This is a genomic window from Erythrobacter cryptus DSM 12079 (assembly GCF_000422985.1).
Lineage (GTDB): Bacteria > Pseudomonadota > Alphaproteobacteria > Sphingomonadales > Sphingomonadaceae > Erythrobacter > Erythrobacter cryptus.
The window spans coordinates 1-54,901 of sequence record NZ_AUHC01000011.1; the positions used below are offsets into that span (position 1 = coordinate 1).

Sequence of the window (54,901 nt, forward strand, 5' to 3'; positions counted from 1 at the left end):
CGTCGAAAGCCCGGGAAACCGCCGCCAGAAGCCGATCCCATACCCCCGCCTTGCGCCAGCGCACGAACCGGTTGTAACAGGTCGTGTAAGGCCCATAGCGTTCGGGAATGTCCGCCCAGGGGCTGCCGGTGCGAAACCGCCACAATATCCCGTTGATCACCCGGCGATCATCCACCCGAGGCACGCCACGGCTCTTGTTCGGCAGCAACGGCTCAATCACCGACCACTCGAAATCTGTCAGGTCAAAACGACGGCGCATATCCAAGGCTCCTTTCCCGAACCTTGAATCAATCACTTGCCGTCCACGCAAGCCAGTTTATGAGTTTACGGCCTAACGCAATTGGCAGGGCGACGCGCGCCCCAAGCGCCCCTAAAACCGCCTGGCCCATCCCAGCAAAAGAGCCCATGCCATGATGATCCTCCATTCGAGCCTCGGCCCCAACCCCCGCCTCTTGCGCATGTTCCTGATCGAGAAGGGGCTTGAGGAAGGGCGCGATTTCACCCGCATCCATTATGACATCATCGCGGGCGAAAACCGCCGCAACGCGGCCTATCTAGCCAAGAACCCGCTCGGCACCATGCCGATGCTCGAGCTTGACGATGGCACCTGCCTCACCGAAAGCTGGCCGATCTGCGAATATGTCGAGGAAATCCACCCCGACCCCAACCTCTTTGGCGCAACGCCGGTGGAGCGGGCCGAGGTGCGCAAATGGGCGCGACTGTTCGATCAGGAAGTGGTGGTGCCGATGACCATGGGCTTTCGCGCCACCACCGGCCGGCCAATGTTCGAGCCGCGCATGGCGGTGGTCTCGCCCGAGGCCGGGGCCGAACTTTTCGCCATGGCCGATGCCAAGTGGCGGATGTTCGATGGTTTCCTGGGTGCGCGCGACAATATCGCGCTTGGCCGTTTCACCTTTGCCGATCTCATCATCTTCGCCTTTGCCCATTTCGGTTTCACCGTGGGCTGGAAGCTGCCCGAAGGGACGGACAATCTTGCCCGCTTCGTCGCCACGCATAACCAGCGCCCCTGCGCGGCGGTGTGGCAGCAAGCCGAATGAGGGGCGATCTTGCTGGCAAGGTGGCGATCGTCACCGGCTGCGCGAGCGGCATCGGCGCGGCGACGGTGCGCCGCCTGCGGGGCGATGGTGCCGAGGTGCTCGGCACCGATGTCGATGCCGTGCGCGGCGCGGCGGCCTGCGCCGAGGCGGGCGCGCTGTTTGCCGTGCAGGATGTTGCCGCGCGGGGAGATTGGCCGCAGATCATTGCCCGGGCGCGCGAGGCCTTCGGGCGGCTCGACATTCTCGTCAACAATGCCGGGATCGTCTCGGGCGCGGCGATCGGCGAGGGCGAGGATGAGGCCATGTTCGCCGCCTGGGACCGGGTGCTCGCGGTCAACCTCACCGGCACCATGGCCGGCTGCCGCGCCGCGATCGCGGCGATGCGCGCCAATCCCGGCGGGGCGAAGGGCGCGATCGTCAACATCGCCTCGACCAGCGCGATCGCCGCGCTGCCGGGCGATCCCGGCTATTCGGCGAGCAAGGCCGGGGTGCTGGCGCTCACCCGCTCGGTTGCCACCTGGTGCGCGCGCCACGGCCTGGCGATCCGCTGCAACGCGGTGATCCCGGGGGCAACCATGACCGGCATCCTCGCCGAGGCCGAGGCGCAGACCCCGGGGCTGATCGCCGCGGTGGCGCGCACCTCGCCGCTCGGGCGCCTTGCCGATCCGGCGGAAACCGCCGCCGCGATCGCCTTTCTCGCCAGCGACGAATGCCCTTTCATGACCGGAGCCGAGCTGCGCGTCGATGGCGCCGCGCTGGCGATCCACCCCGGCTTCTAGCCGCCGCGCAGCCGCGCCAGATAGCCGCTCGGCCCCATCTGCGCCGCGGTCCAGGCGAAGATGGCGAGCGCCAAGAGGCCCGAGACGAGGCACACGCCGAACACCGCGAGCGCGAGGGCGCTCGGCCCGAGGCTGGGGCCGAGCGCATCGCTGAGCGCGCCGATCACCGCCAGCCCCAGCGCCTGGCCGACGAGGTTGTTGAAGAACAGCGCGATCGCCACGGCAAAGCCGCGGCTCGCCGGATCGACCGCGGCCTGGATGCCCGAAAGGATCCCCGCCTGGCTGGCGACATAGATGGCATAGGCAAGGCCGAACCAGCCGAGGAAACCCGCAAGGCTGGCGGAAGCGAGGCTCACGCCCAGGGGCACGACGCAAGCAAGGCTCACCACCCCCGGCAGCCAGGCGCGCCAACGCTCGTCCCTGAGGCACAGCCAGTGGGTGAGATAGCCGCCGAGGATCGGCCCCGGGATCCCGCCAGCCAGGAAGGTGAGGCCGAGCGTGAGGCCGACCGCACCGGTCGAAATCTCGAATTGCCGCAGCATCACCGCCGCCATCCAGAAGGCGAGCGCATAGCCGATCATGATCTGCACCGCCCAGCCGAGCGCGAGGCCCATGAACACCCGGTTGCTGACAAGGCCGCGCACGGTTGCCCCCAGCGGCAATTGCCGCACATCGCTGCCCGGCGGGGCAAAGCGCCCGCGCCGCGGCTCGCGCACGGTGAGATAAAGGAGCGCGCCGATGGCAAGCCCGGGCAGGCCCATGAGGATGAAGGCCCAGCGCCAGCCGAAAGCCTCGGCAAGCTGCCCGCCGAACACCAGCCCGGCGGCGGTCCCCACGGTCGAACCGAGGGTGAGGAACCCCATCGCCTTGGCAAGCTCGGCGGGCGCGAAGAAATCGGCCACCAGGCTCTGCGAGGAGGGGCCGGAGCAGCCCTCGCCCACCCCCACCCCGGTGCGGGCGAGGAACAGCGTCCAGAACCCGCTCGCCAGCCCGCAGGCCGCGGTCATCAGGCTCCAGAAGCTGATTGCCGCGGCAACAATGCTCTTGCGCGTGGCGCGGTCGGCGAGGCGCGCAGCGGGAAAGCCAGCCAGCACATAGACGAGGCTGAAGGCCGCCCCGCCGAGCAGGCCAAGCTCGAGATCGGTAAGGGCAAAGGCGGCCTTGATGTCCTCGACCAGAATGCCGAAGACCAGCCGGTCAGCCACGCTGAAGGCGCTGGTGAGCGTGAGCAGGGCGAGCACATACCAGCGGTAAGCGCCCCCGCCTTCACCCCCCGCCGCGCCCGCGGCCCCGGCCTCAGTGGTGGGGGCGGGCGTAAAGCCCATTGTCCACCGGGATGGTCAGCCCATTCAGGAACCGCGCTTCGTCCGAGGCAAGGAACAGCACGCAGGCGGCCACGTCCTTGGGGTGGCCCAGCGCATCGGCGGGCAGCGGCCCGTCGGGGATCTCCATCGGCTTTTGCCCGGCGCGTCCCGAGACGCCCATCACCATCGGCGTTTCGATCCCCCCGGGGGCGAGCGCGTTGACGCGGATGCCATAGCCCTTGTCCTGGAAATCGATCGCCAGGCTGCGCGTCAGCCCGGCGATCCCGGCCTTGCACGCGGCATAGGCCGGGATGTTGCCATAGCCCATCAGCGCCGCGGTCGAGGCCATGTTGATGATCGATGCGCCGCCCCCGCCATTGGCAAGGTGGCGGTGCTTCATCAGCGGCACGGCATATTTGCAGCCGAGGAAGGTGCCGACGAGGTGGATATCGAGATGCAGGCGGAAGTGCGCGAGGCTGCAATCCTCAATGCTCTCGAAGATCACGTTGCCGGCATTGTTCACAAGGATGTCGAGCCCGCCGTGGCGTTCCGCGACTGCGCGCATCACCTCGATCCACTGCTCCTCGCTGGTGACATCGAGCGCCATGGCATCGCCGCCGATGCTGTCTGCCACCTGGTGCGCGAGTTCCACCTCGCGATCGGTGACGATCACCTTGGCCCCCTCGCGCGCCAGGGCCTCGCAATCGGCCTTGCCAAGGCCCATTGCCCCGCCCGTCACCAGCGCGACCCGGCCTGCCACTCTGCCTGCCATGCCCTTCTCTCCCCGCCTGTTTTCTTTCCGCCGAGCCTATCGGCGCGCCGGGCGCATGCCACTGGCGAAAGCGCGAGGCCGCGCAAGGGGCCGGAGCGCGCTATTCTCCTTGCCCGAGGGAGAGCGCCGATGATGGACGCCAAGGAAGTCGCGCACTGGAAGGCGATGATGGAATGGGAGGGCCAGCGCAGCGCCCCGCCCGAAGGCTTCCCGGCCCTGCCCGACATGCCCGCCGCGCGCTACACCAGCCCCGAATATTACGCGCTCGAACAGGCCCACGTGTTCCGCAAGAGCTGGCTGTTTGCCGGGCACATGGACGAAATCCCCGAGCCGGGCTGCTTCATGCGCTGGGACAATGCCGGCGAGCCGGTGGTGATCGTGCATGGGCTGGACGGGGTGGTGCGCGCCTTCTACAACATCTGCCGCCACCGCGGCGCGCCGGTGGTGACCGAAGAGCGCGGCAAGGCGCCGCGGCTGGTGTGCGCCTATCACCACTGGACTTACAAGACCGACGGCACCCTTGTCGGCCTGCCCGAGCGGCGCGATTTCCCGCCCGATTTCGACCTTTCCTGCCGCAGCCTCATCCCGCTGCGCTGCGAGCGTTTCGGCAAGGTGATCTTCGTCAATTTCGACGATCAGGCGATGCCGCTCATCGACTGGCTCGGGCCGCTGGCGCGCGAGTGGGAGGAGTTCGCCTTCGACCGCATCCGCCTGGCCGCGCGCTACAGCTTCGATCTCAAGTGCAACTGGAAGGTGGCGATGGAGGCCAACATGGAGGTTTACCATGTGCCCTATATTCACCCCAGCACGGTCGCCGAATTCGTCGATCCGCGGCGCAACCACAACACCTTCTATCCCAATGGCCATGCGCGGATGCTCGCGCCCACCCCTCAAGGCACCAGCCGCGAACATGCCCGCGGGATCGACAGTCCGCCGGGCTGGCACCAGATCGAGAGCGTGGGCGAGCTTGGGCGCAGCTGCACCCAGAGCTACACCCTGTTTCCCAACTGGGTGAGCCCGCTTTCCAACTTCTTCGTGCCCCCGCTGTTGTTCTGGCCCACCTCGCTCACGACCACCCGCTTTGAAGTGGTGACCATGGCGCTTGATTGGGACGCGGATAGCCCGCCGCCCGATCTGTGGACCGTGCCCGATCCCGATGCGCCCAACGGGCGGCGCCTGAGCCAGGTGCTGCTCGAGGACACCCAGTTCGGCGAGGCGATCCAGCAGGCGATGCAAGGCGCGGCCTTCCGCTCGGTGCCGCTGTCCTATCAGGAGGCGCGCATCTATGCCTTCCACCAGGCGCTCGATGCGATGATCGGCATTGCCAATGTGCCGCGCGAGCTGAGGGTCGCGCCGGTGATCGGGCCGGAATGGATCTGGCCCAACGATCCGCGCCCTGCCTTGCGCGATGCCGCCGCCGCCGCGGCGCGCGAGGCGGCCGAATGACGCTACGGAAATGATGCTTTTGAAGGGCGGTGTGACCAATTTGTCGCAGTTTGGCCTTGTGCCTATCGCTTTTGCTGATGGCGCACCGGCCGGGCCGCCATACACCTGCAACCCATACCGAAAGGCGCGTGGAGAGGCGTCTGAGGGGAAGGCAAGAGACGGGCGCGCGGGCGAGCCGCGGCCCGGTTGGGGAGAGAGAGCGATGACCAGACTTCATGCCCGAATTGCGTCCGGCGGCCTGCGCCGCGTCCTCCTGTGCAGCGCCGCGCTGGGCGGGCTTGCCGCGATGCCCGGCACGGCCCTTGCGCAGGACTTGCAGGACGAGACGCCGGAGGCCGAGACCGAGCGGGTGATCATCGTCCAGGCCCGCCGCCAGAACGAAACCCTGCAGGAGGTGCCGGTCACCGTCACCGCGATCGGCGGCGACACGCTGACGCGCTACAACATCGACCAGATTGCCGATGTCACCAGCCGGGTGCCGACGCTCAACGTCCAGGTCGGCGGCTCGGGCTCGGGCGGCCAGCTCTCCCTGCGCGGGGTGGGCTCCTCGAACATCTCGGCGGCCTTCGATTCGGCGGTCGCCTTCGAATATGATGGCGTGATCGTCTCCTCGATGCGCCTGGTGCAGGCCGGGTTCTTCGATGTCGAGCAGATCGACGTGCTGCGCGGCCCGCAATCGCTGTTCTTCGGCAAGTCGGCAACCGCCGGCGTGCTCTCGCTGCGTTCGGCCAATCCGACCTCGCGCTGGGAAGTGGGGATGCGCGGCTCCTATGAATTCGAGGAGAAGGGCTATCTGCTCTCGGGCTATATTTCCGGTCCGCTGTCCGACACGCTCGGCATTCGCCTCGCCGCGCAGTTCAACGACATCGACGAGTTCCAGAAGCTCCAGCCCGGCACCCCGGCGGTCAACCAGGAGCGCGGCCTTACCGACTTCATCGGGCGCCTGACGCTCGACTGGAACCCCTCGGATCGCTTCCGCGCCAATTTCAAGCTGCAATACACCAAGAACGAGAACGACGGAGCGATCGGCACCGCCGAGATCAATTGCGGCGCCAATGGCGTGGCCGATGCGGTGTTCCTGCTCGGCGGAGCGGTGCGCATCCCGGCGGGCTATGATTGCCGCGCCTTCGACCAGCGCTACTACCTCACCGATGCCGCGCCGCAGCTCGCCCCGGGGGTGCCCACGCCCTCGAAGGCGGCCGGGCGCAACGGCGTGCCTTTCGGCGAGACCGAAATCTGGTTCGGGCGGCTGCAATTCGATCTCGATCTAAGCGACACCCTGTCGCTCACCTCGGTCACCGGGCTGCTCAACATGGATGCGGTCGATTTCGACTGCTATGCCTATGGCGGGCGCTTCCCCGGCCCCAATGGCACCTTCATCCCCGGCGGGGCGGGCTGTTCCGACCCGATCAATTCGCTCGAGCAATATACCCAGGAGCTGCGCCTGCGTTCGGACTTCGACGGGCCGTTCAACTTCATGCTCGGCGCCTTCTACGAGGATCGCACCTTCATCTTCGACACCGCCCAGCAGGGGGTGAACATCTCCTTCCTCGGGCCCGATCCGGTCACCGGCTTCACCTATGACTGGGACAAGATCCACACAACCAAGACCGAGGCGCTCTCGTTCTTCGGCAGCGTGATGTTCGACATCACCGACAAGCTCGAGCTTTCGGGCGGGGTGCGCTGGACCGACGAGAAGAAGGTGCAAACGATCAGCGTGCCCTATCTGCACACCTTCCTGCAGGGGCCAGCCTTCGTGCGGCCGGGCTTCTTCTCAGGCCCGATCAACTTCCAGGACGACAATATCTCGCCCGAAGTCACGCTGCGCTACCAGGCCAACCCCGATCTCAACATCTTCGCCTCGTTCAAGACCGGGTTCAAGTCGGGCGGGATCGACAATTCGGCGCTGCCCTCGAACAGCCTCAGCCAGGCCGCGCTCTCGGGCGATTTCTCCTCGCTGATCTACCAGTCGGAAAAGGCCAAGGGCGGCGAGATCGGCTTCAAGTCACAATGGGCGGGCCGCGACTTCACCCTCAATGCCACCGCGTTCTACTATGTGTTCGAGGATCTGCAGGTGCAGAACTTCAACGCGGTGACCATCCAGTTCGTCACCAGCAATGCCGGCGAGCTGACCACCAAGGGGGTGGATCTTGAAACCCGCTGGCGCACCCCGGTGAGCGGGCTGACGCTCTCGGCCAACCTGTCCTACCTCGATTCGGAATATACCGACACCTTCCTCCAGCCGGGCGGACAGGGCGGGCTTGTCGACCTCAAGGGGCGGCGCGGCAGTCAGGCACCCGAATGGGCCGGCAACCTCGCCTTCGACTGGGCCGTTCCGCTGAGCGACAATCTCGAGCTGTTCCTCTCGGGCAACGCCGCCTACAATGATGGCTACATCACCGACGAGACCTCGCTCAACGACTATGTCCAGCCGAGCTTCTGGCTGCTCGATGCCAATGTCTCGATCGGCCATCCCGATGGCCGCTGGAAGCTCTCGCTGGTGGGCCAGAACCTCACCGACAAGATCTTCGTGATCACCACCGGCGGGCGGCCCTTCCTCCAGCCGGGGGTTGGCGATGACTTCGTGATGACCCAGAACCGCGGCCGCCAGGTCTTTGCCGAGGTGAGCTTCAAGTTCTGACGCGCTTCGTCCGAGGGGGGACAAGCCGGGGGCGGGCCAGCAATGGCCTGCCCCCTTGGTTTATGCACCGCGCCGCGCTTTGCCAAAAATGCGCATTGCCCCGCGCCGGGCGAGGGCCGATGCTCCGGCCTTAAGGACGAGCGGCGGGAGAGGATTGTCATGTCACGCGAAACGCTGGTCGAAATGACCCGCAATCTGGTCGCCCACGGGGCGGCCGGGACGATGGAATATGCCGAGGATGTGGTGCGCATCCCGGCCCGCAGCTACACCGATCCTGAACTCTTCGAGCTGGAAAAGCAGCGCATCTTCCGCCGCCTGCCGCTGATGGTCGCGCCCAGCTGCGAGCTGCCCAATCCCGGCGATTACAAGGCGATGGATATCTGCGGCGTGCCGCTGCTGCTCTCGCGCCAGAAGGATGGCAGCGTCGGCGCCTTTCTCAACATGTGCACCCACCGCGGCAATCCGCTCGCAAGCGGCACGGGCAATGCCAGCCGCTTCACCTGCGGCTATCACGGCTGGACCTTCAAGGCCGATGGCGCGCTCCTCGGCGTCGCCTCGCCGCAGGATTTCGGCCGGGTGGACAAGGCCGCGCTGTGCCTCAAGCGCTTTCCCGTCCATGAAAGCGCAGGGCTGATCTGGGTGATCCTCGATCCGGCCTCGCGCCTCAATATTGCCGATTATCTGTGCGGCTATGACGGGCTGCTGGCGGCCTTCGGCTTTGAGCACTGGACGCTGTTTTCCCAGCGCACCCTCGCCGGGCCGAACTGGAAGACGGCCTATGACGGCTATCTTGATTTTTATCACCTGCCGGTGCTGCACGCCAACACCTTCGGCGCCGATTTCTACAACCGCGCCAATTACTTCGCCTTCGGCCCGCACCAGCGCCTGAGCACCCCTTCCAAGTTCGCGATCAAGGTGCAGGGCGAGGATGACCAGCAGCTCGATCTCGAGGCCATGTCCGATGCGGAATTGCCCGAGGAAGTGCTGGTGCAGGGGGTGTGGACGATCTTCCCCCACATCTCGATCGCCAGCTTCTACGGCGGCGGGCAGCGCGGGGCGATGATCAGCCAGCTCTTTCCCGGCGAGACGGTGGGGGAAAGCTATACCACCCAATATTACGTCATGGAAAACCAGCCCGAAACGCCCGAGCAGGTCGAGGCGGCGCAGGACCAGTTCAATTTCCTCGAGGTGGTGGTGCGCGACGAGGACTATGCCACCGGCAAGCGCCAGCACCAGGCGCTGCAATCAGGCCTGCTCGATGAGGTGCTGTTCGGCCGCAACGAGAAGGGGGGGCAAGTGTTCCACCAATGGGTGGAACGGCTCACCCATGCAAGCGACGAGGAGCTGATCGCGATCTTCGCCGCCGAGCAGCGCCAGGCGGCTGAATAGGCACGCAGGGCGAGCAAAAGGGGCGGCGGGCCTGGCCCTGGCGCCTCTTTTGCTCGCCCTGCCGTCTGACTGTGCCCTGGCTTCAGCCGAAAGCAGGCCGGTAATTGCTCTCGCCCCAATCCTGGCGCTTGGTCCATTCGCCCATGGTCTCCAGCTTGCCCTCAAGCTCGGGGAAGCGCTCATAGACATGGTCCATGTCAACCGCGAAGGGCCGGGTCGGGGCATTGTTGTTGTATTCGTAGAAGGCCTCGATCCCCTTGGCGAAATCCTCGCGCATCGCCTCGGGCATCTCGTCGCCAGCGGCGGCGACCAGATAGCGGCCGAACTCGGCCGGGGTGCAGGGATCATATTTGATCGGCCTTCCCAGCGCCTCGGAAAGATGCTGCGCCACCTGCTTGCCCACCAGGCGCTCCGGCCCGCCGATATTGAGCCAGGCGCCTTCCATGTCGGGTCGCTCGAGGCTCGCCAGCATGAAGCGCGCGACATCATCGAGGCTGATCCAGTTGGCCTCGAGATCAGGCTTGTGCGGATAGACATAGCGGCCTTCGTTGACGATGAAGGGCCGCGCCCAGCCAGTGAGCAGGTTGTCCATGAACAGCACCGAGCCGAACACCGTGCCCGGCGCGCCCGAGCGCCACAGCGCGTTGATGCCCTTGGTGTTCTCGCCATAGGTGAAGGGATCGCCGGGCTTGTCGGGGATCCAGCTCGAGGTGTTCCACACCACCCGCTTGACGGCGAGTTCGGCCGCTGCCTTGCCCACCTGGCCGACCAGCACCGCCCGATCAGCGCGCGCCTGCAGGGGATGGGTGTAGAAGATATAGTCCGAGCCTTCGAGCGCGGCGCGATAGGTCGATGTATCATAGAGATCCATCGGCCGCACCTCGACCTTCTCGACCCCCTCGATCGGCGCGCCTTCAAGCGCGTCGGGGCGGCGCGAGATCGCCCGCACCTCATAGCCCGCCTTGAGCGCCTGGCGCACCTGCGCCAGCCCCTGCCGGCCGCTTGCGCCGATCACCGTGATAAGTGCCATGCTCTCTCTCCCCGCTTGTGGCTTGTGCAAGAGACTAGGAAGCCCCCACCCCCCGCGCACCGCGCCAAAGTGATAGCTGGCCGCGTGCAGCCCCTGACAAAAAGGCGGGGTTGCCGCGCGCGGGCACGGGGCCAACAAGCATCGCCATGGACAACCGCATCTGGCGCATCGCCCGCCGGCCCCAGGGCAGCGATTTTGCCGCGGCGCTGGAACTGGTCAGCGCCCCGCTCGCCCCGCTTGCCGCGGGGGAGATCCGCATCCGCAACACCCATCTGTCGATGGATGCAGGCACGCGGCTGTGGCTCACCGATCGCACCGATGGCTACCAGCCGCCGCTGCCCATCGGCGCTGCCATGACGGGGCTGGTGCTGGGCGAGGTGATCGAAAGCCGCGCCGATGGCTTTGCCCCGGGCGATCTGGTGCGCGCCTTTGGCCAATGGGCCGATATCAGCACGCTCGATGCGGCAATGTCGGGCGCGATCCGGCTCGATCCTTCCGTGCAAGACCGGCGCGCCTGGTTCGGCCCGCTCGGCATGAACGGCTGGACCGCGCTGTGGGGCGTGGAACGCACCGGCGCGGCGAGGCCGGGGGAGAAGGTGCTGGTTTCCGCCGCGGCCGGGGCAACCGGCATCCTTGCGGTGCAGATCGCCCGCCTGCTGGGCTGCGAGGCCTGGGGCATCGCCGGCGGGCCGGCCAAATGCGCCTATCTGCTAGAGGAACTCAAGATCGCAGGGGCGATCGATTACAAGGCCGGCGATCTCGAAACTCAGCTCGATGCGGCGGGCGGGTTCGATGTCTATTTCGACAATGTCGGGGGTAAGCTGCTCGATGCGGTGCTGCTGCGGATGAACCACTATGGCCGCATCGCCGTGTGCGGGCTTGTGGCCGATTACGCCGCCGGCACCCGCACGGCGCCGAAAGAATTCGACCAGGTGCTGATGCGGCGCTTGCGGGTGGAGGGCTTCTTCTCGCCCGATTTCATGCACGAGGGCGAGAGCCTGACCGCGCGGCTGCGCGCATGGTATGAGGCAGGCGCGCTCACCATGCCCTATGACGTGACGAGGGGCCTCGAGCACACGCTTGTGGCCTATGGCAAGCTGTTTGCCGGGGCCAATATCGGCAAGGTGATCGTGGAGCTTGAAGGATGAGCGGCACCATCGAAGACCGTGAGGCGATCCGTGACGTGCTCGCCGCCTATGCCCATGCGATCGACCGGCGCCGCTGGGAGATGATGGAGCGCCTGTTCCATACGGACGCCACCTTCCGCTTCGGCCTCGTCCAGGGCGACTGGCGCAGCTTCGTTGACCAGGCCCGCGCGATCATCGACCCCTGCCTTGCCACCCAGCACCAGCTGGGCCAGACGCTCTTCGGCTTCGAGGGCGACAGCCTCTGCCACACCGAAACCTATATGACCGCGATGCACACCATCCCGCCCGGCTATCCCATGACCGCGGCCTTCCCCGACAAGGGGGTGATCTATTCGGGCATCGTCGCGGGCCGCTATGTCGATCGCTTCGAGAAGCGCGGCGGCGTGTGGCGCATTGCCGAGCGCACCGGACTTTATGACTGGCGCGAGTTCCGCCTTGCCGAAGGGGTGGACCTGTCCGACGCCCCCGAGGGCGCGGCCGGATATCACGATGCGCGCGACCCTTCGACCGCGGCGGTGAGGGCCTGGCTGGGCTAGGCCCGGCGGATGGCGAACACGGCGCTCATGGTGGCGATCTGTTCCTCCCCCCGCCAGATCGCGCCCGAGCAATAGGCCGTGCGCCCGCCCAGCCGGTCGATCCGCACCCGCGCCTCGAGCCAGTCGCCAAGCCGCGCGGCGGCAAGGTAATTGACCGTGAGCGTTACGGTGGCAGGCGCGAGGCGCGGGCGCTCGGCATCATGGACGGCATGCGAAAGCGCGACATCGGCGAAGGTCGAGACCACCCCGCCATGAGCGGCGTCCTGATAATTGATGTGGTGCGGGCAGATGGCCAGCCCCACCACCCGCACGCCCTCGAGGGCAGGGCCGAGGTAATAAGGCCCGCCATGATCGAGAAAGCCGGGGGAAAAGCCGGCCGGGTCAAATCCTGCGGGAATCGCCATTGCCAAAGCCTAGCGCCCCGGCGGCGGCGCGCCCGCTATGAATTGTGTGAATGACAAGCGCCGGGCGCGCAGGCTATCCCCGTTAGCCATGGGAGAGAATGTGCTGATCGAGGCCGAATCCTTCTGCGAGATCGTGGCCGAACATGCCCGCACCCAAGGCGATGTTCCCGCCTTCACCTTCGGCGCGGAGACCATCACCTTTGAAGCGCTCGATGCCGGGGCCAATCGGGTTGCCAATGGCCTCGTGGCGCTCGGGGTCAGGCCGGGCGAGCGGGTGGCCTATCTCGGCAAGAACCACCCGCTCTATTTCGAGGCCTTCCTTGGCGCGGCGCGGATCGGCGCGGTGATGACCCCGGTCAACTGGCGCCTCGCCCCGCCCGAGGTCGCCTATATCCTCGGCAATTGCGAGGCGCGCGTGGTGTTTGTCGGCGCCGGTTTTGCCGAGCTGCTCGCCGCCGCGCGCGATGAGGCGCCGCGCATCGCCCATATCATCGGCATCGATGCCCCCGATCATGCCGGCACGGATTACCGCAGCTGGCGCGATGGCTTTGCCGTCACGCCCCCGGCACACCGGGTGCGCGCGGGCGATGATGCGCTGCAGCTCTACACCTCGGGCACCACCGGCAAGCCCAAGGGCGCGGTGATCACCCATGGGTCGATCCTTTCGAGCCGCGATTCCTCGGGCCAGGAGGGCGAGCTGCGCGAATGGCAAAAGCCGATCCCCGGCGATGTCACCCTGCTGGCCATGCCCTGCTTTCACATCTCGGGCACCGGCACCGGCATCGGCACCATGGTGGCGGGCACCAATGCCATCGTGCTGCCCGAATATGATCCGACCAAGGCCCTCGAACTCATCGAGCAATATCCGATCTCCAAGATCTTCCTTGTCCCTTCGGCGATCCAGATCCTGCTCAACCACCCGCGGGTGCACGAGGTCGATTTCTCGCGGCTCAAATATGTCACCTATGGCGCCTCGCCGATTCCGCTCGAGCTGATGCGCGAGGCGATGCGGGTGATGGGCTGCGGCTTCGTGCAGATGTATGGCATGACCGAGACGAGCGGCACCATCGTCGCGCTCGATCCCGAAGACCACGTGCCCGAGGGCAGCCCCAAGATGCGCTCGGTGGGCAAGCCGCTTGCCGGGGTGGAGATCAAGGTGATCGACGAGGCTGGCAACGAGGTGCCGGTGGGCACTGTGGGCGAGATCGCCACCCGCTCGTCCAAGAACATGCGCGGCTATTGGAACAATCCCGAGGCCACCGCCGCCACCATCGATGCAGACGGGTGGCTGCGCACCGGGGATGCCGGCTATCTCGACGAAGACGGCTACCTCTACATCCACGACCGGGTGAAGGACATGATCATCTCCGGCGGCGAGAACGTCTATCCGGCCGAGGTGGAAAACGCGCTCTATTCGCACCCCAAGGTGGCCGATGTTGCGGTGATCGGGGTGCCCGATTCCAAGTGGGGCGAGGCGGTGAAGGCCTGCGTGGTGGTGAAAAAGGGCGAAACCCTCACCGAGGCCGAACTCATCGCCCATGCCCGCAAGCTGATCGCCGGCTACAAGTGCCCCAAATCGGTCGATTTTCTCGAGGCCCTGCCGCGCAACCCCTCAGGCAAGATCCTGCGGCGCGAGCTGCGCGCGCCCTATTGGGCGGGCAAGGATCGCAACGTCAACTGAGATGCGCGCCCTTGGGCTTCGCGTGCGCCAGTTGGCCTACAAGGTCGATGACCTCGAGGCCGCAATCAGCGCGCATCACCGCCTGTTCGGCTCCGGCCCGTTCTTCGTCGCGCGCCACATTGCCCTCACCGCCTCGCAGCACCGCGGGGTGGAAAAGCCCTTCGACCATTCGAGCGCCTATGGCCAATGGGGCCAGCTGATGGTCGAGCTGGTGGTGCAGCACAATCCCGATCCCTCGGCGCTGCACGACATGTTCCCCTGGGAATCGGGCACGCAGGGGCTGCACCACGCCGCGCTGTTCGTCGATGATGTGGCAAGCGCGATTGCCTGGCTGGGGGGAGAGGGCTTTCCCCTCGCCCAGCTTTCGCGCACCGCCAGCGGCACGGCCTTTGCCTTTGTCGATACGCGCGCGCGGCTTGGGCACATGCTCGAGCTTTATGAACCCACGCCGCTCCTCACCGGCTTTTACGACATGGTCGCCCAAGCTGCGCGCGATTGGGACGGGCGCGATCTTGTCCGCGAGCTTGGCTAGCCCGCCGCAAGCGCGGGCAGGCCCACCAGCGCCGCCCGGCACTCGGCATCGGCCAGCGCGGCGAGCACGCTGAAGGCGACGAAGCGCGCCTCGCCCAGGTGCGCGACCAGCGCGGCGGCCTCGGCATCGCTGATCGCGGTGTGTTCAAACGGGATGCGCCGGGCATAGGCGAGCGCGGCGCGCGTGCCCGCGTCCAGCCCTGCCTCGTCCGGGGCATCGCCCAGCCCGTGCACCGCCGCCACCGCGCGGCGCACCAGCGCCACCAGCACCGGATCGAGCGCGGCCTCGGTCTTGCTGCAGAAATCGGCATAGTGGCGCTGAAGCAGCGGATCGCCCGCCAGCGCTGCGCACACCGCGCTCATGCCGCCGGCTCCAGCACCGCCGGGGTGGGCAGCACGGTGCGCTCCATGCTCTCCGGCTCGAGCCCCATAATGATGAGCGCCTTGGCAAGCGCGAGGAACAGGCTCACCCCTAGGCCCAGTTCCGCAATCTGCTTTGGGGTGAAGTGGCGTTGCAGTGCAGCACGCGCGTCGCCGTTCAGCAATTCGGGATCGTGGATCAGCGCATCGGTGAACTTGAGCGCGGCCTTCTCGGCGTCGGTCAGTTTGGCGCTGGTTTCATAGCCATCGGTGATGTCCTCCACCACCTCCTCGCCGAGGCCCTCGGCGAGCGCCTTGTCGAAGCGGACATTGCGGCAGAACCCGCATTCGGTCACGCGGGCATTGCGCATCCGCGCCACCTCCTTGATCCGCGCGCTGAGCACCTCGGACTGCCAGAAGCGGCCATAGAGGGCAAAGAAGCTCTGCGCGATTTCTGGCTGGTGGGCGAGCACCGCGGCGAAATGCGGCGGCTCACCGGCAAGGGCCGAGGACACGCGGGGGATGGTCGACATGCACCTGCCTCCTTCAAGCGGGAGAATAACAGCCGCAGGCGCAGCGCCAGCCTCGCCATTTTCGCAGGGGAGGCCGGGGCGTTGCCGTGGCACATTCGGCCCGCAGCATTGATCAAGGGAGACAAGGCCATGCCCGGCGAGGCACAGCGCGTGATCGAGGAATTCTGGCGCATCCAGGACAGCGGCGATTACACCAGGCTCGCCCCGCTGTTTGCCGAGGACGCGCTGCTCGAAGACCCGATCTGGGGCCAGTATCGCGGGCGCGAGGCGATCCTCGGCTTCATGACCAAGATGGTCGAGGAGATGGGCAGCCGCAAGGTGCACTTCACCGTCGATGAGATCTGCGGCGATGACCATGCGGTGTGGGCGCGCTGGACCATGCACATGGAAGGCCATCCTGCGCGTGGGGGCGTGGGCATCTACAAGGTCGAGGGCGGCAAGCTCACCTATTACCGCGACTACATGGACCCGGCGGGGGAATAGCTTTGCCTGCTTGCCCCCCTCCCCAGTGGCAGGGGGGCCTTCACATCGGCCGATAATCCGGGTGCCCGCTGTGGGTGAGATCGAGCATCGGCAGCGGAAACTCGGCCCGCGGGCTGGCATCGGGCTGATCGGGCATGGGCATGGTCCAGTCCATGATGTAGCGGCGGCTGGCGATGCGCCACTCGCCATTGCGCTTCTCATAGGTGTCGAGATAGCGCCCACCATACATGTTGCCGCGATAGGGCGCGCTTTCCCCTTCGCGGCGAAAGCCCAGGGCGATGCCATAGGCCTCGCCCTCGGCGGTGGTGGGCGAGGTCAGGCGGATCGCCAGCGGGGCGAGCATGTGCCAGCGCCGCCCGGTTGACCGCTCGACCTGCATCACCACCGGCACGAACTCGGCCGCACTGCCCTTGAAGAAGCCATAGTCGATCGCCGCATCGGGCCAGTAGCACGCGGCCTGCCCCGCATCATCGAGCCAGTCGAGCGTGCGGCAATAGCGCGCGATGAGCTCGTGGATCGCCTGCTTGTCGCTGAGCTCCTGCACCTGCCGGGCGAGGCTTTCCAGATCGCTGCTCATGCCCGGGTGCTCCACCATGCCGGGATCGTCAGTGGAAAGCGTTCCTGCGCGGTTTTCATCGCCTCGCTCGCATCCGGCCCAAGCGGCGGATCGAGCGTGTGCGGCAGCCCGCCGCCCGCCCCTTCGACCGGATCGACATATTCGAGCTTGATCCCGGCCAGCACCGCGGCAAAATCATGGCCCTCGTGGTGGTCGGACATCTGGTGGTGATAGAAGGCCCACTTGTCCTTGAAGCTGAGCAGGCAATAATAGCTGAGCGGCGCCTCGCCCTTCCAATATTCATAGCGGATCACCCCTTCCTCGGTGGCGAAGGTCTGGCGCACCATGTCGTGCATGATCGCCTCCCACTCTGCCTCCATGCCGGGCTTGATCTTTATGTGGGCAAGCAGCGTGGCCATCGGCGGGTCTCCTCTCAGGCGCAGGTGAGATTGAGCAACAGGCGGTAGATGCCGAGCATGATCCCGCCCTGATGGCGGAAATCATTGCCCGGGGCATAGGCAAGCGCGGCAAAGGCATCGGCGAGGCGATCCCAGGCGATCGTCTGTTCGAGGCGCGACAGGTTGGAGCCGGGGCACGAGCGCGGCCCCTGGCTGAAGGCGAGGTGGCGCGTTGCGGCCTTGCGATCGAGCTTGAGCTCGAGCGGATCCTCGAACTCGTCGGCATCGATATTGGCCGCCGCCCAGCGCAGGTGCAGCATCGATCCGGCGGGCACGGGGACGCCCTGGAACACCTCGTCATGCGCACAGATGCGGGTGGAAAGCCCCTGGGTGGGACTGCGCAGGCGCATCCCTTCCTCGATGAAGGTGCGGATCAGCGCACGATCGGCCCGCAGCCGATCGAACACCCCGGGCCGCTCGCACAGCAATTGGGCCTGTTCGGCGATGGCATATTGGGTGGTCTCCAGCCCGCCGATCACCATGGCATAGACAACGCCGTTGATCTCGTCATCGGTGAGCCTGCGCCCCAGGGCCTGATATTCGACCTGGGTCAAGAAGCTCACCATGTCATCCTGCGGGCGGGCGCGCTTCTCGCGCGTCTTTTGCGCCACATATTCCCTGAAGCCGGCAAGCAGGCGGAACTTCTCGGCGGTCTGCTCAGGCGTGAGCAGGTTCTTGTGGGTGGTGCCGTGGACATAGCTCATCACCTGGGCATTGCCCCAGATCTCGAGCTGGGGGATGTCCTCCTGCGGAAAGCCCAGCACATCGGCCATCACCCGCTGCGGCAGGGGCCGGGCAAAGTCGGCGACGAAATCGACCGCCTCCCCGGCCCGCGCCTTTGCAGATAGGCCGGTGATGAGATCGTCCACATGCCGGGTGATCATCGCCGCATGGCGGGTGCAGCCGGGGCCGACCCATGGGTCGGTCAGCTCCTTCCGGTGCGCGCGCCACAATTCGGGCGTGGGGCGCAGCGAGACGATGCTGGCCACCATCGCGTCGATATCGGGGATGTGGCTCGGCATCTGGCCAGACTGGATGATCTGCGCCACCAGCAGCGAGAGCGTGGGCGGGAAGCGCTCCCAATCCATCACCACGCGGCGCACGTCCTCATACTTGGTAAGCACGAAGGCATCCGAGCCAGGTGTCAGCCCCTCGCCGGGAAGGCGCAGCACCGGGGCCTCGGCGTGGAGGATGGCATAGGCATCATACCAATGCTCCTGCGCGCCCGGCGCGAACAGATCGACCTCGGCCAATGTGCGCGGCGGCTGTGCCTGCAATGCGCCTCTCCCCAATGGGCCTCGCTTGCCTCGGGCGGCCCGCTTAGCGAATCCGCCAATTGCTGATGCCGGAGTTGTCCCGCAGCCTTGCCCTTACGGAAACGGGCTAAATTGCCAGTGCCGCAAGGGGAGAGACCTGTGAGCCGCATCACCAAACTGGCACCCGAACAGTGGGACGAACGGCTCCGCGCCGCGGTCCGGCCCGAAAGTCTCACCGATCTCGAACAGGGCCTCACCCGCTTCTTTGCCCATTGCCCGGAGCAGGCCCTGGGGCTGATGGGCTTCGGGGGCGCGCTCAAGCGCCATCGCCGCCTGCCCGAGCGGCTGGTGGAACTGGTGCGCCTGCGCATCGCCTTCTTCAACCAGTGCCGCTCGTGCATGGCGATCCGCTATGCCGATGCCCTGGCCGACGGGGTGAACGAGGGACTGATCTGTTCGCTCGAACGCCCGCAGGAGGCCGAAAACCTCTCCGCGGCGGAGAAGGCTGCGATCCGCTATGGCGAGCTGATGGCCACCGATCACCTCGCCATCGATGATGGCATCTATGCCGAGCTCAAGGCGCATTTTTCCGAGGCCGAGATCGTCGAGCTGGGCATGACGGTGGCCTTCTTCGTCGGCTTCGGGCGGCTGGCGGCGACCTGGCACATGGTCGAGGAACTGCCCGAAGCCTTCCAGAAGGCCGAGACCATCGCCCCCTGGGGGGCCGAGAGCATCACGGTGCGCTGATGGCAAGCACCCCCGATACCGCAGATGCCCCCACCGGCCCGGTGATCAACCTGTTCGATCCCGAGCTGCAGCAGTGCCCCTATGCTGCCTACAAGACCCTGCGCGACGAGGCCCCGGTCTACAACATCCCCGGCACGCCGATCTGGGTGGTCAGCCGCTACGAGCATGTGCGCGAGGTGCTGATGGACCCGGAGCGCTTCCCCTCGACCGCGGCCAATGAGCTGATGCGGGCCAGCCCCACCGATCTCGAACGCGGGCGCAAGGTGGCAGCGCGCTTCCGCGAGAAGGGCTGGCTGCCCGCCCCCACGCTCGCCGGGCGCGACGATCCCAATCACAAGCAGATGCGCAGCATGTTCAACGAGGCGTTCAAGCCCAGCCGCATCAAAGAGATCGACCCCAGGGTCGAGACCCTCGCCTATGAGCTCATCGATGCCTTCATCGATGAGGGCGAATGCGATTGGGTGCGCCAGTTCTGCATCCCCCTGCCGCTGTTCATCATCGGCGAGCAGATGGGCGCGAAGCGCGAGGACATGTGGAAGATCAAGGGCTGGACTGATGCCTTCTTCCACCGCATTTCCCTGATGCTGCCCGAGGACAAGCACCTCGAAATGGTCGATCGCGAGATCGAGGCCCAGCACTATTTCCAGCCGATCTTCGAAAAGCTGCGCGCCGAGCCGGATGGCAGCCTGATATCGGTGCTGGTCAACACCGTGATCGAGGGATGGGGCCGCACGCTTACCGACGAGGAGCTGCACGCCGAGATGATGGCCGACACCTTTGTCGGCGGCTCGGAGACCACCACCAATGCCCTTGCCGCGGGCATGAAGCTGCTGATCGAGAACAAGGACGTGTGGGCAAGGCTCAAGGCCGATCCCGAGCGTTACCTGCGCAATTTCGTTGAGGAGGTGCTCAGGCTCGAAAGCCCGGTGCAATCGCTGATGCGCTTCACCCACAAGGATGTCGAGCTTGCCGGGGTGACCATCCCGGCCGGATCGGTGGTCAATGTCCGCTATGGCGCGGCCAACCGCGATGAACGCATGTTCCCCTGCCCCGACACACTCGATCTGGATCGGCCCAAGCCCGGCGCGCACCTTGCCTTCGGCTCGGGCACACACCATTGCCTTGGCGCCCCGCTCGCCCGGCGCGAGCTGACCTGGGGCTTCAAGGCGGTGATCGACCGCTTCGAGGACATGGATTTCGCCCCCGGCAAGAACGACTTTGCCTATCACCCGCATTTCCTGCTGCGCAGCCTCAAGCAGCTCCACATCACCTTCGTGCCGAAGAAGAGGCGCTGAGGTGGCAACGCGCGCCAGGCCCGCCCCGACGCGGATCGATCTTGCGCCGCGGCCGCTGCCTGCGCTTTCGGGCGGGCCGATCGACGGGCGGCGTTACTGGTGCCGCGACTTCATGGCGCGCGAATGGGACGCGATCTGGACCAGGGCCTGGCTGATCGGCGGGCTGGCGAGCCAGGTGGCCCGGCCCGGCGATTTCTTCACCTATGATCTCGGGCGCGAGAACATCCTTGTCATCCGCGGCGAGGATGGGCGGGTGAGGGCCTTCTACAATGTCTGCCCGCACCGCGGCAAAAGGCTGGTAATGGCCGAGGAGGGCCAGGCCCGGCGCCTGTCCTGTTCCTATCACGGCTGGCGCTTTACCAGCACCGGCGATCTTGGCTTTGTCCCTTGTCCTGAGGATTTCGCCGGCGGCAATCCCTGCGGCAAGCTGCGGCTGGAAGAAGTCAAGTGCGAGGTCTTTGCCGGCTTCGTCTGGGTCAATCTCGATCCCGCCGCCCCGCAGCTTGCCGATCACCTCGGCCCGGTCGGCCCGCAGCTGGCGCTCTACCGCATGGAGCAGATGCACCGCACCCACTGGGTGACGCTCGAGGGTGACTGGAACTGGAAATGCGTGCAGGACAATTTCAACGAGAGCTACCACCTGCCCTTCGTCCACCCGCAGACCCGCTTCGTGATGGAGCAGAGCTACAGGGACTGCCAGTTCGATCTCTATGCCCCGCACGGCCATGCGCGCATGATCATGCCCGGCGCGCGGCCCTCGCGCGCGCTGCGCGGACACGTGGACACAGTGCTCGAGATGATGCGCACCGAACTGGTGTTCTGGGGGCTTGATCCTGAGGATTTCCGCGATGATCCTTCAGCGATCCGGGCCGCGCTGCAGGTCGCCAAGCGCGCGCGGGGCGCCGAGAAGGGCTATGATTTCAGCCATTTCCACGATTGCCAGCTGACCGACCATGTGCACTTAACGATCTTTCCCAACCTCAGCTTCAGCCTGAAGCCGGATGGCTGCATCTGGCTGCGCGCCGATCCGCACCCGACCGATCCCGAGCGGTGCTATTTCGATATGTGGTATTTCACCTGGTTCCCCGAGGGCGCCCAACGCTACTACGCCTATTCGATGGGGCAGGAGGTTGATCGCACCGTCCGCGCGCCGCACCAGCGCGGGAAGGTGGGGGAGTTCTCCTGCGGGCCCGGCATCGATCAGGACGTGGCGATCTGGAGCGAACAGCAGAAGGGGCTGCGATCACGGGGCTACCGGGGCGGGCACCTTGCAGGGCAGGAGGCGCGGGTGCGCTTCTTCCACGACACCATCGACCGCTGGCTCGAAGGTCAGAGGTTGGCCAGCGCCGCAGCGCGCCCGGCGAGATAGCCGAAGGTGAGCGCCGGGCCCAAGGTCCCGCCCGCGCCGGCATAGACGCCGCCGGTGGGCGCGGCGATGGCATTGCCCGCCCCGAACAGCCCGGCAATCGGCGCGCCATCGTGGCCGAACACCCGGCCCTTGCCATCGGTGCGCGGCCCGCCATTGGTGCCGAGCAGCCCCGAGGCGATCTCCACCGCATAGAACGGTGCCTTGCGGATCGCGCCCAGGGTAACAAAAGGCCCGGTGCGCGAGCGATCGCCATAGAAATGGTCATAAGGGCTGGTGCCGCGGCCGAAATCGGGATCGGTCCCCGCATCGGCATGGGCGTTGAAGCGCGCCACGGTGGCGCCGAGCACGGCCGGATCGAGCCCGATCTGCCGCGCCAGAACCTTGATCGTCTCGGCGCGCATCACCCAATCGGGCAGCGGCTGGCCCGGCTGGCGGGTGCCGAGCGGATAGCGCGCGGCATATTGCGCATCGAAGATCAGCCAGGCGGGCAGGTTCGGATAATCATAGCGCGTGGCATCGAACTGGTGGAACACCCCGCCGAGCGCCGAATAATTGGCCGCCTCGTTGCAGAACCTCTTGCCCGCGCGATTGACCATGATCGAATGGGGCACGGTGCGCTCGATCAGCACGATCTGCGCGCGCGGCGCGCCGCCGGGCCAGGGCGCATCGGGGGTCACCAGCGTCGGCGCCCACCAGGCGCTGGTCATGTTGCCGAGCCGCGCCCCGGCGGCCATGGCGAGCTTCAGCCCCTCGCCGGTCGCGGTCGGCGGGCTGGCCGGGGCCGTCACAGGCCCGCGCAGGAAGGTCTGGCGCAGATCCGCGTCCCACTCAAAGCCGCCGGTCGCCAGCACCACCCCGCGCCGCGCGCGCAGGGCAAGGGGCTTGCCCGCCTGCACGCCTTCGATCCCGGTGATGCGCCCACCCTCCATGATCAGCCGCTGCGTCTCGACCCCGAGAAGCGGCTCGATGCCGCGATCAAGGCAGGCCTTTAGCAACCGCGCCACCATCGCCTGGCCAAAGCCGCATTGGCGCGCGGCAAGGCGCTGGGCGAGCACCTCCGGCCCCGGCACCGCCGCAGCCCCGCCGAGCGGGGTCTCGCGCAGCATCAGCGGGCGCGGCTCCTCGATCGCGTAGATCCGCGCCGCCCATTCCCCCAGCTCGCCGAGATCGAACAGGTCATGATCGAGCGCGCGGCTGCCCTGCGGCTTGGCGCCGGGCCGATCGGTGTAGTAATCGGGATAGCCCGGCAGCACCGCCACCTTGAGCGCGCCGATCGCGGCCAGGAAGGCCAGCGCCTCGGGCCCGTGATCGACGAAAGCTTGAAGCGTCTCGTCCACGAGATCGCCATGATCGAGGCTGCGGAAATAGGCGAGCGCATCCGCGCGGCTGTCGGCGATGCCGGCGGCGCGCATCCACGGATTGTCCGCCACCCAGATCACCCCGCCCGAGACCGCCGAGGTGCCCCCGATCCGCTCCCAGCGTTCGACCAGGCACACGCGCGCCCCGGCCTCGTGCGCGGCAAGCGCGGCGGCCATGCCCGCTGCGCCCGTGCCCAGAACGATCACGTCAACCGCGTCCATGGCCCGGTTAGAGCGCCGCCGCCCCGCCCCGGGCAACCCGTCATTTTGGCAAGGTGCGCTGGGCGCGGGGCGCGGCTAGGCAAGGTGCGGGAAGGAGAGAGGCGATGAAACTTCACGGCAAGATCGCAGCCATCACCGGGGGCACGGCGGGCATGGGGCGCGGCATTGCCGAAGCCTTCCTCGCCGAAGGGGCCAAGGTCGCGCTGTTTGCGCGCAATGCGGACAAGGGCGCAAAGGTGCTCGAGGAGCTTGGCGCGGGCGCCAACGCCATCTTCATCGCCGGGGACGTGATGAACCAGGCCGATATCGAGGGCTTCATCGACCAGGTGATCACCCATTTCGGCACGCTCGACATCCTCGTCAACAATGCCGGGGGAGCGGGCGATCTGCAGCCGCTCGTCAATCTTTCGGATCACGCCTTCGACGAGGCGATGAAGTGGAATGTCTATTCCACCTTCTGGGCCACGCGCCGGGCGCTGCCCACGATGCTCGCCAAGAAGAACGGGCGGATCATCAACATCTCCTCGATGGAGGGCAAGCACGGCAAGCCGGTGCTCACCGCCTATTCGGCCGCCAAGCACGCGGTCAACGGGCTGACCAAGAGCCTTGCGCGCGAGGTCGGCGCGCAAGGGGTGACGGTCAACGCCATCTGCCCCGGCCTCGTCATCACCGACATCATCCGCAACAACGGCCCGGCGACCGCCAAGGCGATGGGCATGGCGCTTGAGGAGATGATCGCCATGTTCGCCGAGGAAGCGGCGATCAAGCGGCCCAACACAGTCGAGGAGATCGCCGCGGTGGCGGTGCTGCTCGCCAGCGAGGCGGGCGCGGGGATCACCGGGGCGCAGATCAGCGTCGATGGGGGCACGGCGCAATATTGAGCCTGCGCGCCCGGCGCGGCGCGCTGGCCGGGCAGCGCCAATGTTTCTGCTGCGCCAATGTTCCACGTGGAACATTGGCGCAGCGCTTCACCCCTGCTGCTGGCGCGCCATCGCCGCTGCCACTGCCGCGGCGACATCGCCCGCCTGGGGATTGCCGCGCAGCGTCAGCCCGCCATTGGGCTGGATGTTCTGACCCGTCACGAAAGCCTGGTCGGTGCACAGCCAAAGGCACGCATGAGCAACGTCATCGACGGTGTTGAGCCGGCCGAGCGGATAGCGCGGCAGGAAGGCATCGACGAGGCCCGGCACCTGGAAGCTCTCCTGCGTCATCGGGCTTTGGGTAAAGGCGGGCGAGACGGTGTTGGCCTTGATCCCGAGGTGGCCATAATCATTGGCCACGCATTCGATCAGCGCCTCGGCCCCGCGCTTGGTGCCGATATAGGCGGCATGGTTGGTGATCAGTGCCTTGGTGGTGGCCGATGAGAGGCTGATGAGCGAGCCGCCGGTTGGCTGCTGCTGGCTCATCACCCGCACGAAGGCCTGCAGGAAATGGTGCACGCCCTTGAATTGCAGATCGACGATCCGGTCGAGCTGCTCCTCAGTGATCTCCTCGAGGCTCGCCAGAAGCCCCCAGCCGGTGGTGTTGATGGCAATATCCACCCGCCCGAAGGTCTCGCGCGCCTGGTCGGCAAGACCATGCACCTCGCCGTGGCGGGTGATGTCGCACAGGGCATGGGCGCCGCCGATCTCTTCGGCAAGCGCGGCGAGCGGGCCTTCTTTGCGCCCGGCCACCATCACCCTTGCCCCCTCGCGCGCAAACAGCCGGGCGATCGCCTGGCCCATGTTGCCTTCCGATGCCGCGCCGAGCACCACCGCGCTCTTGCCCTCGAGTTGTCCCATCGCCGCTCTCCTCATCCTTGGCCCCACGCCTACCACGCTGCATGGGACCAAGGCCCTTGCCAAAAGTGGGCATTGTCCGCCCGCCCAGCCGGGCCGATAGCCGCACCCACCCAGCAGGAGAGGATGCAAGCCATGTTCACCGGGCCGCTCGAGGATCGCGTGGCGATCGCCGAACTCAATGGCACCTATGCCGATGGCGTGGTGCGCGGCGATGCGACCACCTGGGCCAGCGTCTGGGCGGAGGACGCGCGCTGGGACCTGATGGGCCACCAGACCGAGGGCAGAAACGCGATCGTCGCCTTCTGGCAGCAGGCGATGAGCGGCCTTGAAGCGGTGAGCTTCCACTGCATCCCTTGCATGATCGCGGTCGAGGGAAACCGCGCCACGGCGCGGGTGCAGACCCAGGAGATCCTGAAGCCCAAGGAGGGCAAGGCGCGCCATGTCGGCGGGCTATACGAGGATGAATTGCGCAAGATCGACGGGGCCTGGCGCTTTACCAGCCGCACCTTCCGCATCATCGCCGAGTTTGGAGCAGAGGGCTGAAATCCATGGCAAAAATCCTCATTTCCGCGCAGATTGACGTTGATCCCGCCCGGCGCGCCGAAGCGCTCGAGACCGCCCGGGTGCATATCGCCGCCGCGCTCGCCGAAAAGGGCTGCATCCACTATGACTGGAGCGCCTGCGCGATGAACCCGGCGCGCATCAACGTGTTCGAGGAATGGGAAAGCGAGGAGGCCCTGGCCGCCCATTTCCGCGATCCGGCCTATCTGGGGATGCGCGATCACATCGGCCGCTTCGGCATCACCAGCGCGGTGAGCCGCAAGTATCGGGTGGACGCCGAAGCGCCGGTCTATGACGAGGCAGGCCTGCCAAGCGCGGCCTTCGGCTAGGCCCTGGCGCCGTGCTGCTGGGCGCGATCCTTGCAGGCGGCGCGGCGCGACGCTTCGGCAGCGACAAGGCCGCGGCCACCTGGCGCGGCCAGCGGCTCATCGATCATGTCGCCGCCGCGCTTGGGGCGCAGTGCGATGGGATAGTGGTGTGCGGGCGGGCCGAGCCTCCTTTCCCCTCGCTTGATGATTGGCCCGCGCCCGGCCTTGGGCCGCTCGGCGGGCTGGCCGCGGCGCTGCGCCATGCCGAGGCCCACGGCTTTTCCCACGTGCTTTCCGCCGGGGTCGATGCCCCCGATCTGCCGCACGATCTTGCTACCGCGCTTGCCGGCGCGGGCGCGGCGATCCTGGCGAGCCAGCCGGTGATCGGGCTGTGGCCGGCGGGCCTTGCAGGCGCGCTTTGTGACTATCTCGCCGGCGGCGGGCGCGCGCTTTATGGCTTTGCCGCCGCGGTGGGCGCGCGCGAGGTCGTCCTCCCCCGCCCGGTGATGAACGTCAACCGGCCCGAGGACCTTGCCTAGAGCCTCAGCATCTGCTTGCCGCGGTTCTGGCCCGAAAACAGGCGTTGCAGGGTGGCCGGGGCGTTCTCAAAGCCGTGCTGGATATCTTCCTGATAGGTGAGCCGGCCGTCCTTGACGAAAGCCTCGAGCCGCTTGCGGATCGCCGGAAACTCGCTCGCCCAGTCGAGCACGATGAAACCGGCCATGGTGCCGCGGCGGAAGACGAGGTTGAAATAATTCTCCGGCCCGGCGGGGAGCGTTCCGGTTTCATAGCGGCTGATCCCGCCGCAGATCACCACCCGCGCGCCGGTGGCGATCTGGCTGAGCATGTCGTTGAGGATCTTGCCCCCGACATTGTCATAGATCACATCGACCCCGCGCGGGCACAGCTCTTTGATCTGGTCCCTGACGCTGCCGGCCTTGTAATCGATCGCGCCGTCATAGCCGGCCTCGCGCACCAGCCAGTCGCACTTCTCCTGGCCCCCGGCGATGCCGATCGCCCGGCACCCGGCGATCTTGGCAAGCTGGCCGACGATGCTGCCCGTCGCCCCGGCCGCGCCCGAGACCAGCACGGTATCGCCCGCCACCGGCTTTCCCACCTTGAAGAGGCCGCACCAGGCGGTAAGCCCTGTGGTGCCCAGCACTGAGAGCACCGCGGTGGGGGGCAGCGTGGTTTCAACCCTGGTCAGCTCCTTGCCGTCAGACACGAGATATTCGGTCCACCCCGTGGTGCCGAACACCAGATCGCCCACGGCAAAGCGGCCGCCGTTCGAGGCCACCACCTCGCAGATGCCGCTGCCGCGCATGACATCGCCGATCGCCATGGGGGCGACATAATCGGCGATGTTCTCCATCCAGCCCTTCTGCGCCGGATCGAAGCCGAGATAGAGCGTTTTCAGGAGCATCTGCCCGGGGCCGGGATCGGGCAGCTCGGTGGTGGCAAGGCGGAAATCATTGGCAATGTCGATCGGGCGGCCGCGCGGGTGGCCGTTGAGCAGCCATTGGCGGGTGGTGGTCGGCATTGGTCTCTCCTTGGGTTGTCGCCATGCTATGGCGGAGGCGCGCCGCAGCGCTCCACGGACAAAAGTGTCAGTCGAGCGGGCCCTCGCCTGTGCTAGTCTCGAGGGCGAGGGAGAGGATCATGCGCGCGCACACCCACAAGACCTTCTGCCGCTTCTGCCATGCCAATTGCGCGATGGAGGTGGATGTTGCCGACGGGCGCGTCATCGCCGTGCGCGGCGATCCGGATGACCCGGCCTTTGGCGGCTATACCTGCATGAAGGGCCGCGAACTGCCCGAATCGCACAATTCCCCCGATCGCCTGCGCCAGAGCCTGGTGCGCAACGAAAGGGGCGAATTCGTGCCGACCCCGATGGACGAGGCGCTTGCCCATGTCGCGCGGGAACTCACGCGCATCATCGATACCCACGGCCCCCATGCGGTGGCGGTGTTCATGGGTTCGGGCGGGTTCCAGAACTCAGCGGCGATGGCCGCCTCGCTCAGCTTTGCGCAAGCGCTGGGCAGCCGCAATTTCTACACCTCGGTCACGCTCGACCAGCCCGCCAAGGTCTTCACCACCGCGCGCTATGGCAAGTGGATGGCCGGGCCCAACACCTTCAGCGAGAGCGATGTCGCCTTCTTCATCGGCAACAACCCGATCGTCTCGCACTATGCGCCGGTGGGGGGCGTACCGCCCTTCAGCCCCTCGCGCCGCATCCGCGACCGCAAGGCCGAAGGGCTGAAACTCATCGTTGCCGACCCGCGGATGAGCGATGTCGCGCGGCTGGCGGACATCTACCTCCCCGTAAAGCCCGGGGAAGACCCGGCGATGCTCGCCGGGATGCTCCACGTCATCATCGCCGAGGAGCTTTACGACCGCAATTTCGTCGCCGCCCATGTCGATGGCTTTGCGGCGCTCGCCGAGGCGGTCAAGGCCTTCCCGCCCGAGGTGGCGGCAGCGCGCGCCGGGCTCGACAAGGACCAACTGATTGCCGCGGCGCGGATGTTTGCCGGCGGCGCCAAGGGCTGCGCGGTCACCGGCACCGGGCCGGAAATGGCGGGCAACGGCACGCTCACCGAATATCTCGTCACCTGCCTCAACACCATCTGCGCGCGCTTCAAGCAGGAGGGCGAGAAGGCGGCGATTCCGGGCGTGTTCAGCCCGCTTCAGGGCCCGCGCCGCGCCCAGGTTGGCCCGCCGGCGGTGATGTTCGGCGCCGAAGGGATGCCCAAGTCACGCTTCCGTGGGCTGGGGCACCTCGGCTGGGAAATGCCCTGCAACGTGCTGGCCGATGAAATCCTCACCCCCGGCGAAGGCCAGGTGCGCGCGCTGATTTCGGTGGGCGGCAATCCGGTGGTGGGCTTTCCCGATCAGGCCAAGATGGTGCGCGCGCTCGATGATCTTGAGCTGTTCGTCCAGATCGATCCGTGGATGAGCGCCTCGGCCAAGCGCGCCAGCGTGGTGCTCGCGCCCTCGCAATGCCTCGAGCGCGAGGACATCACCAACCTTTCCGAATGGTGGCACGAGGAGCCCTATGCCCGCTACACCGAGGCGATCGTGCCGCCCCCGGGCGATTGCATCGACGAATACGAGATGTTCTGGACGCTCGCCAGGCACCTCGGCCTGCAACTCATGCTCGCCGGCGGGCCGCTGCCGATGGACAGGAAGCCGAGCAAGGAGGAATTCCTCGATCTTGCCACCGCCGGGTGCCTCAAGAAGCCTTCCGAGGTGCGGCGCGATTGCCAGGCCCATGGCGGGGCGGCGATGGTCTATCCCGCGCTGCACCCGGTGGTCGAACCAGCAGATGAAAGCCAGTTCCACCGCTTTGATCTTGCCGCCGGGGCCATGCCGGACGAGCTCCTCAGATATGCCGAGAACCGCGCGGCGAAGGAGGGCTTTGACTTCCGCCTGATCAGCCGCCGCTCGAAAAGCAGGTTCAATTCGATCGGCCACCCGCTCAAGAACCTGCAAGCGAGGGCCACCACCAACCCTGCCTATATCCACCCCGATGACATCGCCGCCCTCGGGCTCGAGGAAGGCGGGATCGTGGCGATCTCCAGCCCGCATGCCACCATCTATGGCGTGGTCAAGGCGAGCGACAAGCTGCGGCGCGGGATCGTCTCGATGGCCCATGCCTATGGCGATGCCGATGCCGGCAAGCACGATGTGCGCACCCGCGGTTCTTCCACCAACCGGTTGGTGAGCGAGGTGGTCGATTATGATCCGATCACCGGCCAATCGCTGCAAAGCGCCATTCCGGTGCGGCTCGAACCGGCCTGATCCTCGCCCGACACACGCAAAGGAAACCCATGCCCCCCAACCGCCGCTTCCTCTTGATGCGCCGCCCCCAAGGCACCCCGGTGCCCGAGGATTTCGCGCTCGTCACCCAGGAGACCCCCGCGCTCGCGCCGGGTGAGTTCCTGATCCGCAACCACTATGCCTCGCTCGATCCGGCGATGCGCGGGTGGATGGATGCAGAAGGCAATTACATGCCGCCCATTCCCTTGGGCGCGCCGGTGCGGGCGAGCACCATCGGGGTGATCGCCGAAAGTCGCGCCGAGGGCTTTGCCCCCGGGCAATGGGTGATGGGCTTGAACGCGCTCGAGGACTATTCGGTCGGCGTTGCCGGGGGCTTTACCCAGGTGATCGATCCGGCCGCGGTGCCCAGCATCACCAATTACCTTTCGATCTTCGGGGCGGTGGGGATGACCGCCTATTTCGGCCTTTTCGAGGTGTGCGAGCCAAAGCCCGGTGAGACCGTGCTGGTCTCGGGGGCGGCCGGCGCGGTCGGCAGCCTCGTCGGCCAGCTCGCCAAGATCCACGGCTGCCGCGCGGTGGGGATCGCAGGGGGGCCGGCCAAGTGCGCGCGCCTGACCGAGAAATACGGCTTTGACGCCGCGATCGACTACAAGGGCAAGGACGAGGCAGCGCTGAGCGAGGCGATCGCGGCGGCCTGCCCCCATGGGGTTGACGTGATCTTTGAAAATGTCGGCGGGATCATCCTCGATGCCGGGCTGATGCACCTCAACCTCCACGCCCGGGTGGGCCTGTGCGGCCTCATCAGCGAATACAACACGGCGCCGCGCGGCTGCCGCAACCTGTGGCAGCTGATCGTCAAGCGCGCGCAGATCCGCGGCCTGTTGGTGGCCGATTATGTCGATCGCTTTGCCGAGGGCGCCGCGCAGATGGGCCAGTGGGCCGCGCAAGGCCGGCTCACGATCGATGAACATATCGATGAAGGGCTGGAAAACGCCTTCGCCAGCTTCATGCGGCTGTTTGCCGGCACCAATGACGGCAAGATGATCCTCAAGATCGCCTGATGGCGCGCAGCCTGCTCGTCCTTTCCGGTGGGCACCCTTATGAGGCCGGGCCTTTCGGCGAACTCCTCGCCAGCCTCGGCGATTGGCAGATTGCCCACCTCGTCCACCCCGAGGGCGGCGAGGCCGATGCTGCCGCGGCGATCGAGAGCGCCGATGCGCTGCTGTTTTACGACATGCCGGGCTACAGCTTTGGCGCAGGCAGGGTGACGATGCGCCCGCCCTCGCCCGCCTATTGCGCGGCGCTCGCCCGCCGCTTTGCCAGGGGCAAGGGTGCGGTGGCGCTGCACCATGCCCTTGCCGGCTGGGCGCTGTGGGCGGAGTGGCACCAATGGCTCGGCGGGCAGTTCCACTACCAGCCGGGGCCGCACGGGCCGGATTCGGGATACCGCCACGAGGTCGCCTACACCGCCCGGGTGGTGGCCGATCATCCCGTCACCCGCGGCCTGCCCCAAACCTTCCCCGTCACCGACGAGCTTTATCTGTGCCCGATTGACGAGGCGGCGATCACCCCGCTCGTCAGGGCCGAGGGCTTTGCCTTCTCCCGCGACAATTTCTATTCCGCCGCCAAGGCGGTGGCCGGGGCGATGTTCAGCCGCGCCGGCTGGGATCACCCCGATGGCAGCAATTGCATCGCCTGGCAAAGCCGCCGCGCGCCCGCCCCGCTCGTCTATATCCAACCCGGCGATGGACCGGCGGCCTATGCCCATCCCCACCTGCGCCGGCTGATCGCCCAAGCGCTCGCCTACACTGCTCAAGGAGCCTGCCCATGACCCCGGAGGAAACCGTCACCGCCTTCATCGACCAGTGGAACCGCAACGACATGGAGGCCATGCTGGCCATGTGCGCCGAGGAGGTGGTGTGGCACAACATCCCGATGGAGCCGATCCGCGGCAAGGAAGCGATGCGCGCCGCGGTGGAAGGCTTCATGGCCGGGGTGGAAGGCTGCGCCTGGCAGGTGCACGCCATCGCCGCCAGGGGCAACACGGTGCTGACCGAACGCACCGACGGCTTTGTCCTCAAGGACGGGCGCACAGCGAAGATCCGGGTGATGGGCACCTTCGAGATCGATGCCGCCGGGCGCATCGCGGCGTGGCGCGATTATTTCGACATGGCCGAGTTCACCCGCGAATTTGGCAGCGCCTGATGCACGCAGCGCAATCCTAACACAAACGCGCATCGCATCCGGGCGCGGGGCGTGGCTAGGCTTTGCCATGCAATTCCAAGGTGCCGGAGCCGCCCGATGAACAAGCCCGAAGGCAATATCTTTGCCCCCGAGACGCTGCTTGATCCCTTCGACTATTACCGCGCCGTGCACGAGGCCGGGATCGGGATCGAATATCTCGAGGGCATGAACACCTACGTGGTCTATTCCTATGACCTGTGCAGCGAGGCGGCCAGCAATCCCGAGGTGTTCTCCAATGATTTTACCGCGCTGATGGGGCGCGAGGCGGAGGAGGAGATCAAGGCGATCCTGGCCGAGGGCTGGCCCGATGTGCCCACCCTGCTGACCGCCGATCACCCGGTGCACACCCGCAACCGCAAGCTTGTGAACCTTGCCTTTTCCGCCCCGCGGGTGAACGCGATCGAGGCGGACATGCGTGCCAAGTCGATCGAGCTGATCGAGGCCTTTGCCGACAGGGGCGAATGCGAATTCGTCGAGGAGTTCGCCGTGCCCCTGCCGGTGGCGATGATCGCCGGGCAGATCGGGCTCGAGGACGATCCCAAGCGGGTCAAGGCCTGGTCTGACGCGGCGGTCGATCGCTTCAGCCAGATGATCGATTTTGAACGCAAGAAGGAATGCGCCCGCAGCCTTGTCGAGTTCCAGCACTATATCAAGGGCCTGATCGACGAGCGCCGGGCGCATGGCGGCAATGACCTGTTGACCGATCTGGTCGAGGCGCGGGTCGAGGGCGAAACCCCGCTCACCGATCCGGAAATCATGTCGCTGATGCAGCAGTTCATGGTGGCGGGGAACGAGACCACGACCTCGACGCTTGCCGGGGGGCTGCTCCAGCTGATTCGCAACCCCGATCAGATGGCCAAGGCCAGGGCCGCCGCCGGCGGGCGCGATCCCAAGCTGATCATGAACCTGGTGGAAGAGGCGCTGCGCTATGAAACCCCGACCGCGGGCATGTGGCGGATCGTCAAGAAGGACACCGAGCTTGGGGGCATGAAGATCCCGGCGGGCGCGGTGATGCAGCTGCGCTATGCCGCGGCCAACCGCGATCCGAAGAAATTCCCCGATCCCGATCGCTTCGATATCGAGCGCGCCAACGCCCGCGCGCACCTGTCCTTCGGCAAGGGGCCGCACATGTGCGTGGGCAACATGCTCAGCCGCAAGGAGATGCTGGTGGCCTTCGACGAGCTGCTCGAGCGGCTCGATAACTTCGCCATCGCCGACGAGAACGCCATCCGCATCCTGCCCAACATCCTGCTGCGAGGGGTCACCCACCTGCCCATCACCTTCACCCGCAAGGCCTGAAGCCCATGAATTTCGATCTTTCCGAAGAGCAGCAGATGTTCGTGGCCGCGGTGGAGCGCTTTGCCGCGCCCATCGACGTGCCGGCGCGGCGGCGCCTGCGCGCCAGCCCGGGCGGCTATGACCGGGCGCGCTGGCAGGAGCTGGCGGGGCTCGGCCTCATCGCGCTTGCCGCGGGCGAGGCGGCGGGCGGGCTGGGCGGCGCGCCGATCGATCTGGCGCTGGTGGCCGAGGCGCTGGGCAAGGCCAATGCCCCCGATCCGCTGATCGAGCTGGGATTTCTGCCGGCGCTGCTGCTCGAACGCGGCGGCGAAGCCGAGGTGCTCGCCCGGGTGATCGGTGGCGAGACCATCGCCACCTTCGCCTGGACCGAGCGCGCGCAGCGCTACAGCCTCACCCCCCGCGCCACCCGGGCCGAGGCCAGGGGCGATGACTTTGCCCTTACGGGCGAAAAGACCATGGTGATGGGTGCAGGCCTTGCCGACCTGTTCATCGTCACCGCCGAGTGCGCCGGCGAGACCGCCTGCTTTCTGGTGGAAAGGGATGCGCCGGGCCTTGAGCTGCGGCCCTATCGCCTTGCCGATGGCAGCATCGCCGGCGAGCTGCGCCTCACCCGCACCCCGGCGCGCGCGCGCCTCGCGCTTGATGCCGCAGCGCTCGGCGAGGTTGCCGCCGATGTGCGCCTTTATGCCGCGGCCGAGATGGTCGGCCTGGGCCAGCGGCTGCTCGAGGACACGCTCGCCTATGTCAAGCAGCGCGAGCAGTTCGGCGTTGCCATCGGCAGCTTCCAGGCGCTCCAGCACCGCCTCGTCGATTGCTATGCCCGGGCCGAGCAGGTGCGCTCGATGCTCTATCGCGCCGCGCTCACCGATCGGGCCGATGCCACCGCCTGGCAGCGCGCCGCCGCCGGGGCCAAGGCCTATATCAGCGAGAATGTCGATGCCATCGCCCGCGAGGCGGTGCAGATGCACGGCGGCATGGGGATCACCGATGAACTGGCGATCGGCCATGCGATGAAGCGCGTCCTGCTGCTCGCGCGCCTGTTCGGCGATGCCGACAGCGTGCTCGCCGAATATGCGCAGGCAGCCTGAGCGCGCGGGGAGGGGACAGGAGAGCATGGGCGAGAAGATCGATCCCAATCTGTGGAGCGACGATCCCGAACCGCACCTCATCGGCGGGCGGCTGCCTTCGGGCGAGATCGTCTTTCCGATGCCGGTGGGCGATGCGGCCGAGGGGGTTACGCCTTACAAGCTCAAGCGCCGCGGGCGCCTGTGGTCGTGGACCACGCAGGGCTTCCTGCCCAAGGAGCCCTATATCGGCCCCGGTGCCGGGCCGGGCGAAGGGCCAGAAGACTTCAAGCCCTTCCTCCTCGGCTATGTCGAACTTCCCGGTGAAGTGATCGTCGAGAGCCGCCTCGTCGATTGCCAGCTTGCCGATCTGCACCTCGGCATGGAGCTGGAACTGTGCATCGTGCCCTTCAACGCGCGCTATGACACCTTCGCCTTCCGTCCTGTCAGCATCAGCGAGGCCCAAGCCGCATGAGCGAGAATGTCTACATCATCGGCGCCGGGATCCACCCCTTTGGCCGCACCGAGGGCCGCTCGGGCCGCGAGCAAGGGGTGGTGGCGGTGCGCGAGGCGCTGAAGGATGCGGGGCTCGAATGGGCCGATATCGAATGCGCCTACGGCGGCTCGGCCGCGGCCGGCAATGCCGATATCATGGTCAACGAGCTGGGCCTTACCAGCCTGCCCTTCACCAATGTCGCCAATGGCTGCGCCACCGGGGGCAGCGCGCTCGCCTCGGCCCAGCAGGCGATCGCCAGCGGCATGTATGACCTGGCCCTGGCGGTGGGCTTCGACAAGCATCCGCGCGGCGCCTTCAACGCCAAGCCTGCCGATTATGGCCTGCCCGACTGGTATGGGCAGACCGGGATGATGCTGACCACGCAGTTCTTCGCGCTCAAGATCCAGCGCTACATGCAGCTTCACGGCATCAGCCGGCGCACGCTTGGCCTCGTGGCCGAAAAGGCCTTCCGCAACGGCAGCCTTGCCCCCCATGCCTGGCGGCGCAGCCCGGTCGATCTCGACACGATCCTCAACGCCCCCGTGATCAACGATCCGCTGACCAAATACATGTTCTGCTCGCCCTCCGAAGGGGCGGTGGCGCTGATCCTGGCGTCGGAGAAGAAGATGCGCGCGCTGGGCGCGGATGGCGTGAAGATCCGCGCCATCGCGGTCAAGACCCGCCCGCCCCATTCCTTCGAGGTGTTCCAGCCCGGGGTGAGCATCGAGGAGGGCGGCAAGCCCACGGTGCTCGCCAGCAAGGCCGCCTTCGCGCGCGCCGGGATCGGGCCGGAGGACATTTCGGTTGCCCAGCTCCAGGACACCGAAAGCGGGGCAGAGATCATGCACATGGCCGAAAACGGCTTCTGCAAGGATGGCGAACAGGAAGAATGGCTCGCCAATGGCTGGAGCGAGATCGGCGGGCGCCTGCCGATCAACACCGATGGTGGGTGCCTGGCCTGCGGCGAGCCGATCGGGGCCTCGGGCCTGAGGCAGGTCTATGAGAACGTCACCCAGCTGCGCCAGCGCGCCGGGGCGCGGCAGGTGCCCGGGCGCGACGGCAAGGGGCCGCGCTTCGGCTACAGCCATGTCTATGGCGCCCCGGGGCTTTCGGCGGTGGCGATCCTGGAGCGCGCATGAGCCGGATGGAGGGCAAGGTCGCGCTGGTCTCGGGCGGCGCGGAAGGGATCGGCGCGGCGGTGGCCCGCGCGATCGTGGCCGAGGGCGGCAGCGTGATGCTGGGCGATGTCCAGCTTGACAAGGCCGAGGCCCTGGCGCGCGAACTGGGCGATCGCGCCGCGGCGGTGGCGCTTGATGTGCGCGCGCTTGACCAGTGGGAAGCCGCGGTGGCGGCGACCCAGGCGCGCTTCGGCAAGCTCACCGTGCTTGCCAATATCGCCGGGATTTCCGAGCCCGGCACGGTGACCGATGGCCCGCTCGAGCTGTGGCACCGCACCCTTGCGATCAACCTCACCGGGCCGTTCTACGGGATGCGCGCGGCGATCCCGGCGATGGTGGCAAGCGGCGAGCCTTGCGCGATCGTCAATATCGGCTCGATGATCGCATTGCGGCCCGCGGCCTTCGTCGCCGCCTATTCGGCCTCCAAGACCGGCCTGCGCGGGCTCACCCAGTCGGTCGCGCTCGATCTGGCCGCGCGCGGGCTGCCGATCCGGGTCAACATGGTGCACCCGGGCGCGATCCGCACCCCGATGTATGAGCGCTACAAGTTCTCCGGCGCCGACAGCCCCGAGAACATTGAGGCCAATTTTGCCGCCACCCATCCGATGAACCGCATCGGCGAGCCGGAGGAAGTCGCCCGCGCGGTGGTGTTTCTCGCCAGTGACGAGGCCGGCTTTACCACCGGCTGCGATTTCACCGTCGATGGCGGCGGGTCGATAAGGAGCTGACATGGCAGACCATGGAGATCAGCCCGCGCGGCGCATCGATGCCCATTTCATCGCCGCGGGCAAGTATCACGATATCGACCATGCCCGGCTCGAGATCCTGAAGCTCCTCGCCGAGCATCCGCAGGTCCGCACCACGGTGGCCTGCGACTATTCGGGGCTCGAACGGCTCGATCAGTGCCGCTTTCTCATCACCTATACCTGCGATCTGATGCCCACGCCCGAGGAGGCCGCGCAGCTGCGCGCGTGGATGGAAAAGGGCGGCAAGTGGATGGCGCTGCACGGCACCAATTCGATCCTCGTCTTCACCCCCGAGGGCCTGGTCGATGCGCCCGAGACGCGCCCGGATGTGATGGAGATGCTGGGCACGCAGTTCCTTGCCCATCCGCCGATCGACAAGTTCTTGGTCGAGGTGGTCGATGGCGCGCACGAGCTGACGCGCGGCATCGCCGATTTCGAGGTGGTGGACGAGCTTTACCTTTCTACCACCACCGCGCCGATCGAAACGCTGATGCAGACCAGCTTCGAAGGCGAGGCCACCGGCTTTACCCGCAGCCACTGGGACAAGACCAGCGTGCCTATCCTTTATACGAGGAAGATCGGCGCGGGGCAGATCATATACAATACGCTCGGCCATTGCCGCGGGCATTATGACCTTCCCGGCATGGTCGATTTCTATCCGCACAAGGAAATGTGCGCGTGGAATTACGATGTCTATTATGAGCTTTTGCGGCGCACCATCCGCTGGGCCATGAGAGACGGGGCCTGAACGGACAGAGACTTGCGACGCCTGGGATCGAACTGACATGGACATGGATTTCTCGCCCGAGGATCTCGCCTTCCGCGAGGAAGTGCGCGCTTTCCTCAAGGACAACCTGCCCGAGCGGCTGCGCGATGGGGCGCGGCGCACGCCGGGGGTTTTCGTTGAGCCCGATATCGGGATGGAATGGCACCGCATCCTCTACAGAAAGGGCTGGGTCGCCCCTCACTGGCCCAAGGAGGATGGCGGCACCGGCTGGACCCCGACGCAGAAATTCATTTTCGAGAAGGAATGCGCGCTCGCCGGCGCCCCGGCGCTCGCCATTCTCGGCTTGCGCCTGGTTGGCCCAGTGATCTGCGAATTCGGCACGCCCGAGCAGAAGGCGCGCTTCCTGCCGCGCATCCTTTCGGGCGAGGATTACTGGTGCCAGGGCTATTCCGAGCCGGGTTCGGGCTCCGACCTTGCATCCCTGAAGACCTCCGCCCGGCTGGAGGGGGATGAATATGTCATCAACGGCTCGAAGATCTGGACCACCCACGCCCACCACGCCAACTGGATCTTCGCGCTGGTGCGCACCGATCCCACGGTGAAGAAGCAGCAGGGGATCAGCTTCCTCCTGGTGCCGATGGATCAGCCCGGGGTGGAGGTGACGCCGATCTATTCGATGTCGGGCGATCACGAGGTCAACCAGGTGTTCTTCACCAATGCCCGCACCCATGTGTCGAACCGCATCGGCGCAGAAGGGCAGGGCTGGAGCATCGCCAAGTTCCTGCTCGAAAACGAGCGCGGCGGATCGTGCTTTGCCCCACGCCTCCTGCAATCGATCGAGCGGCTCGAGACGCTGGCGCGCACCCAGCCTTCGGGCGTCAACGGGGCGATCGCCCACGATCCGCGCTTCCGTGATCGGCTGGCGCGGGTCAGGCTCGAGGCCGAGGCGCTCGAGGTGACCGAGCTGCGCATCCTGGCCGAACTGGCCAAGGGGCGCGGGCCCGGACCGCAGACCTCGCTGGTCAAGCTGCTCGGCGCCAATATCGGCCAGCAGGTCGATACCTTGCGGCTCGAACTGCTCGGCCCGGACGCCCTGCAACTGCCGCTCGAACGCCCGCTCTATGGCAACGAGGCGCCCGAGCCGGTCGGCAGCGAATATGCCCAGATCGCCATGGGCCGCTATCTCAACAACCGCGCCGCCACCATCTTCGGCGGATCGGACGAGGTGCAGAAGAACATCATTGCCAAGACCGTGCTGGGGCTGTGAGGCTGAAACCGCCCGCCTGAGGCCGCGTTGAGGGCAAGCGCCAAGCGCTTGATCGGCCGCGCCGCGCAGCCGGCGGCTGGCAGAGAAGTGACGAGGAAGGACACATCCCATGGACGTTTCAAAGCTGATGTTCCGCGATGGCCTGATGGAAGGCGAGCGCATCCTGGTGACCGGCGGGGGCACGGGGCTTGGGCGCGAGATGGCCGAGGCCTTCCTCGCGCTGGGGGCGACGGTCTATATCTGCGGGCGGCGGCAGTCCAAGCTCGACGAGACCGCCGCCGAACTCACCGAGCGCCACGGCGGCAAGATCGTCGGCATGGCCTGCGACATCCGCGATGCCGACATGATCCACGAGATGGTTGACCGGATCTGGGCCGATGGCGGGGCGCTGACCGGCGTGGTCAACAATGCCGCGGGCAACTTCATCAGCCGCACCGAGGATCTTTCGGTGGGCGGCTTTAATGCCATTGCCGATATCGTCATGCGCGGCACCTTCTATGTCACGCTCGATGTCGGCAAGCGGCTGATCAAGGAGAAGAAGAAGGCAAGCTTCCTCTCGATCCTCACCACCTGGGTGTGGTCGGGCAGCGCCTTCGTGGTGCCGAGCGCGATGAGCAAGACCGCGATCCACGCCATGACCCAGAGTCTTGCCACCGAATGGGGCCGCTATGGCCTCAGGTTCAATGCCATCGCCCCCGGCCTGTTTCCGACCAAGGGCATGAACGCAAGGCTCAATCCGGGGAGCAGCGGCGACAATCAGAAGAACCTGCTCAACCCCATGGGCCGCGCCGGGGAGATGCACGAGCTTGCCAATCTCGCGGTGTTCCTGATGGCCAAGGGGGCCGAATATGTGAACGGCCAGACCATCGCCATCGACGGGGCGGGCTTCCAGGCCAATGGCGGCACCTTTTACCCCATGCTCCACGCGCTCGGCGATGCCGAGTGGGAGGCGATGCGGGCGATGATCAAGGGCACCAACGAGAAGGACAAGGCCGAGCGCACCGTCGGCTGACGCGCGCCCCGGATCGGCCTTGCTCTCAGCCCTGGCTGCGCCCGCGCGCCTGCACCGCGGCGCGGCGCGCCTCGACCGCCTGCGGGCTGACCGCGGCATTGGCCGCGGCTGAACGCGCGGCCTCGAGCGCGAGACCCTCGGCCAGGCTCACGGCAAAGCCATCATCGATGAGGCGCTTGTAGGCGGCAAGGAAGGCCGGGTCGATCCCGGCCATGTCGCCTGCAAGGCGGCGGGCGAGCGGCAGGAGTTCCTCGGGCGCGACGACGTGGTTGACCAGCCCCCAGGCATGGGCCGTGTGGGCATCGAGGAAATTGCCGGTAAAGGCCAGTTCCTTGGCCCGCGAAATGCCGATCATCCGGCTCAGCTTCTGCGACAGGCCCCAGCCCGGCACGATCCCCACCCGCGCATGGGTATCGGCAAAGCGGGCAGTGGTGCTGGCGATCAGCACGTCGCAGGCGAGCGCCAGTTCGAAGCCGCCGGTGATCGCCACCCCGTTGATCGCCCCGATCACCGGCTTGGAGCATTGTTCGACTGCTTTGACCGGATTGTCGGCCGGATCGGTGGCATTGGCGCTGCCGAGCGCGCCCGCCTCGCTCCCCAGTTCCTTCAGATCAAGCCCGGCGGTAAAGGCGCGCGTGCCCGCCCCGGTGAGGATCACCACGCGCACGGCCTCATCGCCATCGAGCGCGCGCATCACTTCGGCCAGGCGCGCGCGCAGCGCCCGGTTGAGCGCGTTCATCGCCCCGGGCCGGTTGAGGGTGACGGTGGCGATGCCCTCGGCCACTTCGCACAGAACCACATCCGCGATCATTCCAGTCTCCAGTCGATGGTGCCGCGCCCATTCGCCGCAAGGAAGGCGTTAGTCTGGCTGAACGGGCGCGAGCCGAAAAAGCCGCTGTGCGCGGACAGCGGGCTGGGGTGGGGCGATGAAAGGACGAGATGGTGCGAGGGGCGCGCCAATTCGCGCACCCGGCTCGCCTTCTTGCGCGCGTGGCTGCCCCACAGGATGAACACGCTCGGCTCTGCCCGCGCCGCCACCGCGGCAACGCAGGCATCGGTGATCGCATCCCAGCCGCGCCCGGCGTGGCTGCCGGCCTTGCCCGCCTCGACCGTGAGCGTGTTGTTGAGCAGCAGCACCCCCTGGCGCGCCCAGGGCGAAAGATCGCCGCAGCGCGGCACGGGTACGCCGCAATCGGCCGCAAGCTCCTTGAAGATATTGACCAGCGAGGGCGGCAGCGGCACCCCGGCGCGCACCGAGAAGGCAAGGCCATGTGCCTGGCCCGCCCCGTGATAGGGATCCTGCCCGAGGATCACGCAGCGCACCGTCTCGAGCGGGGTGAGCGCCAAGGCCGCCAGCCGCTCCCCGCGCGGGGGATAGATTGCTTTGCCCGCGGCTTCCTCGGCCGTGAGCCAGCCGCCCAGCCGCCGCGCCTCGGGCGCGGCGAGCACGGGTTCGAGCACGCCGCGCCAGCTTTCGGGAAGCGATTCGCCTGCCATTGCGCGGCGCAAATTCGCACGCCGCGGCCAAGCGGGCCAATCGGCGCTTTCACTCTTTCCCCAATCGGCGTAGGGCGCGGGGCCATGGCTGTGCATTTCCACGAAGAAGACCTGCCCGCCGGTGTGCTGGTGAATGATCGCCCGCTGGCGGTGGATACCGAAACCATGGGCCTTGTCACCCACCGCGACCGGCTGTGCGTGGTGCAATTGTCCGACGGCACGGGCGATGAACACCTGGTGCGCTTTGCCCCGGGCAGCACCTATGACGCGCCAAATCTCAAGGCGGTGCTGGGCGATCCGGCACGGCTCAAGATCTTCCACTTCGCCCGCTTCGATCTGGCCGCGATCCAGCACTATCTGGGGGTGATGGCAGCGCCGGTGTTCTGCACCAAGATCGCCAGCCGCCTGACCCGCACCTATACCGACCGGCATGGCCTCAAGAACCTCGTCGAGGAACTGCTGGGCGAGACCATTTCCAAGCAGCAGCAATCCTCCGATTGGGGCGGGCCGGTGCTCTCCGAGGCCCAGCGCGACTATGCCGCCTCGGACGTGCGCTATCTCCACGCCCTGCGCGATGAGCTTGCCGCGCGCCTCGCGCGCGAGGGGCGCAGCGCGCTCGCCCAGGCGTGCTTCGACTTCCTCCCCGCCCGCGCGCTGCTCGATCTGGCCGGCTGGGGCGAGGCCGATATCTTCAGCCACGTGTAAGGGGCAAGAAGGCACAGCCGGCAGCATGGCCCCCGTCCACCACAGCGCGCAGGAGACCAACGAGGCACGGATGCTGCGCAGCCGGCGCCAGCACTTTGCCGCGCCCGGCGGCACGCATGACCGGCTGGTTGGCTTTCTCGCCCGCGCCCTGCCGATGGCAGTGGGGGTGATCGCGGCGCTGATGATCCTCACCCCGCTTTCGCCGCGCGGGGAGGTGAGCTTCCTGCTCGATCGCAACAAGGTGGCGGTGATCCCCGATCGCCTCAGCGTCGCCAATGCCATGTATCGCGGGCGCGACAGCGCCGGGCGCCCCTTCGCGCTCACCGCCGGGGCGGCGGTGCAGCGCTCGAGCCGCGAGGGGCTGGTGCGGATGGAGGACCTCGTCGCGCAATTGCTGTTGAGCGACGGGCCGGCGCGGCTTTCCGCGCGCGGCGGGGTCTATGACATCAGAGCCGAAACCGTCACCATCGACGGGCCGGTGCGCTTCACCGCCAGCGATGGCTATGCCATGATCGCGCGTGGCGTGGCGATCGATCTCAAGGCGCGCCGGCTGCGCGGCGAGGACGGCGTCTCGGGCGAGGTTCCGGCCGGCACCTTTTCCGCCCGCCGGCTCGAGGCCGATCTTGCCAGCCGCACGATCACGCTTGAAGGCGATGCCCGCCTGACCATGGTGCCCGGAGAATTGAGGATGCCGCGATGACCGATCTGCCCCCTTCCCGCCCTTCGCTTGCCCGGCTGGCGCTTGGCTGGGGCGCGGGCGGCTTCGCGCTCGCCGCGGTGCTGGCCGGCGGGATCGAGCTTAACGCGCAGACGCTGGCCGGGCACGATTCGAATGCGCCGGTGAGCTTCGATGCCCAGCGCATCGAATTGCAGGACCGGGCCAACCGGGTGATCCTTTCGGGCGATGTGGTGATCGAGCAGGCCGGGCTGCGGCTGCGTTCGGACCGCACGCTGGTCGATTTCACCGATGCCGGGCGGCTCGAACTCCAGCGCATCACCGCCACTGGCGGGGTGGTGGTCACCCGCGGCGAGGAACAGGCCACCGGCGACAGCGCGATCTATGACGTGGGCCGGCGGATCATCACCATGGCCGGCAATGTCCGCCTGCGCCGCGGCGTCACCGACCGGCTCGAGGGCGGGCGGCTGGTGATCGATCTCAACAGCCGCAATGCCAGCGTCGATGGCAGCGGGGCGCGCCCGGGCCGCGTCACCGGCACCTTCAATGTCCCGCAGCGGCGCGAGGGCAAGCAGCCCTAGGGAAGAAGGCTCGCCTGCCTCAATAGGCGTTGCGGTGGCACAGCACCATCACGGTGCGCAGCATGATGCCGATGTCGCGGCGCAGCGACCAGCCCGAGATATATTCAAGATCGGACTGGAGCCGGTCGGTCAGGTCCTTCTCCTGCTCGGTCGCGCCGCGATGGCCGCGCACCTGGGCCAGCCCGGTCAGCCCCGGCTTGAGGCAGCGCCGCTGCCAGTACTTGCGGTCGATATCCCAGAAATACTTGTTGTTGGCGCGGCTGCCGAGCGCGTGGGGGCGCGGGCCGACGATCGACATCTCGCCCTTCAAAACGTTGAGGATCTGCGGCAATTCGTCGATGCTGGTGCGGCGGATGAAGGCGCCGATGCGGGTGATGCGGTCATCATCGCGCGCGGTTGAACGCTCGCCATTGGGATCGAGCTTCTCGGGCCGCATCGAGCGAAACTTGTACATCTCGAAGAACTGGTTGCCGCGCCCCAGCCGCCGCTGCACGAACAGCACCGGGCCGCCGTCCTCGAGCTTGATCAGCAGCGCCACCAGCAGCAGCAGCGGGGAGAGCAGCACCAGCGCGGCGCTGGCCACCACCAGATCGAAGCCGCGCTTCAGGATGCGCGCGCGCAGGGCCAGCGGCCCGGTCGAGACCACCAGCGTGGTGCGCCCGATGTCGTCATAGCGGTGCACGCCCACTGCCCCGAGGCTGTGCGCCGGCTCGCTCACGATCTCGCCATAGACCCCGGCGCATTTGAGCAGGAAGGCCCACTCGCCGCGGCGCTCCTGCGGGCAGGAGACCACGACGTGATCCTGGTTGCGCAAGAGCTTGCCCAGGCGATCGAGCATGAAGGGATCATGGCTCGCCGGATCGAGGCTGAACTCGCGCGCCGAGATCGTCTCGGCCCCGGCATAGGCAAAGCTCGGCCCGCCATCATCGATCACCAGGTGGTTCGACACCCGCCCGCCCCAACGCCGCGCGATCACCATCGCCATCACCCGGCGCAAGGCCACCAGCAGCACCGCGGTGAACAGCATCCCCAGCGTCACCGCGGCGCGCGAGAAATCCTCGTTCGACTTGGTGTAGAAGGCGAGGAAATTGACCAGTGCAGCGGTGATCACCAGCGCGGTGAGCGCCTTGCGCACCCCCAGCAGCCAGTCATTGAGGGCGCCGATCCCGTAGGTGCCGTTGTAGAGCGCGATGGTGAAATAAACCGGCAGCATCGCCTGGGCCGCCACCATGGCATTGGTTTCCCACCAGCGCCCTTCCCAGATCAGCGCGGCCAGCGCGAAGCTCAGATTGAGCAAGGCCCCGTCGATCAGCATCAGCAGCATATAGGCCCGCAACCGGCGCCGTTCGAGCGAGGGGGCGATCTTGCGATCGACCGATTCGTGTCGGATGGCATCGAGCAGTTGCGACGTGACGCGGTTCATGAAGTCCCTTCCCCCGGCGGGCGCGACCCCTCATGACTCTTATGTAGTTTTACTTATACACCCATACGTCATTTGTGCGCGTGCGAAAAACGGCTCGTCACATTTTGCTACCGCTTCGCAGCAAAACGGCCAATCTCCGCCAGTTCCTGGGCCAGCAGCAGCTCGGCCGCCTGGCTGTTTGCCAGAAGGGTGCGGTGCAGCATCGCGAGTCGCGCGATCAGCCGGTCGAGCCGAGTCTCCCCGCCGGCGCGGCCTGCCGGGCGCATCCAGCGCTCGAATTGCTGGGTGATCGCGCGTTCCTCGCGGAAGAAGATGCCAAGCTGGAGCTTCTCGGCCGGTGACAGGGCCTGGATGCGCCCCTGCGGGCCGAGCTTCGCCGCGATCTGCGCCAGCTGCGCCGCGCGCCGCTCGAGCGCGAGCACCACGCCCAAGGGATTGAGTGCCAGCTCGCGCATCCGCCGCACCTCGCCGCCGATGCGCGCAAGCTCGCCGCCGAGCACGGCGTTGACCAGGGGGGCAAGGCTGTCCTCCTCGGTGGCAGCGCCGATCGCGGCGTGATCGGCAGGCGTCACCGCCTTGGGCGCCGTGGGATCGGCATCGCAATAGAGCGCGAGCTTGTCGATCTCGGACTGGGCGAGGCGCACGTCGAGCCCGGCGGCCCGGGCGATGCGCTCGGCAAGATCGCCGCCGAGCCTGAGACCCGCCGCATCCGCCATCGCCCGCACCGCCTGGGTCACCGCGGCAAGATCGGGCGGATGGAACATCGCCACCAGCGCATCGCTGCGCTTTTCCAGCAGCTTGGCGGTGCGCGACTTGTCGCTCGCGCCGCTGGCGACCACGATCACTGGCGCGGCCTCGCCCGCGCCCGCCGCGGCGGTCTCGATCAGGAACTGGAGCGCATCATGGGCCTCATCGCCCTGGGCACGCACCCAGATGTGGCGCGCGCCCCCGAACAGCGAGGCCGAGCGCGCCTCATCGCCCAGCCGGGCGGGATCGCGCTTGAGCTCGGCCCCGGCGAGCTCCACCCGCTCGCTCGGATCGGGCAGGCTGGCCACCAGGCGGTTGGCCGCGGCGCTCGCCCCGGCCTCGTCAGGCCCGCAGAAGAAGAAGATCCGCAAGCCCAGGAAGCTCGCGGGCACCCCGCGCAGGAAATCCTTCTGGGTCGCCTTCACCGCCCGCCCCGGGCCTCGGCCCGCAAGGTCAGCGCGACCTGAGTGGCGATACGGTCAGCCACTTCGAGCGCGAGGTTTTCGAGCGCCTTCTGCTCGGCGGCAATCGTGGCATATTCGCTCGAGACCACGTCGATCCCCGCATCGGCCCCGGCGGTGGCATCGAGCAGCACCGCGCCGCTCGCCAGATCAATAAGCTGATAGCGCGCCCGCAGGATGCGCCGCTCGCGGGTGATGGTGTCGTCATTGAGCACGCCGAGCGCCTCGAGCGAATCGTCGAGCCTGACATCGAGCCGGTAACGCGGCACATCGTCACCGGAAAGGCCGAGCCGGGCATCGAGCGCGTTCTTGACCAGCCAGCCGCCCTGCCCCGGGATCGCCGGCACCTCGACGGCAGCCAGCCCCGCGGCAAGGCTGCCCCCCGCCCCGCCGCCATACATCGGCGAAAGCCCGCAGGCGGCGAGCAGCAGCGAGGCGAGCAGGGGCAAAAGGGCGCGCATCAGGTGACGATATTGACCAGCCGGTCGGGCACCACAATCACCTTGCGCACCGGCGCTCCGGCGAGCGAGCGTTGCAGGTTGGGCGCGGCAAGGGCGAGGGCCTCGAGCGTCGCGCGGTCGGCCCCCTTGGGCGCGGTGACGGTGTCGCGCAGCTTGCCCATGTGCTGCACCGCGATGGTGACCTCGTCCTCGACCAGCAGCGCCGGATCGGCCTCGGGCCACGCGCTCTCGGCGACAAGACCGGTGTTGCCCATCGCCGCCCAGGCTTCCTCGGCAAGGTGTGGCATCATCGGGGCGATGAGCTGGGCAAGCGTGCGGATCGCCTCCGAGCGGCTGGCCGAAGGCGCGGCCTTCTCGATGGCGCCGGCAAGTTCATAGATGCGCGCCACCGCCTTGTTGAAGGCCAGCGCCTCGATATCACCGGCCACGGCGGCGATGGTCTGATGGGCCTTGCGCGCGAGCGCCTGGTCCTCGCCGGTGGCGGCAGGGTCATGGGCCTTAAACAGGCGCCAGAGCCGCTGGACAAAGCGCGCGCAGCCCTCGATCCCGGCATCGGACCAGGGCAGATCGCGCTCGGGCGGCGAATCGGAAAGCATGAACCAGCGCACCGCATCGGCACCGTGGCGCGCGATGATCGCATCGGGATCGACGACGTTCTTCTTCGACTTCGACATCTTGATGACGCGGCCGATCTCAACCGGCGCGCCATCGGCGATCAGGGTTGCGCCCTCGGCGGTGCGGCTCACTTCCTCGGGGCCATAGAACACCGGCACGCCGCGCGCTGCATCGATGCGGCTGTAGGTCTCGTGGGTCACCATGCCCTGGGTGAACAGCGCGGCGAAAGGCTCTGTGAGGTTGAGCTTGCCGATCCGCGCCAGCGCCCTTGTCCAGAAGCGGGCATAGAGCAGGTGCAGGATCGCATGCTCGATCCCGCCGATATAGTGCTTGACCGGCAGCCACTTGGCGACTTCTTCAGGGTCGAAGGGCTTGTCGGCCGGCTGGCTGGCAAACCGCAGGAAATACCACGAGGAATCGACGAAGGTGTCGAGCGTGTCGGTCTCGCGCAGAGCGGGCTTGCCGCATTGCGGGCAGGCGACATGCTTCCAGGTCGGGTGGCGCTCGAGCGGGTTTCCGGGAATGTCGAAAGTCACATCCTCGGGCAGGGTGACGGGGAGCTGATCCCGCGGCACCGGCACCACGCCGCAGGCCTCGCAATGGATGAAGGGGATCGGCGTTCCCCAATAGCGCTGGCGCGAAACGCCCCAGTCGCGCAGGCGCCACACCGTGGTGCCGCGGCCCCAGCCTTCGGCCTCGGCGCGGGCGATCACCGCCTGCTTGGCCGCCGCGACGCTCATCCCGTCGAGGAAATCGCTGTTGACGATCACCCCGTCGCCCGCTTCCGCCTCGCGGGCGAAGGGCGCATCGGCCTCGCTCGGATCGCGCGCCACCACCCGAAGGATCGGCAGGCCATACTTGCTGGCAAACTCAAAATCGCGCTGGTCATGCCCCGGCACGCCCATCACCGCGCCGGTGCCATATTCCATCAGCACGAAATTGGCGATGAACACCGGCAGGGGCGCGCCCGTGAAGGGGTGGCGGGCGGTGAGCGCGGTGCGATAGCCCAGCTTTTCCGCGGTTTCGAGCGCGGCGGCGGTGGTGGCGCCCTTCTGGCATTCGGCGATGAAGGCGGCGATCTTGGGATCGCCTTCGCCAAGGCGCTGGGCGATCGGGTGATCGGCGGCAATGGCAACGAAGCTCGCGCCGAAGATGGTGTCGGGCCGGGTGGTGTAGACCGGCAGCGTGGCGCCGTCCGAGAGATCGAAGGAGAACTCGAGCCCCTGGCTCTTGCCGATCCAGTTCTCCTGCATCAGCCGCACCTTCTCGGGCCAGTTCTCGAGGCTTTCGAGGCCCTGGAGCAGCTCCTCGGCAAAATCGGTGATCTTGAGGAACCACTGGCTGAGCTTGCGCTTCTCGACCTCGGCGCCCGAGCGCCAGCCCTTCCCGTCGATCACCTGCTCGTTGGCGAGCACGGTCATATCGACCGGATCCCAGTTGACGGTCGATTCCTTGCGATAGACGAGGCCGGCCTCGTAGAGATCGAGGAACAGCGCCTGTTCATGGCCGTAATATTCGGGATCGCAGGTGGCAAATTCGCGGCTCCAGTCGAGCGCGAAGCCGAGCCGCTGCAATTGTGCCTTCATCTGGGCGATGTTGGCGCGGGTCCAATCGCCGGGGTGCACCCCCTTTTCCATCGCCGCGTTCTCGGCCGGCATCCCAAAGGCATCCCAACCCATCGGGTGCAGCACCTCGGCCCCACGCATCTTGAGATAGCGCGCCAGCACATCGCCCATGGTGTAATTGCGCACATGACCCATGTGGATGCGCCCCGAAGGATAGGGGAACATCTCGAGGATATAGGCCTTGGGCTTGGGGCTTTGCGAATCGGCCCTGAAGCTGCCAGCCTCGGCCCAGGCGCGCTGCCAGCGCCCGTCAGCCACGGACGGATCGAAACGGGTCTCGCTCATGCGGGTGGTTCCGGTGGCGGGTTTACGAAGCCAGCGCCTGGCGCCGCAAATCGCGCGCCTTGGTGAGGATGATGTCCTCGAGCTTCTGCACCGTGGCAGCCTGCACGGGCGCTTCCACCCAGACGCCATTGCTGATGACCTGACGGCTCGCCGCCACCCGCAGCGCATCGGCGCGCAGGTCCTGATCGAGGATGGTCACGGTCAGCTTCACCCGCTCACCCGGGTTGGCCGGGTTGGCATACCAGTCGGTCACGATCACGCCCCCGGCGCTGTCGGCCTGGAGCAGCGGGGCAAAGCTCACCGTCTCGAGCGCGGCGCGCCAGAGATAGGCATTGACGCCAATGGTGTTGATCTGCGCCGCGGCAAGCTCGGTGCGCGGACGCTCGTTGCCGCCACAGGCCGCAAGCCCAAGCAGGGCCGCACCTGCCATCACGGCCGGGATGGTGCGGAAAGGCACCGGGCGGAAGCGGGCAAAGGGGGCGCGTGTCACTGCCGGATCGTCCTTATCGTCATGCTTGCGCCTGCTCTATAGCCGCATGGCAGCTTGCGGCAAGCATCATCCGCCCCGCGCGCCAAGCCGATCACGGCCTTGGCACCCTTTGCCGCGGGTGAATGCCCGTTGCGGACGGCCTCAGGCAATTGTGTGCCTGAGGCCACAGGTTCTTGCCAAAACCCCGCGCCCCAGTGTGCAAGCCATTGCACCTTATCGGCAATGGCCTATCACCTTTTTGGCAAGGTGCCTTTCGACTCATCCCGGGTTAAGGCTGCCATGCTAGGCACGGCGGAAATGCCGGCAGGTTTGCAGATGGGTTGCATGGTCATGGCAAGGCGGATGATCACGGCGGAAAGGGCGCGGCGCAAGCTGCCGCTCCTTGGCCTGTGCGCCGCGCTGGCGCTGGCAGTGCCGAGCACCGGCTGGGCGCTGGCCACATCGCTGTCCGGGGCGGAAGCCCGCGCCGCGCTCGAGGCTGCGGGCCTCGGCGTGTTCACCCCGGCCAAGGTCGATCCCGAGCTTGCCGCCCGGGTGGCGGACAAGGCGCGCCTCCACGGGCTGCGCTTCACCCCGGCGCGGGCCAAGCCGCTTGAAGGCTCGCGCACGGTGACGGTGGCGGTGCGGGTCGATGACGAGGCGGCACGGGCGATCTCGGTGCGCAAGCCGATCGAGGCGGCGCCGGGCCGCGGCCTCGGGCTGGCCGGGATCGATGTCAGCCGCTTCCAGCTTGGCGCCGCGCGCGGCTATGAAAGCTTTGCCCGCAAGGTCGATCTCTCGGCGAGCGTGCGCCCGATGGCCTTGCCCGATCTTGCCCAGTTCGAGCCTTCGCGCCCCAAGGCGGAAGAAAAGCCGGGCCGCTGGCAGACCCGCATCGCGCTTGAGGATCGCGCCATCGCCGGGCGCTCGCCCAATACGCTCGATGCCACCGCCGCGCAGTCGGTCGAGGTGGCGGGCAGTTTCCGGCTCTCGCGCAATCTCAATGTCACCGCCGGGGTGCGCTATTCGCAGGAGCGTGACCGTCTCAGCCCGCTGACCAGCTCGGTGCAGGACAGCCAGGCGGTCTACGTCGGCACCCAGATCAAGTTCTAGGGGCCGGCTGGCCCCCTTCTCCATTCCGCCCCGCCGCCGCGGCGCGCGCGCATAGCTATTCCCCGCTTTTCCTTCCGCTACGGCACGGCTAGGTTGGCCGCGCCAGCACAGCAGATTGGGGAGAACAGGCATGGGCCGGGTTGCGATCGTCACCGGAGGAACGCGCGGGATCGGCGAGGCGATCTGCCGCCGCCTCCAGCGCCAGGGCCACAAGGTGATCGCCAATTATGCCGGCAATGATGACAAGGCGCGCGCCTTCACCGAGGCGACCGGCATTCCCGCCTACAAGTGGGACGTGGGCGATCACGAGGCCTGCCTTGAAGGCTGCGCCCGCATCGCCGCCGAGCATGGGCCGATCGAGATCGTCATCAACAACGCCGGGATCACCCGTGATGCCACCCTGCACAAGATGAGCTTCGAGGACTGGAACGAGGTGATCCGCATCAACCTTGGCGGCTGCTTCAACATGGCCAAGGCGACCTTTCCGGGCATGCGCGAGCGCGGCTGGGGGCGGATCGTCAATATCGGCTCGATCAACGGGCAGGCCGGGCAATATGGCCAGGTCAATTATGCCGCCGCCAAGAGCGGTATCCACGGCTTCACCAAGGCGCTGGCGCAGGAGGGCGCCAAGTTCGGGGTGACGGTCAATGCCATCGCGCCGGGCTATATCGACACCGACATGGTCGCCGCGGTGCCCGCGCCGGTGCTGGAGAAGATCGTGGCGAAAATCCCGGTCGGCCGGCTCGGCATGGCCGAAGAGATCGCCCGCGGCGTTGCCTTCCTCACCTCGGAAAATGCCGGCTTCATCACCGGCTCTACCATCAGCATCAACGGCGGGCAGCACATGTATTGAGGCGGGGCGCAGGCGGGCAGCAATCCGCCCCCCGCGCCCCCTCACCCGCGCTCAGGCGCGATAGAGTGCGTCGATCCGCTCCTGATAGCGCTCGCGGATTTTGTGGCGGCGGATCTTCATGCTCGGGGTCATTTCCTCGTTCTCGATGGTGAAGGCCTCGTCGGCAAAGGCAAAGCCGCGCACCTTCTCGATCACCGAGAGATCGGCATTGGTGCGGTCGATCGCGGCGCGCACCGCAGCGCGGAAGGCGGGCAGGGCCTGGAGCGCCTTCAGATCGAACTTCTCGCCATTGGCGCGCGCCCATTCCAGCGCCCATTCGGGATCGGGCACGATCAGCGCCACGACATAGGGTCGCTTGTCGCCGCTCACCATCGCTTGGGCGATCTCGGGCTGGAGCGTGAGCATCCCCTCGACCTTCTGCGGGGCGATGTTGTCGCCCTTGTCGTTGACGATCATGTCCTTCTTGCGGTCGGTGATCTTGATCCGGCCCTTCTCGTCGAGGTGGCCGATATCCCCGGTGTGGAGCCAACCGTCCTTCAGGGTGCGGGCGGTTTCGGCCTCGTTGCGCCAATAGCCGTGCATCACCAGCTCGCCGCGCACCAGGATTTCGCCGTCCTCGGCGATGCGCACCTCGACGCCGCTGAGCGGCGGGCCGACAGTGTCCATCTTGAGGCCCACCGAGGGCCGGTTGCAGCTGATCACCGGCCCGGCCTCGGTCTGGCCATAGCCCTGCAGCATGGTGAGGCCCATCGCCTCGAAGAAATTGCCGACTTCGGGGTTCAAGGGCGCCCCGCCCGAGACCATCGCCTTGATCCGCCCGCCGAACTTGGCGCGGATCTTGGGCCGCAGGGTCTTTTCGACGAGGAAATCCATCGGCCGGTCGCGCAGGCGCTTCTTGCCCTCCTTGGCATGTTCGGCGATCCTGAGCGCGGCATCCATGAGGAAATTGGCCAGCCGGCCCTGCTTTTCCACCTGCTTCATGATCCGGGTGCGCAGCACCTCGAACAGGCGCGGCACCACCACCATGATGGTGGGGCGGGTCTCCTCGATATTGCTGGCGAGCTTTTCCAGCCCTTCGGAATAGAAGATCTCCGCCCCCACCCCGATCGGCAGGAACTGCCCGCCGGTGTGCTCATAGGCGTGGCTCAAGGGCAGGAAGGAGAGGAAGCGTTCGTCGGTGATGCCGAAATCCTCGACCAGGATTTCCGCCGCACCGAGCACGTTGCACAAGATCGCCCCGTGGTGCTGCATCACCCCGCGCGGGGCGCCGCCGGTGCCGCTGGTGTAGATGAGGCAGGCGGTGTCCTCACGCCCGATCGCGGCGATGCGCGCCTCCACCGCGGCGCGCGCGGCCGCCGCATCGCCGGTGATGAGCGCCCCCCAGTCGTGATAGTCGAAGCTGCCCGCCTGCTTGCGGTGCAGATCATCGATCCCGATGACGTGTTCGACAAGGCCGGTCTGCGCGATCGCGCCGACGAGGGGCGCCAGCAGCTTCTCGTTCGAGACGAACACCGCCAGCGCGCCCGAATTGTCGAGGATATGGGCATGATCGCGGCGGGTGTTGGTGGTGTAGGTGGGCACGGTGATGCAGCCGGCAGCCATGATCGCTAGATCGGCGATGCACCATTCGGGGCGGTTTTCCGAGACCAGCGCCACCCTGTCGCCATCCTTGAGGCCGAGGCCGCGCAGCGCCTCGGCGAGCAGGCACACCTGATCGGCCACCTCGCGCCAACTGAGCGTCACCCATTGGCCCCTTTGCTTGCGCCCGAGGAAGGGAGCATCGCCCTTCTCGTCAGCCCGCCGCAGGAACAGCTCGACGAGGTTGCCGGTGGCGGCGATGTCGGCCAGCAGCGGGTTGCCGAGCGGCGTGGCATCGGCGCGGGTCGTGCCGCCGGTGGCGGCGGGCAGCTTGGGGGCGTGCACTGGCAAAGGCTCCTCGTCCCTTCTTGATCTTGTGCGCGGGGGGCAGGGGCGCGACCCGCATGAGCGTACCAGATTAGAACTTGCGCGCCGTAGCGGCAAGCGACCTGCGCGCGCCCTGGCTCAAGGGGTGACCGCGCTCGCCAGCCGCGGCTCGCTTGCCGCCTCCCAGCTGCCATCGGCGCGCCGGGCGATGGCATTGGCCTTTATCGGCGCCGCGCCAGCGCGCAAGCCCTTGTGGCCGAGCGCGCGCAAGGGCTCCTGCATCGCCTCGAGCGGGGTCCCCGCCTCGATCAGCACCGCATCGCCAAAGGCCATGGCAAAGGGCAGGGCGAGCGCCTCCTTCGCCCCGAGGCCGAAATCGATGACGCCGATGATCGCCCGGGCAACGGTCACCGGAATGGTCGGCCCGCCCGCCGCGCCCACCACCAGCACCACCTTGCCTTGCGCATCATAGACGATCGTGGGCGCCATCGAGGAGCGCGGGCGCTTGCCGCCCTCGACCCGGTTGGCCACCGGCTTGCCATCGGCCTCGGGAGTGAGGGTGAAATCGGTAAGCTCGTTGTTGAGATAGAAGCCGCCAAAGAACAGCCCCGAGCCGAAGGCGCCCTCGATCGTCGAGGTGTAGCTCACCGCATCGCCCGCAGCATCGACCACGGCAAAATGGCTGGTGCCGTTCTCTGGCTCCTCCGGCCCGTCGCCGCGGGCGCGCGGGGCGCCGGGGGGCACCCCGGCCGCGACCTTGTCCTGCGCGCGCGCCGGATCGATCAGGGCCGAGCGTGCGGCAAGATAGGCAGGATCGACCAACCCGGCGACCGGCACGGCGACGAAATCGGAATCGGCGGCATAAAGCTCGCGGTCGGCATAGGCGAGGCGTTGGCTTTCGATGAACAGGTGCCAGAAGGTCGGGCTCTCAGGCCCCAGCGCGGCCAGATCGAAGCGCTCGAGCTGGCCGAGGATCTGCGCCACCGCAATCCCGCCCGAGGACGGCGGGCCCATGCCGCAGACCCGATAGAGGCGGTAGCGGATGCACACCGGCGGGCGCTCCTTGGCCTTATAGCTGGTGATGTCAGCGGCACTCATCCGCCCGTCCTGCGGGGTTTCGGCCGCGACAAAGGCGGCGAGCGCCGCGGCAGGCGCCTCGCCATACATGGCCTGCGGGCCGTCCTTGGCGAGCTTGCGCAAGGTGGCGGCAAGCTCGGGCACACGGATCACCGTGCCCACCGGCAGGGGGTTTCCGTCCTCGCCGAAGAACAGGCTGCGCGCAGCATCGCTCTTGTCGGCCCGGCCGCGGTTCGCCGCCAGCGAATCGTAAAGCCGCCGGTTCATCACGAAGCCATCTTCGGCAAGGGCAATGGCAGGCGCGAACAGCTTCGCCCAGGCCAGCCGCCCATGCGCCGCGTGCGCCTTGGCGGCGAGCGCGATATTGCCCGGCACCCCGACGCTGAGGCCCGAAAAGACGCGCGTCTCGCGCGGCAGCAGCTTGCCCGATGCGTCGAGAAAGCGGGTGGGCGTCGCCGCGGCAGGGGCGGTCTCGCGCCCGTCATAGCTGGTGAGCGCGCCCTTGCGGCCATCGGCGTGGAGGAGGAGGCCGCCCCCGCCGATGCCTGAGGATTGCGGCTCGACCACGGTGAGCGCCAGCATCACTGCGATC

At 67.2% G+C, this 54,901-nt stretch carries 56 protein-coding genes (1 of these 56 cut by a window edge); 34 read left to right on the forward strand and 22 right to left on the reverse strand.

Going from position 1 to position 54,901, the window contains the following annotated elements:
- A partial coding sequence (locus G524_RS0108310) for an IS5 family transposase (RefSeq protein ID WP_036857661.1) occupies positions 1-259 on the reverse strand: 259 nt, incomplete at its 3' end.
- Positions 260-410: 151 nt separating this feature from the next.
- Between G524_RS0108310 and G524_RS0108315 the strand changes: the two genes are divergently transcribed.
- Together G524_RS0108315 and G524_RS0108320 are read left to right on the forward strand one after the other, a co-directional pair.
- The gene (locus G524_RS0108315) at positions 411-1,058 is read left to right on the forward strand and encodes a glutathione S-transferase family protein (RefSeq protein WP_051221004.1); all 648 of its coding nucleotides are present in this window, start codon (positions 411-413) and stop codon (positions 1,056-1,058) included.
- Complete coding sequence (locus tag G524_RS0108320; RefSeq protein ID WP_027443307.1) at positions 1,055-1,837, forward strand: SDR family NAD(P)-dependent oxidoreductase; 783 nt, start codon at positions 1,055-1,057, stop codon at positions 1,835-1,837. Before G524_RS0108315 ends, G524_RS0108320 begins: the two co-directional genes overlap by 4 nt.
- On the opposite strand, the gene G524_RS15345 is transcribed toward G524_RS0108320, so the two are convergent.
- Positions 1,834-3,162: a spinster family MFS transporter gene (locus G524_RS15345; protein ID WP_051221006.1), complete on the reverse strand. Its 1,329-nt coding sequence runs from the start codon at positions 3,160-3,162 to the stop codon at positions 1,834-1,836. The two genes, G524_RS0108320 and G524_RS15345, sit on opposite strands and share 4 nt — an antisense overlap.
- A complete protein-coding gene (locus tag G524_RS0108330; RefSeq protein ID WP_027443308.1) occupies positions 3,134-3,913 on the reverse strand; it encodes an SDR family NAD(P)-dependent oxidoreductase in 780 nt (259 codons plus the stop codon). Before G524_RS0108330 ends, G524_RS15345 begins: the two co-directional genes overlap by 29 nt.
- Positions 3,914-4,042: 129 nt before the next feature.
- On the opposite strand from G524_RS0108330, the gene G524_RS15350 reads away from it, so the two are divergent.
- The 3 genes from G524_RS15350 (at position 4,043) to G524_RS15355 (ending at position 9,389) form a co-directional block, all read left to right on the forward strand.
- The gene (locus G524_RS15350) at positions 4,043-5,359 is read left to right on the forward strand and encodes an aromatic ring-hydroxylating oxygenase subunit alpha (RefSeq protein ID WP_245561329.1); all 1,317 of its coding nucleotides are present in this window, start codon (positions 4,043-4,045) and stop codon (positions 5,357-5,359) included.
- 202 nt (positions 5,360-5,561) lie between these two features.
- Positions 5,562-8,000, forward strand: coding sequence for a TonB-dependent receptor (locus G524_RS0108340; RefSeq protein WP_169447838.1), 2,439 nt, complete (start codon positions 5,562-5,564; stop codon positions 7,998-8,000).
- A gap of 159 nt (positions 8,001-8,159) precedes the next feature.
- Entirely contained in the window at positions 8,160-9,389 is a 1,230-nt protein-coding gene (locus tag G524_RS15355; protein WP_051221009.1) for an aromatic ring-hydroxylating oxygenase subunit alpha, read from the forward strand.
- Between the two features lie 82 nt (positions 9,390-9,471).
- Here G524_RS15355 and G524_RS0108350 read toward each other — a convergent pair whose 3' ends face one another.
- Positions 9,472-10,419, reverse strand: coding sequence for an SDR family oxidoreductase (locus tag G524_RS0108350; RefSeq protein WP_027443310.1), 948 nt, complete (start codon positions 10,417-10,419; stop codon positions 9,472-9,474).
- A gap of 146 nt (positions 10,420-10,565) precedes the next feature.
- On the opposite strand from G524_RS0108350, the gene G524_RS0108355 reads away from it, so the two are divergent.
- Together G524_RS0108355 and G524_RS16290 are read left to right on the forward strand one after the other, a co-directional pair.
- Complete coding sequence (locus G524_RS0108355; protein ID WP_027443311.1) at positions 10,566-11,567, forward strand: NADP-dependent oxidoreductase; 1,002 nt, start codon at positions 10,566-10,568, stop codon at positions 11,565-11,567.
- The gene (locus G524_RS16290; protein ID WP_051221011.1) at positions 11,564-12,103 is read left to right on the forward strand and encodes a nuclear transport factor 2 family protein; all 540 of its coding nucleotides are present in this window, start codon (positions 11,564-11,566) and stop codon (positions 12,101-12,103) included. The genes G524_RS0108355 and G524_RS16290 overlap by 4 nt, the downstream gene beginning before the upstream one ends.
- On the opposite strand, the gene G524_RS0108365 is transcribed toward G524_RS16290, so the two are convergent.
- Entirely contained in the window at positions 12,100-12,507 is a 408-nt protein-coding gene (locus G524_RS0108365; protein ID WP_027443312.1) for a PaaI family thioesterase, read from the reverse strand. The two genes, G524_RS16290 and G524_RS0108365, sit on opposite strands and share 4 nt — an antisense overlap.
- A gap of 88 nt (positions 12,508-12,595) precedes the next feature.
- Here G524_RS0108365 and G524_RS0108370 point away from each other — a divergent pair, with 88 nt between their 5' ends.
- On the forward strand, positions 12,596-14,188 hold the full coding sequence (locus G524_RS0108370; RefSeq protein WP_036857662.1) for a fatty acid--CoA ligase: 1,593 nt from the start codon (positions 12,596-12,598) through the stop codon (positions 14,186-14,188).
- 22 nt (positions 14,189-14,210) lie between these two features.
- A complete protein-coding gene (locus tag G524_RS0108375; RefSeq protein WP_245561330.1) occupies positions 14,211-14,720 on the forward strand; it encodes a VOC family protein in 510 nt (169 codons plus the stop codon).
- Here G524_RS0108375 and G524_RS0108380 read toward each other — a convergent pair.
- Both G524_RS0108380 and G524_RS16295 read right to left on the reverse strand, forming a co-directional pair.
- Positions 14,717-15,082: a hypothetical protein gene (locus G524_RS0108380; protein WP_027443315.1), complete on the reverse strand. Its 366-nt coding sequence runs from the start codon at positions 15,080-15,082 to the stop codon at positions 14,717-14,719. The two genes, G524_RS0108375 and G524_RS0108380, sit on opposite strands and share 4 nt — an antisense overlap.
- Positions 15,079-15,612, reverse strand: a complete 534-nt coding sequence (locus tag G524_RS16295; RefSeq protein ID WP_027443316.1) for a carboxymuconolactone decarboxylase family protein — start codon at positions 15,610-15,612, stop codon at positions 15,079-15,081. Before G524_RS16295 ends, G524_RS0108380 begins: the two co-directional genes overlap by 4 nt.
- Before the next feature lie 129 nt (positions 15,613-15,741).
- Between G524_RS16295 and G524_RS0108390 the strand changes: the two genes are divergently transcribed.
- Positions 15,742-16,095 carry a nuclear transport factor 2 family protein gene (locus G524_RS0108390; RefSeq protein WP_169447839.1) on the forward strand — a complete coding sequence of 118 codons (354 nt, stop codon included), beginning with the start codon at positions 15,742-15,744 and terminating at the stop codon, positions 16,093-16,095.
- Between the two features lie 40 nt (positions 16,096-16,135).
- On the opposite strand, the gene G524_RS0108395 is transcribed toward G524_RS0108390, so the two are convergent.
- Genes G524_RS0108395 through G524_RS0108405 form a run of 3 tightly spaced genes read right to left on the reverse strand, consistent with a single transcriptional unit; the run spans position 16,136 to position 18,386 of the window.
- Entirely contained in the window at positions 16,136-16,672 is a 537-nt protein-coding gene (locus tag G524_RS0108395; RefSeq protein WP_169447840.1) for a nuclear transport factor 2 family protein, read from the reverse strand.
- Positions 16,669-17,070: a putative quinol monooxygenase gene (locus tag G524_RS0108400; RefSeq protein WP_027443319.1), complete on the reverse strand. Its 402-nt coding sequence runs from the start codon at positions 17,068-17,070 to the stop codon at positions 16,669-16,671. The genes G524_RS0108395 and G524_RS0108400 overlap by 4 nt, the downstream gene beginning before the upstream one ends.
- 14 nt (positions 17,071-17,084) lie before the next feature.
- Positions 17,085-18,386, reverse strand: a complete 1,302-nt coding sequence (locus tag G524_RS0108405) for a cytochrome P450 (protein WP_027443320.1) — start codon at positions 18,384-18,386, stop codon at positions 17,085-17,087.
- A gap of 138 nt (positions 18,387-18,524) precedes the next feature.
- Here G524_RS0108405 and G524_RS0108410 point away from each other — a divergent pair, with 138 nt between their 5' ends.
- Genes G524_RS0108410 through G524_RS15370 form a run of 3 tightly spaced genes read left to right on the forward strand, consistent with a single transcriptional unit; the run spans position 18,525 to position 21,776 of the window.
- Positions 18,525-19,112 (forward strand): carboxymuconolactone decarboxylase family protein, encoded by a 588-nt coding sequence (locus tag G524_RS0108410; RefSeq protein WP_027443321.1) that lies wholly within the window; start codon positions 18,525-18,527, stop codon positions 19,110-19,112.
- Complete coding sequence (locus tag G524_RS0108415; protein ID WP_027443322.1) at positions 19,112-20,407, forward strand: cytochrome P450; 1,296 nt, start codon at positions 19,112-19,114, stop codon at positions 20,405-20,407. Before G524_RS0108410 ends, G524_RS0108415 begins: the two co-directional genes overlap by 1 nt.
- 1 nt (position 20,408) lies before the next feature.
- Positions 20,409-21,776, forward strand: a complete 1,368-nt coding sequence (locus G524_RS15370) for an aromatic ring-hydroxylating oxygenase subunit alpha (protein ID WP_051221013.1) — start codon at positions 20,409-20,411, stop codon at positions 21,774-21,776.
- On the opposite strand, the gene G524_RS15375 is transcribed toward G524_RS15370, so the two are convergent.
- Positions 21,737-23,356, reverse strand: coding sequence for an FAD-dependent oxidoreductase (locus tag G524_RS15375; RefSeq protein ID WP_036857663.1), 1,620 nt, complete (start codon positions 23,354-23,356; stop codon positions 21,737-21,739). The two genes, G524_RS15370 and G524_RS15375, sit on opposite strands and share 40 nt — an antisense overlap.
- Before the next feature lie 104 nt (positions 23,357-23,460).
- On the opposite strand from G524_RS15375, the gene G524_RS0108430 reads away from it, so the two are divergent.
- On the forward strand, positions 23,461-24,237 hold the full coding sequence (locus G524_RS0108430) for an SDR family NAD(P)-dependent oxidoreductase (RefSeq protein WP_027443323.1): 777 nt from the start codon (positions 23,461-23,463) through the stop codon (positions 24,235-24,237).
- 87 nt (positions 24,238-24,324) lie between these two features.
- Here G524_RS0108430 and G524_RS0108435 read toward each other — a convergent pair whose 3' ends face one another.
- Positions 24,325-25,137: an SDR family NAD(P)-dependent oxidoreductase gene (locus G524_RS0108435; RefSeq protein ID WP_027443324.1), complete on the reverse strand. Its 813-nt coding sequence runs from the start codon at positions 25,135-25,137 to the stop codon at positions 24,325-24,327.
- 132 nt (positions 25,138-25,269) lie between these two features.
- On the opposite strand from G524_RS0108435, the gene G524_RS0108440 reads away from it, so the two are divergent.
- Genes G524_RS0108440 through mobA form a run of 3 tightly spaced genes read left to right on the forward strand, consistent with a single transcriptional unit; the run spans position 25,270 to position 26,545 of the window.
- Positions 25,270-25,680 carry a nuclear transport factor 2 family protein gene (locus tag G524_RS0108440; RefSeq protein ID WP_036857664.1) on the forward strand — a complete coding sequence of 137 codons (411 nt, stop codon included), beginning with the start codon at positions 25,270-25,272 and terminating at the stop codon, positions 25,678-25,680.
- 5 nt (positions 25,681-25,685) lie between these two features.
- Positions 25,686-26,027 carry a putative quinol monooxygenase gene (locus G524_RS15380; protein ID WP_036857665.1) on the forward strand — a complete coding sequence of 114 codons (342 nt, stop codon included), beginning with the start codon at positions 25,686-25,688 and terminating at the stop codon, positions 26,025-26,027.
- A gap of 11 nt (positions 26,028-26,038) precedes the next feature.
- Positions 26,039-26,545, forward strand: a complete 507-nt coding sequence (gene mobA, locus G524_RS0108450; protein WP_027443326.1) for a molybdenum cofactor guanylyltransferase — start codon at positions 26,039-26,041, stop codon at positions 26,543-26,545.
- Here mobA and G524_RS0108455 read toward each other — a convergent pair.
- Positions 26,542-27,546, reverse strand: a complete 1,005-nt coding sequence (locus G524_RS0108455; RefSeq protein ID WP_027443327.1) for an NADP-dependent oxidoreductase — start codon at positions 27,544-27,546, stop codon at positions 26,542-26,544. The two genes, mobA and G524_RS0108455, sit on opposite strands and share 4 nt — an antisense overlap.
- Before the next feature lie 119 nt (positions 27,547-27,665).
- Here G524_RS0108455 and G524_RS0108460 point away from each other — a divergent pair, with 119 nt between their 5' ends.
- The 12 genes from G524_RS0108460 to G524_RS0108515 all read left to right on the forward strand — a co-directional run bounded on the left by G524_RS0108460 (position 27,666) and on the right by G524_RS0108515 (position 39,816).
- Positions 27,666-29,804, forward strand: coding sequence for a molybdopterin-containing oxidoreductase family protein (locus G524_RS0108460; protein WP_084625115.1), 2,139 nt, complete (start codon positions 27,666-27,668; stop codon positions 29,802-29,804).
- A 29-nt stretch (positions 29,805-29,833) separates the two neighbouring features.
- Positions 29,834-30,844, forward strand: coding sequence for an NADP-dependent oxidoreductase (locus tag G524_RS0108465; RefSeq protein ID WP_027443329.1), 1,011 nt, complete (start codon positions 29,834-29,836; stop codon positions 30,842-30,844).
- On the forward strand, positions 30,844-31,614 hold the full coding sequence (locus G524_RS0108470; protein WP_036857666.1) for a ThuA domain-containing protein: 771 nt from the start codon (positions 30,844-30,846) through the stop codon (positions 31,612-31,614). Before G524_RS0108465 ends, G524_RS0108470 begins: the two co-directional genes overlap by 1 nt.
- Positions 31,611-31,988 (forward strand): nuclear transport factor 2 family protein, encoded by a 378-nt coding sequence (locus G524_RS0108475; protein WP_027443331.1) that lies wholly within the window; start codon positions 31,611-31,613, stop codon positions 31,986-31,988. The genes G524_RS0108470 and G524_RS0108475 overlap by 4 nt, the downstream gene beginning before the upstream one ends.
- 96 nt (positions 31,989-32,084) lie before the next feature.
- Entirely contained in the window at positions 32,085-33,326 is a 1,242-nt protein-coding gene (locus G524_RS0108480) for a cytochrome P450 (RefSeq protein ID WP_027443332.1), read from the forward strand.
- Positions 33,327-33,331: 5 nt separating this feature from the next.
- Positions 33,332-34,414, forward strand: a complete 1,083-nt coding sequence (locus tag G524_RS0108485; RefSeq protein ID WP_027443333.1) for an acyl-CoA dehydrogenase family protein — start codon at positions 33,332-33,334, stop codon at positions 34,412-34,414.
- A gap of 25 nt (positions 34,415-34,439) precedes the next feature.
- On the forward strand, positions 34,440-34,865 hold the full coding sequence (locus G524_RS15385) for a Zn-ribbon domain-containing OB-fold protein (protein WP_036857667.1): 426 nt from the start codon (positions 34,440-34,442) through the stop codon (positions 34,863-34,865).
- Positions 34,862-36,025: a thiolase family protein gene (locus G524_RS0108495; protein WP_027443334.1), complete on the forward strand. Its 1,164-nt coding sequence runs from the start codon at positions 34,862-34,864 to the stop codon at positions 36,023-36,025. The genes G524_RS15385 and G524_RS0108495 overlap by 4 nt, the downstream gene beginning before the upstream one ends.
- Positions 36,022-36,792, forward strand: coding sequence for an SDR family NAD(P)-dependent oxidoreductase (locus tag G524_RS0108500; RefSeq protein ID WP_027443335.1), 771 nt, complete (start codon positions 36,022-36,024; stop codon positions 36,790-36,792). Before G524_RS0108495 ends, G524_RS0108500 begins: the two co-directional genes overlap by 4 nt.
- Before the next feature lies 1 nt (position 36,793).
- Entirely contained in the window at positions 36,794-37,558 is a 765-nt protein-coding gene (locus G524_RS0108505; protein ID WP_051221015.1) for a ThuA domain-containing protein, read from the forward strand.
- 37 nt (positions 37,559-37,595) lie between these two features.
- Complete coding sequence (locus G524_RS0108510; RefSeq protein ID WP_027443337.1) at positions 37,596-38,804, forward strand: acyl-CoA dehydrogenase family protein; 1,209 nt, start codon at positions 37,596-37,598, stop codon at positions 38,802-38,804.
- A 109-nt stretch (positions 38,805-38,913) separates the two neighbouring features.
- Positions 38,914-39,816 (forward strand): SDR family oxidoreductase, encoded by a 903-nt coding sequence (locus G524_RS0108515; protein ID WP_027443338.1) that lies wholly within the window; start codon positions 38,914-38,916, stop codon positions 39,814-39,816.
- A 25-nt stretch (positions 39,817-39,841) separates the two neighbouring features.
- On the opposite strand, the gene G524_RS0108520 is transcribed toward G524_RS0108515, so the two are convergent.
- Positions 39,842-40,627 (reverse strand): enoyl-CoA hydratase, encoded by a 786-nt coding sequence (locus G524_RS0108520; protein WP_051221017.1) that lies wholly within the window; start codon positions 40,625-40,627, stop codon positions 39,842-39,844.
- Positions 40,624-41,313 (reverse strand): uracil-DNA glycosylase, encoded by a 690-nt coding sequence (gene ung / locus G524_RS0108525; protein WP_027443340.1) that lies wholly within the window; start codon positions 41,311-41,313, stop codon positions 40,624-40,626. The genes G524_RS0108520 and ung overlap by 4 nt, the downstream gene beginning before the upstream one ends.
- Before the next feature lie 84 nt (positions 41,314-41,397).
- On the opposite strand from ung, the gene G524_RS0108530 reads away from it, so the two are divergent.
- The 3 genes from G524_RS0108530 to G524_RS0108540 are packed head-to-tail and all read left to right on the forward strand — an operon-like array spanning position 41,398 to position 43,275.
- Positions 41,398-42,018: a ribonuclease D gene (locus G524_RS0108530; RefSeq protein ID WP_027443341.1), complete on the forward strand. Its 621-nt coding sequence runs from the start codon at positions 41,398-41,400 to the stop codon at positions 42,016-42,018.
- 25 nt (positions 42,019-42,043) lie between these two features.
- Entirely contained in the window at positions 42,044-42,718 is a 675-nt protein-coding gene (locus tag G524_RS0108535; protein ID WP_027443342.1) for a hypothetical protein, read from the forward strand.
- Positions 42,715-43,275, forward strand: coding sequence for an LptA/OstA family protein (locus G524_RS0108540; RefSeq protein WP_036857669.1), 561 nt, complete (start codon positions 42,715-42,717; stop codon positions 43,273-43,275). The genes G524_RS0108535 and G524_RS0108540 overlap by 4 nt, the downstream gene beginning before the upstream one ends.
- Before the next feature lie 19 nt (positions 43,276-43,294).
- On the opposite strand, the gene G524_RS0108545 is transcribed toward G524_RS0108540, so the two are convergent.
- From G524_RS0108545 to G524_RS0108565, 5 genes are all read right to left on the reverse strand, one after another.
- Positions 43,295-44,698 (reverse strand): exopolysaccharide biosynthesis polyprenyl glycosylphosphotransferase, encoded by a 1,404-nt coding sequence (locus tag G524_RS0108545; protein WP_027443344.1) that lies wholly within the window; start codon positions 44,696-44,698, stop codon positions 43,295-43,297.
- A 107-nt stretch (positions 44,699-44,805) separates the two neighbouring features.
- Entirely contained in the window at positions 44,806-45,870 is a 1,065-nt protein-coding gene (holA, locus tag G524_RS0108550) for a DNA polymerase III subunit delta (RefSeq protein ID WP_027443345.1), read from the reverse strand.
- Positions 45,867-46,367: an LPS assembly lipoprotein LptE gene (gene lptE / locus G524_RS0108555; protein WP_027443346.1), complete on the reverse strand. Its 501-nt coding sequence runs from the start codon at positions 46,365-46,367 to the stop codon at positions 45,867-45,869. The genes holA and lptE overlap by 4 nt, the downstream gene beginning before the upstream one ends.
- Positions 46,367-48,892 carry a leucine--tRNA ligase gene (gene leuS / locus G524_RS0108560; RefSeq protein ID WP_027443347.1) on the reverse strand — a complete coding sequence of 842 codons (2,526 nt, stop codon included), beginning with the start codon at positions 48,890-48,892 and terminating at the stop codon, positions 46,367-46,369. The genes lptE and leuS overlap by 1 nt, the downstream gene beginning before the upstream one ends.
- A gap of 22 nt (positions 48,893-48,914) precedes the next feature.
- Entirely contained in the window at positions 48,915-49,322 is a 408-nt protein-coding gene (locus G524_RS0108565; protein WP_051221038.1) for a DUF3576 domain-containing protein, read from the reverse strand.
- A gap of 402 nt (positions 49,323-49,724) precedes the next feature.
- Between G524_RS0108565 and G524_RS0108570 the strand changes: the two genes are divergently transcribed.
- Together G524_RS0108570 and phbB are read left to right on the forward strand one after the other, a co-directional pair.
- Complete coding sequence (locus G524_RS0108570; protein WP_156894051.1) at positions 49,725-50,474, forward strand: hypothetical protein; 750 nt, start codon at positions 49,725-49,727, stop codon at positions 50,472-50,474.
- A gap of 130 nt (positions 50,475-50,604) precedes the next feature.
- Entirely contained in the window at positions 50,605-51,327 is a 723-nt protein-coding gene (phbB, locus tag G524_RS0108575) for an acetoacetyl-CoA reductase (protein ID WP_027443350.1), read from the forward strand.
- 51 nt (positions 51,328-51,378) lie between these two features.
- On the opposite strand, the gene G524_RS0108580 is transcribed toward phbB, so the two are convergent.
- Together G524_RS0108580 and ggt are read right to left on the reverse strand one after the other, a co-directional pair.
- A complete protein-coding gene (locus G524_RS0108580; RefSeq protein ID WP_027443351.1) occupies positions 51,379-53,178 on the reverse strand; it encodes an AMP-dependent synthetase/ligase in 1,800 nt (599 codons plus the stop codon).
- A 192-nt stretch (positions 53,179-53,370) separates the two neighbouring features.
- Positions 53,371-54,901 carry the 3' portion of a gamma-glutamyltransferase gene (ggt, locus tag G524_RS0108585; RefSeq protein ID WP_425387212.1) on the reverse strand. 197 nt of this gene lie beyond the right edge of the window, so the window shows 1,531 of its 1,728 coding nt (coding positions 198-1,728); the start codon falls outside the window, past its right edge; its stop codon occupies positions 53,371-53,373.

What these genes read in the sequence shown, in the direction of transcription:
- G524_RS0108460 (WP_084625115.1), top strand. Translation starts at nt 27,666, where the DNA reads ATGCGCGCGCACACCCACAAGACCTTCTGCCGCTTCTGCCATGCCAAT.
- G524_RS0108530 (WP_027443341.1), top strand. Translation starts at nt 41,398, where the DNA reads ATGGCTGTGCATTTCCACGAAGAAGACCTGCCCGCCGGTGTGCTGGTG.
- G524_RS0108470 (WP_036857666.1), top strand. Translation starts at nt 30,844, where the DNA reads ATGGCGCGCAGCCTGCTCGTCCTTTCCGGTGGGCACCCTTATGAGGCC.
- G524_RS0108320 (WP_027443307.1), top strand. Translation starts at nt 1,055, where the DNA reads ATGAGGGGCGATCTTGCTGGCAAGGTGGCGATCGTCACCGGCTGCGCG.
- G524_RS0108485 (WP_027443333.1), top strand. Translation starts at nt 33,332, where the DNA reads ATGAATTTCGATCTTTCCGAAGAGCAGCAGATGTTCGTGGCCGCGGTG.
- G524_RS0108395 (WP_169447840.1), bottom strand. Translation starts at nt 16,672, where the DNA reads ATGAGCAGCGATCTGGAAAGCCTCGCCCGGCAGGTGCAGGAGCTCAGC.
- ung (WP_027443340.1), bottom strand. Translation starts at nt 41,313, where the DNA reads ATGGCAGGCGAATCGCTTCCCGAAAGCTGGCGCGGCGTGCTCGAACCC.
- G524_RS0108400 (WP_027443319.1), bottom strand. Translation starts at nt 17,070, where the DNA reads ATGGCCACGCTGCTTGCCCACATAAAGATCAAGCCCGGCATGGAGGCA.
- G524_RS0108315 (WP_051221004.1), top strand. Translation starts at nt 411, where the DNA reads ATGATGATCCTCCATTCGAGCCTCGGCCCCAACCCCCGCCTCTTGCGC.
- leuS (WP_027443347.1), bottom strand. Translation starts at nt 48,892, where the DNA reads ATGAGCGAGACCCGTTTCGATCCGTCCGTGGCTGACGGGCGCTGGCAG.
- G524_RS0108440 (WP_036857664.1), top strand. Translation starts at nt 25,270, where the DNA reads ATGTTCACCGGGCCGCTCGAGGATCGCGTGGCGATCGCCGAACTCAAT.
- G524_RS0108500 (WP_027443335.1), top strand. Translation starts at nt 36,022, where the DNA reads ATGAGCCGGATGGAGGGCAAGGTCGCGCTGGTCTCGGGCGGCGCGGAA.
- G524_RS0108330 (WP_027443308.1), bottom strand. Translation starts at nt 3,913, where the DNA reads ATGGCAGGCAGAGTGGCAGGCCGGGTCGCGCTGGTGACGGGCGGGGCA.
- G524_RS15375 (WP_036857663.1), bottom strand. Translation starts at nt 23,356, where the DNA reads ATGGACGCGGTTGACGTGATCGTTCTGGGCACGGGCGCAGCGGGCATG.
- G524_RS15345 (WP_051221006.1), bottom strand. Translation starts at nt 3,162, where the DNA reads ATGGGCTTTACGCCCGCCCCCACCACTGAGGCCGGGGCCGCGGGCGCG.
- G524_RS0108570 (WP_156894051.1), top strand. Translation starts at nt 49,725, where the DNA reads ATGATCACGGCGGAAAGGGCGCGGCGCAAGCTGCCGCTCCTTGGCCTG.
- G524_RS0108565 (WP_051221038.1), bottom strand. Translation starts at nt 49,322, where the DNA reads ATGGCAGGTGCGGCCCTGCTTGGGCTTGCGGCCTGTGGCGGCAACGAG.
- G524_RS0108340 (WP_169447838.1), top strand. Translation starts at nt 5,562, where the DNA reads ATGACCAGACTTCATGCCCGAATTGCGTCCGGCGGCCTGCGCCGCGTC.
- G524_RS16290 (WP_051221011.1), top strand. Translation starts at nt 11,564, where the DNA reads ATGAGCGGCACCATCGAAGACCGTGAGGCGATCCGTGACGTGCTCGCC.
- G524_RS0108430 (WP_027443323.1), top strand. Translation starts at nt 23,461, where the DNA reads ATGAAACTTCACGGCAAGATCGCAGCCATCACCGGGGGCACGGCGGGC.
- G524_RS15380 (WP_036857665.1), top strand. Translation starts at nt 25,686, where the DNA reads ATGGCAAAAATCCTCATTTCCGCGCAGATTGACGTTGATCCCGCCCGG.
- G524_RS0108455 (WP_027443327.1), bottom strand. Translation starts at nt 27,546, where the DNA reads ATGCCGACCACCACCCGCCAATGGCTGCTCAACGGCCACCCGCGCGGC.
- G524_RS0108505 (WP_051221015.1), top strand. Translation starts at nt 36,794, where the DNA reads ATGGCAGACCATGGAGATCAGCCCGCGCGGCGCATCGATGCCCATTTC.
- G524_RS0108365 (WP_027443312.1), bottom strand. Translation starts at nt 12,507, where the DNA reads ATGGCGATTCCCGCAGGATTTGACCCGGCCGGCTTTTCCCCCGGCTTT.
- G524_RS0108465 (WP_027443329.1), top strand. Translation starts at nt 29,834, where the DNA reads ATGCCCCCCAACCGCCGCTTCCTCTTGATGCGCCGCCCCCAAGGCACC.
- G524_RS0108355 (WP_027443311.1), top strand. Translation starts at nt 10,566, where the DNA reads ATGGACAACCGCATCTGGCGCATCGCCCGCCGGCCCCAGGGCAGCGAT.
- G524_RS0108495 (WP_027443334.1), top strand. Translation starts at nt 34,862, where the DNA reads ATGAGCGAGAATGTCTACATCATCGGCGCCGGGATCCACCCCTTTGGC.
- G524_RS0108545 (WP_027443344.1), bottom strand. Translation starts at nt 44,698, where the DNA reads ATGAACCGCGTCACGTCGCAACTGCTCGATGCCATCCGACACGAATCG.
- G524_RS15355 (WP_051221009.1), top strand. Translation starts at nt 8,160, where the DNA reads ATGTCACGCGAAACGCTGGTCGAAATGACCCGCAATCTGGTCGCCCAC.
- G524_RS15350 (WP_245561329.1), top strand. Translation starts at nt 4,043, where the DNA reads ATGATGGACGCCAAGGAAGTCGCGCACTGGAAGGCGATGATGGAATGG.
- G524_RS0108540 (WP_036857669.1), top strand. Translation starts at nt 42,715, where the DNA reads ATGACCGATCTGCCCCCTTCCCGCCCTTCGCTTGCCCGGCTGGCGCTT.
- G524_RS0108515 (WP_027443338.1), top strand. Translation starts at nt 38,914, where the DNA reads ATGGACGTTTCAAAGCTGATGTTCCGCGATGGCCTGATGGAAGGCGAG.
- G524_RS0108435 (WP_027443324.1), bottom strand. Translation starts at nt 25,137, where the DNA reads ATGGGACAACTCGAGGGCAAGAGCGCGGTGGTGCTCGGCGCGGCATCG.
- G524_RS0108510 (WP_027443337.1), top strand. Translation starts at nt 37,596, where the DNA reads ATGGACATGGATTTCTCGCCCGAGGATCTCGCCTTCCGCGAGGAAGTG.
- lptE (WP_027443346.1), bottom strand. Translation starts at nt 46,367, where the DNA reads ATGCGCGCCCTTTTGCCCCTGCTCGCCTCGCTGCTGCTCGCCGCCTGC.
- G524_RS0108350 (WP_027443310.1), bottom strand. Translation starts at nt 10,419, where the DNA reads ATGGCACTTATCACGGTGATCGGCGCAAGCGGCCGGCAGGGGCTGGCG.
- G524_RS0108520 (WP_051221017.1), bottom strand. Translation starts at nt 40,627, where the DNA reads ATGATCGCGGATGTGGTTCTGTGCGAAGTGGCCGAGGGCATCGCCACC.
- G524_RS0108535 (WP_027443342.1), top strand. Translation starts at nt 42,044, where the DNA reads ATGGCCCCCGTCCACCACAGCGCGCAGGAGACCAACGAGGCACGGATG.
- G524_RS0108475 (WP_027443331.1), top strand. Translation starts at nt 31,611, where the DNA reads ATGACCCCGGAGGAAACCGTCACCGCCTTCATCGACCAGTGGAACCGC.
- G524_RS15385 (WP_036857667.1), top strand. Translation starts at nt 34,440, where the DNA reads ATGGGCGAGAAGATCGATCCCAATCTGTGGAGCGACGATCCCGAACCG.
- G524_RS16295 (WP_027443316.1), bottom strand. Translation starts at nt 15,612, where the DNA reads ATGTCGACCATCCCCCGCGTGTCCTCGGCCCTTGCCGGTGAGCCGCCG.
- phbB (WP_027443350.1), top strand. Translation starts at nt 50,605, where the DNA reads ATGGGCCGGGTTGCGATCGTCACCGGAGGAACGCGCGGGATCGGCGAG.
- G524_RS0108390 (WP_169447839.1), top strand. Translation starts at nt 15,742, where the DNA reads ATGCCCGGCGAGGCACAGCGCGTGATCGAGGAATTCTGGCGCATCCAG.
- G524_RS0108480 (WP_027443332.1), top strand. Translation starts at nt 32,085, where the DNA reads ATGAACAAGCCCGAAGGCAATATCTTTGCCCCCGAGACGCTGCTTGAT.
- G524_RS0108380 (WP_027443315.1), bottom strand. Translation starts at nt 15,082, where the DNA reads ATGAGCGCGGTGTGCGCAGCGCTGGCGGGCGATCCGCTGCTTCAGCGC.
- G524_RS0108415 (WP_027443322.1), top strand. Translation starts at nt 19,112, where the DNA reads ATGGCAAGCACCCCCGATACCGCAGATGCCCCCACCGGCCCGGTGATC.
- G524_RS0108370 (WP_036857662.1), top strand. Translation starts at nt 12,596, where the DNA reads ATGGGAGAGAATGTGCTGATCGAGGCCGAATCCTTCTGCGAGATCGTG.